This is a genomic window from Turicimonas muris, from assembly GCF_002221595.1.
In the GTDB taxonomy this organism is placed as follows: Bacteria; Pseudomonadota; Gammaproteobacteria; order Burkholderiales; family Burkholderiaceae_F; genus Turicimonas; species Turicimonas muris.
The window spans coordinates 1-57,671 of the sequence record NZ_NHMP01000012.1; the positions used below are offsets into that span (position 1 = coordinate 1).

48 protein-coding genes and 1 tRNA gene (1 of these 49 running past the window's edge) are annotated in these 57,671 nt (G+C 43.0%); 22 read left to right on the top strand and 27 right to left on the bottom strand.

What is annotated here, in order from left to right; genetic code table 11:
* Nucleotides 1–188, top strand: a 188-nt coding sequence (locus ADH67_RS13555; protein ID WP_217984021.1) for a hypothetical protein, incomplete at its 5' end; no start/stop codon positions are given.
* Nucleotides 189–422: 234 nt separating this feature from the next.
* The gene (locus ADH67_RS12185) at nucleotides 423–1,862 is read left to right on the top strand and encodes an FAD-dependent oxidoreductase (protein WP_066592589.1); all 1,440 of its coding nucleotides are present in this window, start codon (nucleotides 423–425) and stop codon (nucleotides 1,860–1,862) included.
* Between the two features lie 94 nt (nucleotides 1,863–1,956).
* Here the strand turns inward: ADH67_RS12185 and ADH67_RS12190 are convergent, their stop codons facing one another.
* From ADH67_RS12190 to leuS, 6 genes are read right to left on the bottom strand one after another with little or no spacing between them, the layout of a single operon-like run.
* Nucleotides 1,957–3,063 carry an amidohydrolase gene (locus ADH67_RS12190; protein ID WP_066592585.1) on the bottom strand — a complete coding sequence of 369 codons (1,107 nt, stop codon included), beginning with the start codon at nucleotides 3,061–3,063 and terminating at the stop codon, nucleotides 1,957–1,959.
* A gap of 4 nt (nucleotides 3,064–3,067) precedes the next feature.
* The gene (locus ADH67_RS12195) at nucleotides 3,068–4,276 is read right to left on the bottom strand and encodes a THUMP domain-containing class I SAM-dependent RNA methyltransferase (protein ID WP_066592582.1); all 1,209 of its coding nucleotides are present in this window, start codon (nucleotides 4,274–4,276) and stop codon (nucleotides 3,068–3,070) included.
* A complete protein-coding gene (locus ADH67_RS12200; protein WP_066592579.1) occupies nucleotides 4,273–5,562 on the bottom strand; it encodes a glutamate-5-semialdehyde dehydrogenase in 1,290 nt (429 codons plus the stop codon). Before ADH67_RS12200 ends, ADH67_RS12195 begins: the two co-directional genes overlap by 4 nt.
* Before the next feature lie 2 nt (nucleotides 5,563–5,564).
* Nucleotides 5,565–6,551, bottom strand: coding sequence for a DNA polymerase III subunit delta (gene holA / locus ADH67_RS12205; RefSeq protein ID WP_066592577.1), 987 nt, complete (start codon nucleotides 6,549–6,551; stop codon nucleotides 5,565–5,567).
* Nucleotides 6,544–7,083, bottom strand: a complete 540-nt coding sequence (locus ADH67_RS12210) for an LPS-assembly lipoprotein LptE (RefSeq protein WP_084081466.1) — start codon at nucleotides 7,081–7,083, stop codon at nucleotides 6,544–6,546. Before ADH67_RS12210 ends, holA begins: the two co-directional genes overlap by 8 nt.
* Nucleotides 7,084–7,139: 56 nt before the next feature.
* The gene (gene leuS, locus ADH67_RS12215; protein ID WP_066592575.1) at nucleotides 7,140–9,773 is read right to left on the bottom strand and encodes a leucine--tRNA ligase; all 2,634 of its coding nucleotides are present in this window, start codon (nucleotides 9,771–9,773) and stop codon (nucleotides 7,140–7,142) included.
* 282 nt (nucleotides 9,774–10,055) lie between these two features.
* Here leuS and ADH67_RS12220 point away from each other — a divergent pair, with 282 nt between their 5' ends.
* Complete coding sequence (locus ADH67_RS12220) at nucleotides 10,056–12,407, top strand: UvrD-helicase domain-containing protein (protein WP_066592572.1); 2,352 nt, start codon at nucleotides 10,056–10,058, stop codon at nucleotides 12,405–12,407.
* A gap of 859 nt (nucleotides 12,408–13,266) precedes the next feature.
* On the opposite strand, the gene ADH67_RS12225 is transcribed toward ADH67_RS12220, so the two are convergent.
* Both ADH67_RS12225 and ADH67_RS12230 read right to left on the bottom strand, forming a co-directional pair.
* The gene (locus ADH67_RS12225; RefSeq protein ID WP_066592570.1) at nucleotides 13,267–14,445 is read right to left on the bottom strand and encodes a Fic family protein; all 1,179 of its coding nucleotides are present in this window, start codon (nucleotides 14,443–14,445) and stop codon (nucleotides 13,267–13,269) included.
* A gap of 491 nt (nucleotides 14,446–14,936) precedes the next feature.
* Nucleotides 14,937–15,269, bottom strand: a complete 333-nt coding sequence (locus ADH67_RS12230) for an H-NS histone family protein (RefSeq protein ID WP_066592569.1) — start codon at nucleotides 15,267–15,269, stop codon at nucleotides 14,937–14,939.
* A gap of 467 nt (nucleotides 15,270–15,736) precedes the next feature.
* Between ADH67_RS12230 and polA the strand changes: the two genes are divergently transcribed.
* A complete protein-coding gene (gene polA, locus ADH67_RS12235; protein ID WP_066592568.1) occupies nucleotides 15,737–18,526 on the top strand; it encodes a DNA polymerase I in 2,790 nt (929 codons plus the stop codon).
* Between the two features lie 39 nt (nucleotides 18,527–18,565).
* On the opposite strand, the gene ADH67_RS12240 is transcribed toward polA, so the two are convergent.
* The 4 genes from ADH67_RS12240 to ADH67_RS12255 form a co-directional block, all read right to left on the bottom strand.
* Nucleotides 18,566–18,982 carry an META domain-containing protein gene (locus ADH67_RS12240; RefSeq protein WP_066592566.1) on the bottom strand — a complete coding sequence of 139 codons (417 nt, stop codon included), beginning with the start codon at nucleotides 18,980–18,982 and terminating at the stop codon, nucleotides 18,566–18,568.
* 76 nt (nucleotides 18,983–19,058) lie between these two features.
* The gene (locus tag ADH67_RS12245) at nucleotides 19,059–19,862 is read right to left on the bottom strand and encodes a BPSS1780 family membrane protein (protein WP_066592564.1); all 804 of its coding nucleotides are present in this window, start codon (nucleotides 19,860–19,862) and stop codon (nucleotides 19,059–19,061) included.
* 125 nt (nucleotides 19,863–19,987) lie between these two features.
* Complete coding sequence (locus tag ADH67_RS12250) at nucleotides 19,988–20,962, bottom strand: homoserine kinase (protein ID WP_066592561.1); 975 nt, start codon at nucleotides 20,960–20,962, stop codon at nucleotides 19,988–19,990.
* Nucleotides 20,963–20,964: 2 nt separating this feature from the next.
* Complete coding sequence (locus ADH67_RS12255) at nucleotides 20,965–21,390, bottom strand: hypothetical protein (protein WP_066592558.1); 426 nt, start codon at nucleotides 21,388–21,390, stop codon at nucleotides 20,965–20,967.
* A 270-nt stretch (nucleotides 21,391–21,660) separates the two neighbouring features.
* Here ADH67_RS12255 and ADH67_RS12260 point away from each other — a divergent pair, with 270 nt between their 5' ends.
* A complete protein-coding gene (locus ADH67_RS12260) occupies nucleotides 21,661–22,503 on the top strand; it encodes a formate/nitrite transporter family protein (protein ID WP_066592555.1) in 843 nt (280 codons plus the stop codon).
* Nucleotides 22,504–22,551: 48 nt separating this feature from the next.
* Here the strand turns inward: ADH67_RS12260 and ADH67_RS12265 are convergent, their stop codons facing one another.
* A complete protein-coding gene (locus ADH67_RS12265) occupies nucleotides 22,552–23,478 on the bottom strand; it encodes a patatin-like phospholipase family protein (protein ID WP_066592551.1) in 927 nt (308 codons plus the stop codon).
* 269 nt (nucleotides 23,479–23,747) lie between these two features.
* On the opposite strand from ADH67_RS12265, the gene ADH67_RS12270 reads away from it, so the two are divergent.
* Together ADH67_RS12270 and ADH67_RS12275 are read left to right on the top strand one after the other, a co-directional pair.
* On the top strand, nucleotides 23,748–25,733 hold the full coding sequence (locus ADH67_RS12270) for an FAD-dependent oxidoreductase (protein WP_066592548.1): 1,986 nt from the start codon (nucleotides 23,748–23,750) through the stop codon (nucleotides 25,731–25,733).
* 15 nt (nucleotides 25,734–25,748) lie between these two features.
* Entirely contained in the window at nucleotides 25,749–27,545 is a 1,797-nt protein-coding gene (locus ADH67_RS12275; protein WP_066592542.1) for a [FeFe] hydrogenase, group A, read from the top strand.
* A 73-nt stretch (nucleotides 27,546–27,618) separates the two neighbouring features.
* Here the strand turns inward: ADH67_RS12275 and ADH67_RS12280 are convergent, their stop codons facing one another.
* Nucleotides 27,619–28,746: a hypothetical protein gene (locus ADH67_RS12280; RefSeq protein WP_236578501.1), complete on the bottom strand. Its 1,128-nt coding sequence runs from the start codon at nucleotides 28,744–28,746 to the stop codon at nucleotides 27,619–27,621.
* A gap of 153 nt (nucleotides 28,747–28,899) precedes the next feature.
* Here ADH67_RS12280 and ADH67_RS12285 point away from each other — a divergent pair, with 153 nt between their 5' ends.
* The 4 genes from ADH67_RS12285 (at nucleotide 28,900) to ADH67_RS12300 (ending at nucleotide 32,470) form a co-directional block, all read left to right on the top strand.
* Nucleotides 28,900–29,160: a heavy-metal-associated domain-containing protein gene (locus ADH67_RS12285; RefSeq protein ID WP_066595744.1), complete on the top strand. Its 261-nt coding sequence runs from the start codon at nucleotides 28,900–28,902 to the stop codon at nucleotides 29,158–29,160.
* Between the two features lie 54 nt (nucleotides 29,161–29,214).
* Nucleotides 29,215–29,910, top strand: coding sequence for a 7-cyano-7-deazaguanine synthase QueC (gene queC, locus ADH67_RS12290; RefSeq protein WP_066592541.1), 696 nt, complete (start codon nucleotides 29,215–29,217; stop codon nucleotides 29,908–29,910).
* 98 nt (nucleotides 29,911–30,008) lie between these two features.
* Nucleotides 30,009–31,568, top strand: a complete 1,560-nt coding sequence (locus ADH67_RS12295; protein ID WP_066592539.1) for an FGGY-family carbohydrate kinase — start codon at nucleotides 30,009–30,011, stop codon at nucleotides 31,566–31,568.
* Between the two features lie 110 nt (nucleotides 31,569–31,678).
* On the top strand, nucleotides 31,679–32,470 hold the full coding sequence (locus ADH67_RS12300; RefSeq protein ID WP_066592531.1) for an enoyl-ACP reductase FabI: 792 nt from the start codon (nucleotides 31,679–31,681) through the stop codon (nucleotides 32,468–32,470).
* A 76-nt stretch (nucleotides 32,471–32,546) separates the two neighbouring features.
* Here ADH67_RS12300 and ADH67_RS12305 read toward each other — a convergent pair whose 3' ends face one another.
* The 4 genes from ADH67_RS12305 to putP all read right to left on the bottom strand — a co-directional run bounded on the left by ADH67_RS12305 (nucleotide 32,547) and on the right by putP (nucleotide 35,669).
* The gene (locus ADH67_RS12305) at nucleotides 32,547–33,131 is read right to left on the bottom strand and encodes a LysE family transporter (protein WP_066592529.1); all 585 of its coding nucleotides are present in this window, start codon (nucleotides 33,129–33,131) and stop codon (nucleotides 32,547–32,549) included.
* Nucleotides 33,132–33,597: 466 nt separating this feature from the next.
* A tRNA-Ser gene (locus tag ADH67_RS12310) sits at nucleotides 33,598–33,688 on the bottom strand.
* Nucleotides 33,689–33,773: 85 nt separating this feature from the next.
* A complete protein-coding gene (locus tag ADH67_RS12315) occupies nucleotides 33,774–34,010 on the bottom strand; it encodes a hypothetical protein (protein WP_089275764.1) in 237 nt (78 codons plus the stop codon).
* Nucleotides 34,011–34,175: 165 nt separating this feature from the next.
* Nucleotides 34,176–35,669, bottom strand: coding sequence for a sodium/proline symporter PutP (putP, locus tag ADH67_RS12320; protein ID WP_066592527.1), 1,494 nt, complete (start codon nucleotides 35,667–35,669; stop codon nucleotides 34,176–34,178).
* Between the two features lie 116 nt (nucleotides 35,670–35,785).
* On the opposite strand from putP, the gene ADH67_RS12325 reads away from it, so the two are divergent.
* On the top strand, nucleotides 35,786–37,297 hold the full coding sequence (locus tag ADH67_RS12325) for an aldehyde dehydrogenase family protein (protein WP_084081465.1): 1,512 nt from the start codon (nucleotides 35,786–35,788) through the stop codon (nucleotides 37,295–37,297).
* Nucleotides 37,298–37,365: 68 nt separating this feature from the next.
* Here the strand turns inward: ADH67_RS12325 and moaA are convergent, their stop codons facing one another.
* Entirely contained in the window at nucleotides 37,366–38,472 is a 1,107-nt protein-coding gene (gene moaA / locus ADH67_RS12330) for a GTP 3',8-cyclase MoaA (RefSeq protein ID WP_066592526.1), read from the bottom strand.
* 225 nt (nucleotides 38,473–38,697) lie between these two features.
* On the opposite strand from moaA, the gene ADH67_RS12335 reads away from it, so the two are divergent.
* The 4 genes from ADH67_RS12335 to ADH67_RS12350 all read left to right on the top strand — a co-directional run bounded on the left by ADH67_RS12335 (nucleotide 38,698) and on the right by ADH67_RS12350 (nucleotide 41,649).
* Entirely contained in the window at nucleotides 38,698–39,903 is a 1,206-nt protein-coding gene (locus tag ADH67_RS12335; protein WP_066592518.1) for a M20 metallopeptidase family protein, read from the top strand.
* A 45-nt stretch (nucleotides 39,904–39,948) separates the two neighbouring features.
* Nucleotides 39,949–40,749 carry a thymidylate synthase gene (gene thyA, locus ADH67_RS12340; RefSeq protein WP_066592515.1) on the top strand — a complete coding sequence of 267 codons (801 nt, stop codon included), beginning with the start codon at nucleotides 39,949–39,951 and terminating at the stop codon, nucleotides 40,747–40,749.
* Between the two features lie 27 nt (nucleotides 40,750–40,776).
* A complete protein-coding gene (locus ADH67_RS12345) occupies nucleotides 40,777–41,265 on the top strand; it encodes a dihydrofolate reductase (protein ID WP_066592513.1) in 489 nt (162 codons plus the stop codon).
* 102 nt (nucleotides 41,266–41,367) lie between these two features.
* Entirely contained in the window at nucleotides 41,368–41,649 is a 282-nt protein-coding gene (locus tag ADH67_RS12350; protein ID WP_066592511.1) for a 4Fe-4S ferredoxin, read from the top strand.
* On the opposite strand, the gene ADH67_RS12355 is transcribed toward ADH67_RS12350, so the two are convergent.
* The 3 genes from ADH67_RS12355 to tnpA all read right to left on the bottom strand — a co-directional run bounded on the left by ADH67_RS12355 (nucleotide 41,646) and on the right by tnpA (nucleotide 43,629).
* The gene (locus tag ADH67_RS12355) at nucleotides 41,646–42,479 is read right to left on the bottom strand and encodes a hypothetical protein (RefSeq protein ID WP_066592508.1); all 834 of its coding nucleotides are present in this window, start codon (nucleotides 42,477–42,479) and stop codon (nucleotides 41,646–41,648) included. The two genes, ADH67_RS12350 and ADH67_RS12355, sit on opposite strands and share 4 nt — an antisense overlap.
* Before the next feature lie 21 nt (nucleotides 42,480–42,500).
* Nucleotides 42,501–43,079, bottom strand: coding sequence for a hypothetical protein (locus tag ADH67_RS12360; protein WP_066592506.1), 579 nt, complete (start codon nucleotides 43,077–43,079; stop codon nucleotides 42,501–42,503).
* 175 nt (nucleotides 43,080–43,254) lie between these two features.
* Nucleotides 43,255–43,629, bottom strand: coding sequence for an IS200/IS605 family transposase (tnpA, locus tag ADH67_RS12365; protein WP_236578499.1), 375 nt, complete (start codon nucleotides 43,627–43,629; stop codon nucleotides 43,255–43,257).
* A gap of 81 nt (nucleotides 43,630–43,710) precedes the next feature.
* On the opposite strand from tnpA, the gene ADH67_RS12370 reads away from it, so the two are divergent.
* The 3 genes from ADH67_RS12370 (at nucleotide 43,711) to ADH67_RS12375 (ending at nucleotide 45,493) form a co-directional block, all read left to right on the top strand.
* A complete protein-coding gene (locus ADH67_RS12370) occupies nucleotides 43,711–44,589 on the top strand; it encodes an RNA-guided endonuclease InsQ/TnpB family protein (protein WP_236578497.1) in 879 nt (292 codons plus the stop codon).
* 41 nt (nucleotides 44,590–44,630) lie between these two features.
* Nucleotides 44,631–44,906: a transposase gene (locus ADH67_RS13560; protein WP_236578495.1), complete on the top strand. Its 276-nt coding sequence runs from the start codon at nucleotides 44,631–44,633 to the stop codon at nucleotides 44,904–44,906.
* Between the two features lie 131 nt (nucleotides 44,907–45,037).
* Nucleotides 45,038–45,493, top strand: a complete 456-nt coding sequence (locus ADH67_RS12375) for a hypothetical protein (RefSeq protein WP_066592499.1) — start codon at nucleotides 45,038–45,040, stop codon at nucleotides 45,491–45,493.
* A 137-nt stretch (nucleotides 45,494–45,630) separates the two neighbouring features.
* Here the strand turns inward: ADH67_RS12375 and ADH67_RS12380 are convergent, their stop codons facing one another.
* Complete coding sequence (locus ADH67_RS12380) at nucleotides 45,631–45,969, bottom strand: cytochrome c3 family protein (protein ID WP_084081463.1); 339 nt, start codon at nucleotides 45,967–45,969, stop codon at nucleotides 45,631–45,633.
* A 15-nt stretch (nucleotides 45,970–45,984) separates the two neighbouring features.
* Entirely contained in the window at nucleotides 45,985–47,475 is a 1,491-nt protein-coding gene (locus tag ADH67_RS12385) for an FAD-dependent oxidoreductase (RefSeq protein WP_066592495.1), read from the bottom strand.
* 288 nt (nucleotides 47,476–47,763) lie between these two features.
* On the opposite strand from ADH67_RS12385, the gene ADH67_RS12390 reads away from it, so the two are divergent.
* Together ADH67_RS12390 and ADH67_RS12395 are read left to right on the top strand one after the other, a co-directional pair.
* The gene (locus ADH67_RS12390; protein WP_066592493.1) at nucleotides 47,764–49,503 is read left to right on the top strand and encodes a sensor histidine kinase; all 1,740 of its coding nucleotides are present in this window, start codon (nucleotides 47,764–47,766) and stop codon (nucleotides 49,501–49,503) included.
* Nucleotides 49,500–50,111 (top strand): response regulator transcription factor, encoded by a 612-nt coding sequence (locus ADH67_RS12395; protein WP_236578493.1) that lies wholly within the window; start codon nucleotides 49,500–49,502, stop codon nucleotides 50,109–50,111. Before ADH67_RS12390 ends, ADH67_RS12395 begins: the two co-directional genes overlap by 4 nt.
* A 351-nt stretch (nucleotides 50,112–50,462) precedes the next feature.
* Here the strand turns inward: ADH67_RS12395 and ADH67_RS12400 are convergent, their stop codons facing one another.
* Nucleotides 50,463–53,309 carry a valine--tRNA ligase gene (locus tag ADH67_RS12400; RefSeq protein WP_066592491.1) on the bottom strand — a complete coding sequence of 949 codons (2,847 nt, stop codon included), beginning with the start codon at nucleotides 53,307–53,309 and terminating at the stop codon, nucleotides 50,463–50,465.
* A 93-nt stretch (nucleotides 53,310–53,402) separates the two neighbouring features.
* Nucleotides 53,403–53,831 carry a DNA polymerase III subunit chi gene (locus tag ADH67_RS12405; protein ID WP_066592488.1) on the bottom strand — a complete coding sequence of 143 codons (429 nt, stop codon included), beginning with the start codon at nucleotides 53,829–53,831 and terminating at the stop codon, nucleotides 53,403–53,405.
* Between the two features lie 245 nt (nucleotides 53,832–54,076).
* Between ADH67_RS12405 and argG the strand changes: the two genes are divergently transcribed.
* On the top strand, nucleotides 54,077–55,420 hold the full coding sequence (argG, locus tag ADH67_RS12410; protein WP_066592485.1) for an argininosuccinate synthase: 1,344 nt from the start codon (nucleotides 54,077–54,079) through the stop codon (nucleotides 55,418–55,420).
* A gap of 223 nt (nucleotides 55,421–55,643) precedes the next feature.
* Here the strand turns inward: argG and ADH67_RS12415 are convergent, their stop codons facing one another.
* On the bottom strand, nucleotides 55,644–57,671 hold the 3' portion of the coding sequence (locus tag ADH67_RS12415; protein WP_236578492.1) for a flavocytochrome c. It continues 93 nt past the right edge of the window; only the last 2,028 of its 2,121 coding nucleotides appear in the window; its start codon lies beyond the right edge, outside the window — the gene reads right to left on this strand; it ends in the stop codon at nucleotides 55,644–55,646.

Here is a 57,671-nt window from a genome sequence, read left to right on the forward strand (position 1 = left end):
TACAGTTTAGAAAAGGCCCTGCGAACCGCATCTGGAACGTAGGGATGTTTACTGGAACCGCCTTGGTGCCGAACGGCATGCCAGGTGGTGTGAGAGGGACGGGTAATAACCGGCCCTACTCGATTTCTGAGTTGTACTTTCTCAGCCTGTATGGGTACCTAAAAAGTGTGGTAAAAAACATACTCTAAAAATGGATTTTTTCTGAGAAATGATGCGATTAGAGAAACGTAAAGAAAAAATAAAACATATTGATTTTTAAGGATAAAAATTCATTAAATTGTTATCCCTCCGTATTTCTACCAAAGATTTAACCCTATAAGAAAATTGCAAAAATAATATAATTTTCAGCAGTCAGTGCTCAGCTGACAAAGCTAGTGATTAGTAACTAATTGCTAAATAGTACAAATTTAAGGAGAACTCCAATGAAAAAAATTCTCGTAGCATCACTTGTTTCTGCTGTTTTTGCTGTTCCTGCATTGGCAGCAGATAAAGCCGATGTCATCGTAGTCGGCGCTGGTGGTGCTGGTCTCTCCGCAGCTGTTACTGCTCATGATTTAGGCAAGAAAGTCATCGTTTTGGAAAAGATGGCTTACTTGGGAGGTAACACTAATCGTGCAGCAGGCGGATTGAACGCCGCAGAATCTCAGCCTCAAGCCAAGGCAGGTATCAAGGACAGTAAAGAATCCCACTACAACGACACAATGAAGGGCGGCAAGTACTTGAACAACCCTGATTTGGTCCACACTCTTACCGATCACGCTGCCGAGTCTGTTGACTTCATCAACAGCTTGGGTGGTGACTTGACAGACGTCGGTATGATGGCGGGTGCTTCCCAGAAGCGTTCTCACCGTCCGACAGGCGGTGGTTTCGTTGGTGCTAACGTTGTTAAGACTTTAGCTCAGGCTTCTAAGGACCGCGGTATCGATGTACGCACAATGGCTAAGGCTGATGAACTCATCGTTAAAGACGGTAAGGTTGTCGGTGTTAAGTACACAAAGGGCAAAAAACAGTATGAAGTCATGGCTCCTGCAGTTGTTTTGGCTGCCGGTGGCTTCTCTGCCAACCAGGATATGGTTGTTAAGTTGAATCCGAAGCTTAAAGGCTTTGCTACAACCAACCACACTGGCGCAACTGGCGACGGTATCACCTTAGGTGAAAAGGCTGGTGCTGCTACTGTTGACATGAAGCAGATTCAAACTCACCCGACAGTTGTTCCGGGCAAAGGCGAAATGATCACTGAAGCTGTTCGCGGCAACGGTGCTATCCTCGTTAACAAAGACGGTAAGCGCTTCATCAACGAACTTCAGACTCGCGACGTAGTTTCCGCTGCTGAACTCGCTCAAAAAGATAAAGTTGGCTTCCTCTTATTCGATAACGATGTTAGAAAGAGCCTTAAGGCTATCGAAACTTACATCAAGGGCGGTATGGTTACTGAAGGAAAAGATCTTCACGAACTCGCTCAGAAGATTGGTGTCGATGGAAAACAGCTCCAGGCAACTGTAGATAAATACACTAAGGATCAGAAGGCTGGCAAAGATTCAGAATTCGGCCGTGCTGATATGCCAAGACCTCTTACTCAAGCCCCGTACTATGCAGTAATGGTTACACCTGCTGTTCACCATACAATGGGCGGTTTGAGAATTAACTCTCAGGCTCAGGTTCTTGACACTAAAGGTCACGTTATTCCTGGTCTCTTTGCTGCCGGTGAAGTTACAGGCGGTGTCCACGGTGCAAACCGTTTAGGCGGCAACGCTATGGCTGATATCGTTACATTCGGTAGAATCGCCGGACGTAATGCTTCCCAACAGCCGACAGGGGTTATCATTCCTCGCGGTGAAGCTCCAAAAGCAGCTGCTAAGTAATAAGATCGTTAGGTAAAAACAGAGGTCGAGTGTTCGGCCTCTGTTTTTTCGAGAAATTCAAAAGCGCCTCAAGGGCGCTTTTTCAACGGTGGAATTAACCTACTTGGTTAAGAACCATCTTTTCTAATACTGCAACACCGTTGCGTAATGATTCAGGGTTCATAGTCATCTTCGGATCGTGAAGGCCCGGAGTGACGCCTGCACCTACGCCGATGTAAGCGGTACGAATAGAAGGTTTCTTCTGAACGAAATAGTGGAAATCTTCTCCGCCGCCTCCGCAGTCTTTGGCTAACTTGTCATCGCCCAAGACTTCTTTAATAATACCTGCGGTTTCAGCAACCAATCCTTCATCGTATTCAGCTGCAGGAATGATTCCGCCGGGGAAATTAACGGTAGCTTCAACGCCGACTGCCTCAGCGGCATTAAGGATGGCTCTCTTAATTTTGTCCAACATTTCTTTCATTGTCGGATTATCTTGAGCACGGCAGTCTAAGATCATCTTGCCATGGTCCGGAATGATGTTGGAGGCAGAACCGCAGCAGTTGATTGCTGTTACCTTGGCAGACCAGACTTTGCCCGGGTTCATCCAAATAGCATTGACTGCGTTAGTTGCTAAAACAGCTGCTTCAACAACGCTGCATCCCAAATGGGGACGAGCAGCATGACAAGTTTTGCCCTTTAATTCAACTTCAAGGAAAGTACTGGAAGTGTGGCGAACAGCAGCGCAAACTGTTCCGTCAGGAATATCTTGAATCGGGCGAACGTGAGCGCCGAAAGCAACGTCAACATCGTCGAGTACGCCATCTTCGATAGATCTTACTGCACCAAGCAATGTCTCTTCAGCCGGCTGGAAGAAGAGTTTTACGCGTCCTTTCTTGACATTACCGACTAACTTAGCAGCTAAAGCAAGAAGCATAGCGGTATGAGAATCGTGACCGCATGCATGAATGGAGCATGGTTTGTTGTCGATTACGAATGGAAGGGCATCCATGTCGGCTCTTACCATGACTGTAGGACCAGGTTCAGTTCCGTCAATATAGGCGACGACACCGGTTCCGCCAATTCCTGTCTGCGGGTTAAGACCAAGCTCTTTGAGCTTATTAACAACATATTTTGAAGTTTTTTCTTCATGGAATCCCAATTCCGGCATTTCATGAAGCTCAGTTCTCATTTGTACTACATCAAAGTCTTTTTCAGACATATTCTTATTCCTTTGGTGATGAGGTTTTCACTGCCTTCGACTCTCTGCGGTTGGAACCGGGAATCATCAAAAAGCGGAAGAATCTGCATTCTAGCGGACCGTTAAAGATCACTATCTTTCTAGATTCCTGCAATCTTATTTGACGAGGTAAGTTCAGATCGCTGGTAAGCATCCAAACAACCCAGTTCTCAAAATTATGCTTGAGGTTGTCGGCAACGTTTTTCATCATGGAAGCAACGGAAGCAGACTTCGGATTTGATTGTTCACCGTAAGGAGGGTTCGCAATAATGACTCCGGAAGTCTCCGACGTTGGTCTTGCCTCTCTTGCATCGCATGGGAAAAACTTAATTTTACGCTCAATCAATAGCTTTGTTAATCCGGCTAACTGGGCATTCTTACTAGCTTTCTCTATGATCTGAGTAGAAATATCGCTGCCTGCAAGATTAATATCGACGTCCCAATTGATGGCGGCTCTTGCTTCAGTTTTAAGGGCTTGCCAGACTTCAGAATTAAAGAATTTAAATTTTTCAAATCCGAATCTTCTTGTGATGCCCGGAGCCATATTGATTGCGATTGTGGCCGCTTCAATAATAATCGTTCCTGATCCGCAGAAGGGATCATATAAGGGCTGAGAAGGCTCCCAACCGGAAAGTCCGATCAATCCTGCGGCCAGGTTTTCTTTCAGCGGTGCTTCTCCTTTATCCCGTCTCCAACCTCTCTTGAACAAGGATTCACCGGAGGTGTCAAGATAGAGAGTGACTTTTTGGTTGTCTACAAAAACGAAAATCTGGATATCCGGGTTGTGTTTTTCAACGTCCGGGCGAGCTCCCGATCTTTCGCGGAAACGGTCGCAAACGGCATCCTTAACTCTTAAAGTTAGGAACTTTATGCTCTTGAGAGGGCAATTCTTGGCTGACAGAGAAATCTTGATGGACTGTTTTTCCGTAAAGTAATTTTCCCAAGGAATGGAGAAGGTGAACTTGTAGATGTCGTCTTCCGTTCTGTAGTTTCTCTCGCCTACCTGCAGGAGAATACGTGAAGCATATCTCGTCCAAAGATTTGCCTTCATCATTCCCAGCGTTGTTGTTGTGAAGAAACAGCCGGCCTTTTTTGACTTGAATTCAGTAATGCCCAACTGTTTAAGCTCTTCTTCGAAGAGACTTTCTAAAGAAAGAGGTACTACGGCGTAGTATTTGTTTAGCTTTTCGCTCATTTTCTTAATTCCCCGTGTCCAATTACGATGTACTTAAGGCTGGTCAGTCCCTCCAGACCAACAGGTCCTCTAGCATGTAACTTATCGTTGGAAATGCCGATTTCTGCTCCTAGGCCATATTCAAAGCCGTCTGCAAATCTGGTGGAGGTGTTGAGCATGATGGAAGAGGAATCGACTTCTCTAAGAAATTTTTGACTGGATACCAAATTGTTAGTGATGATGGAATCCGTGTGTTTAGATCCGTATTGATTAATGTGTTCTATCGCTTTATCCACACTGGAGACTATTTTTATAGAAAGAATAGGTGCGTTATATTCTGTTGACCAATCTTCTTCGGATGCAGTTTTGATGTCATCGAAGCCTGCGTCCGTCAGAATTTCCCTTGATTCTGGATCGCAGCGGAGCTCCACCCCTTTCTCTAAATAAATAGAGGCCATTTTTGGAAGAAAGATGGCTGCGATATTTTTATTCACAAGAAGAGTTTCCATAGCGTTGCATGGAGAAAATCTCTGTGTCTTTGCATTGTCACACACTTTCCAAGCGAGTTCCAAATCCGCACTCATATCAACATAAGTATGGCAGATGCCGTCCAAGTGTTTGATCATCGGAACGGTGGCTTCTTCCATAAGCCTTGAAATTAAGCTCTTTCCGCCTCTGGGCACAATTACATCTACGTATTTTCTGGCCGTGATAAGAGCACCGACCAATTCTCTATCCGGGTTGGTGATAACTTGAACTGATTCTTCGGGAAGATAGTTAAGTCTCAAAGCTTCTTGGATGCATTCGCCAAGGACTTGGTTAGAGCATCTGGCATCGGAGCCTCCACGCAAGATGACGGCATTTCCGCTTTTTAAACATAAAGCCGCTGCATCAATCGTTACATTCGGACGAGATTCGTAGATGATTCCGATTACTCCGAGGGGAACTCTCATCCTTCCGACTTGGATGCCGGAGGGCTGAGGCTTCATCTCTAAGATTTCACCAATCGGGTCGTTGAGTCCTGCGATTTGTTTTAGGCCAATGCACATTTGGTTTAAAACTTTCTCTGAAATCGTTAATCTGTCAAGAAAGGCTTCGGACAATCCTTTCTCTTTACCCGCTATCAAATCTTTTTCATTTGCGAGATAGATTTTCTCAGCATTTTTTAAAAGCAAATCAGCAAGAGTATTTAGAGTGTTGTTTTTTACTTGGGCAGGAGTTTTAGCCAGAATAGTGGCTGCTTTTCGTGCTTTTTCCCCAAGGTGTTTCATGTATTCAGCATTTTGTGCGCTAATGGTAGAGGACATAATTATCTCCTGCTAATACAAAGTAAAAGAGCTGCGGCTTTTAATTCTTGCCATGGATCTCCTTGCGATTGGGAAACCTTAAAGCCTTTGGACATTTTTTCTACATTGTTGTAGCGATGTACCACTTTTTCCAAAAGAGCCAAAGGCACACGGCGAGCAAGGTTTGCAAGCATCGTTTTGCGAGAAGGCAAGCCTCTTATAGAAGAAGGAGAGCCTCCTTGATTTAATAAAATCAGATTTCTAATATCATCATTCAAAAGCCAAAGGAAGGAGGGGATGCTGACGTTTTCTCCTTTAAGACCATCAATGATTTTTGAAATTCGTTGAACGTTACCTTCAAGAATTGAATCAGCTAAATCTTGAGGATTGAATCGAGAAACATCTGAAACCGCTTCCAAAAGGTCTTTCAGCTCGATATTTCCCCGAGGACAAAGAAGGGCAAGTTTGTTGATTTCCTGAGCACAAGCCAGTAAATTGCCTTCGGTGGAGGCGGCTAAGAATTGCGCTGCTTCTTCAGAAAGATTTTGCCCGTTTATCGAAGCTCTTTTTCTAATCCACCCTGGTAGTTGCTGTCTGGAAACTAGTCCGGCGTTAATAATGGCCGCAGAAGAAGAGATTTTTTTAAACCAGGCTTTTTTTTGATATTCATATAAGGCACCGGGCAAAGAAATCACCGCAATTAGACCGTCACCGACTGCTTCGGCTAAAGCGGCCAGAGCTTCGGGGCCTTTTTTTAAACCCGGATTTCCCGTGGTCAGCCTGATTTCAATGAGCTTTTTCTCTCCGAAAAGGGACATATCGCCCATCGATTGAAGAAGAGGAGAATAATCCGACGTTCCGTCAAAATTAAAGCTGACTCTTTCGGTAAAACCTTGTTTTCTAGCTTCAGCTCTTATTTGGTCCAAGGACTCAATAGCAATGAGATCCTCTTCTCCAACGATGATAGTTAGAGGATTGAGTCTAACGGAGGTTCCTGCAAAATTAGCCATCAACTTTCTTAGCTTGTTGCACCTGTTCCGGCGTGAGATGAGAGAGTCGGTTAACAATTAAATGGATGATGTTCGTTTCCATTTCTTGATATAGAAGCTGTTCTTCCTGGGCACGGCCGTTGTAATCGCGTTCGTCCCATGTCATTTCTCTGGAAGTAGAGACTGTAGTTGGAGGAATAACTTCGGCTCCGTTTTGCAAAGTAACGGTAAAACGGGCTGATAAGATTAAGCTGTATATTCTGGCCTGACCTTCGGAGTTATAAGCCAAAATAGAAGATCCACGGTTCAAAGAGATGAGTTTAAAGATGGCTTCGGCTTTTTCTTTATCTTCGACAATTTCTATGTCCGTACGGGCGCGGAGATTTCGCTTGATCATGGCTCCGATTGCAGAGTTCGGCCCTAAATCAATGCACATGCTCTCGAGAGGTACTTCTTGAATTCCTCTTAGATGCCATCCGCATCCGCTTAGCAGTAGGGCAGAGAATGCGACAAAGGAACGTCTGTTCAATCCGCCGGTATTTTTAAAACTCATGGGTTTTTCACTTTGGAAAAGAGGCAGGAAGAAGCTTCCTGCCTCCGGTTTATCAACTAAACAACAATGTTAACAAGTTTCTTCGGAACCACGATAATCTTTCTCGGTTCCTTGCCGTCGATGAAGCGGACAGCATCCGGATTTGCCAGCGCTGCTTTCTTAATGTCCTCAGTGCCGGCGTCAACAGGAACAGTGAATTGACCTCTTAACTTGCCGTTGATCTGGATCATGTACTTGATTTCGTCAGAAACCAAAGCGGAATTGTCCACTTCAGGCCATGCGGCATCCAAAATGGATGTGCCGGTTCTTTCTTCGTAACTCAAATCTTCAAATAATTGAGCACAAATATGAGGCGCAATCGGATAAAGGGTACGAAGCAGAATGGAGAAGCCTTCATTGATAACGGCTTTTGTTCCTTGTTGATCTTTGTTTTTTAAGGTATCCAAAGAGTTCAGCATCTTCATTGCGGCAGAAACAACGGTGTTGTACTGCATGCGGTCCAAGTCATAAGTGGCTTGTTTGAGAGCTGTGTAGATTTCTTTTCTCACTTCTTTATCTTCATGAGACAAAGGAGCGTCAACAACCTGAACATTTTCGCGGATAATGTCCTGGTTCTTGAAGCCAAAAGCCCATAAGCGCTTCAGGAAACGGAAGGTACCTTCAGCTCCGGAATCGCTCCAGGCAGCGCTCTGATCGGGTGGTCCGGCGAACATAACGAAAGCACGGGCGGTATCGGCACCGAATTTGCCGATAATCGCAGACGGCTCAACAACGTTATTCTTGGATTTAGACATCTTTTCAATGCCGCCGCTCTTGACCGGAAGTCCGTCTTCCTTGCAGGTAATGCTAACCGGTTTGCCCTTAGCATCGTATTCAATATTCAATTCGCTCGGATAGAACCAGCGTTTTCCGCCGTCAGGCAGTTCTCGGTAATAGCATTCTGCGGTAAGCATGCCTTGAGTAAAGAGGCGTTTGAACGGTTCGTCAAAGTTAACCAAGCCCAGGTCACGCATTACTTTGGTCCAGAAACGTGCATAGAGCAAATGGAGTACCGCATGCTCAATACCGCCGATATACTGATCCATCGGCATCCAGTAATCATTGCGCTTGTCAACCATGGCTGTATCACAATCAGGAGAGCAATAGCGCATGTAGTACCAGCTGGAGTCTACGAAGGTATCCATCGTATCGGTTTCTCTCTTAGCAGGTGCACCGCATTTCGGACACTTGCAATTCAAGAAGGCTTCGTCTTTATTGAGAGGATTGCCGGAGCCGTCCGGAATCAAGTTTTCGGGAAGTATTACCGGAAGGTCTTCTTCAGGGACCGGAACAGGGCCGCAGTGAGGACAGTGAACGATAGGAATCGGTGTGCCCCAATATCTCTGACGGGAGATGCCCCAGTCACGCAAACGGTATTGAACTTGGAGGTAGCCGAGATCAAGTGCTTTTAGGTCAGCTGCTACGGCTTCACGGGCTTCTTCGAAATTCAGGCCGTTATATTTGCCGGAATTCACGCAGAAAATATTTTCTTTATCTGCATACCAATCATGCCATTGGGTTTTGTCAAATTCATGACCTTCTTTACCGATTACTTGTTCGATAGGCAGACCGTACTTGAGGGCAAATGCGAAATCTCTTTCATCGTGAGCCGGTACGCCCATGACAGCGCCTTCACCGTAAGACATAAGCACATAGTTGCCCACCCACACTTCAACATCTTTACCGGTAAGAGGATGTTTAACATAGAAGCCGGTCGGAATGCCTTTCTTTTCCATTGTGGCGATATCGGCTTCTGAAACAGAACCTTTTTGGCATTCTTTGACAAAGGCATCGACAGTCGGATTGTCTTTAGCAAGACGCAGTGCAAGGGGATGCTCTGCCGCAACTGCTACAAAGGTTACACCCATAATTGTGTCGGGTCTGGTTGTATAGACTTTGAGAACTTTTTTCTCGCCGTCCAACTCATATGGGAAGCTGCAATTTACGCCGTAAGATTTGCCGATCCAGTGTTCCTGCATGCGGCGCACCTGTTCTGGCCAGCCGTCAAGAAGCTTCAAATCTTCCAAGAGTTCTTCAGCGTACTGTGTGATACCTAAGTAATATCCCGGAATTTCTCGTTTTTCTACGGGAGCTCCGCTGCGCCAACCCTTACCGTCAATGACTTGTTCATTTGCAAGAACGGTGTGGTCGACCGGGTCCCAGTTGACGATCTGAGTCTTGCGGTAAGCAATGCCTTTTTCAAGCATTTTTAAGAACATCCACTGATTCCAGCGGTAGTAATCCGGTTTGCAAGTTGTGACTTCGCGAGACCAGTCAAAAGCTAAGCCTAATGGTTCCATTTGGCTTTTCATATCGGCGATGTTTTGATAGGTCCACTCAGCCGGAGCAACGTTCTTATTGATAGCAGCATTTTCTGCAGGCAAACCGAAGGAATCCCATCCCATCGGAGTCATGACATTCATACCTTTCATGCGAAGGTATCTGTACATAACGTCATTGAGAGTGTAATTTCTGACATGCCCCATATGAAGTTTTCCGCTCGGGTATGGAAGCATTGAACAGACATAGAACTTGGGTTTTTCTTTCCCGTTGGCATCTAAAGCGTGTTCTACCGCGCGGTAGACATCTTTGGCGCGCCAGTGGGCTTGTTGAGTGGTCTCAACTTCTGACGGTTCGTAAGTTTCGCGCATTTCTTCTTCGATTGAATGATCTATTAGAAAATCCTTTAATTATAAGGTTGGTTGTCCTTCTATTTTTTTACTCTTTGTGGTCAATTAATGTATTTCTATGCGTTAATTAGTAGGATTTTGAGATTTTTTAAGAAAAAACTTTTATTATCAATTGGTTGAAAATGAAAATACAAAAAGTTCTTTTCTGCAGTGAATCACAAACTCCAAATCTTTTAACCAAATAGGTGCTACGAACTAGGAATTCTCATTAGACTTCACTTCCTCAAAAAAAAGGAAGAAATGATGTCTAGTGATTTAATAGCAAATTTAAATGAGCAGCAAAAGGCCGCTGTTACTTTGCCGGAGGTGTCCTCTCTTATTCTTGCCGGGGCAGGTTCCGGTAAGACTAGCGTTTTGATTTCAAGAATTGCTTTCCTCTTGGAACACAGGCTTTGTACTCCTGCTGAGTTATTTGCTGTTACCTTCACAAATAAAGCGGCACGTGAAATGATGACCCGCCTCCAAGCAAAGATGCCTCTAAACACTCGGGCATTGTGGGTAGGAACCTTCCACGGTCTATGCAACCGAATGCTGAGACTTCATCATGAGGCCGCCGGCTTACCGGCCGCATTTGCCATCTTGGACATGAGCGATCAGCTTGGGGCTATCAAGAGGATTATGAAGGCCAACAACATTAATGAAGAAGTTCTTCCTGCCCGAAAGATTCAAAACTATATCAATAAGCAAAAAGAAGAAGGAATTCGAGCCAAGGATATTAAACCTTACGGCTTCGGCGAAAGAGACTTGCTTAGAGTCTATGAAATTTACGAAAAAGTCATTAATAGAGAAGGAGCCGTCGATTTCGGAGAGCTTATTCTCCGCACTTACGAAATGCTGCTGAACAACGAACCGATTCGTCAGCATTATCAAGACAGATTTAAATTTATTTTGGTTGACGAGTTTCAAGATACCAATAAGCTTCAGTACAAATTTCTCAAACTGTTGGCTGGTCACGGAGAAGAAGGCAGAAAACCTAACGCCGTGTTCGCTGTGGGTGACGATGACCAGTCTATTTATGCTTTCCGCGGCGCTAACGTTGGCAATATGAAGGACTTCATTAGAGATTTTGCCATTGGGGAGCCAATCCGTTTGGAACAAAACTACCGCTCTCAAGGCAATATTTTGGATGCAGCTAACTATTTGATTTCGAATAATAGTGATCGTCTTGGTAAGAATCTCTGGACACAATCCGGGAAGGGAGATCTTATTCGTGTTTTCAAGGCCGGGGATGAGGCAGAAGAAGCAGCTTTTGTGGTTGACAACATCAAAGACTTTGTTAGAAACGGCGAGGATCTTCGTGAGATTGCCATTCTTTACCGCTCTAATGCTCAGTCTCGTGCCCTCGAAACAGAGTTGACCAGACGCGGGGTGAAATACACCGTTTACGGTGGCTTACGGTTCTTTGATCGCGCTGAAATTAAGAACGCACTTGCGTATTTAAGGCTGGCCGAAAACACCGCCGACGATTCTGCCTTTATGAGAGTGGTGAATTTACCGGCAAGAGGCATCGGCGCAAAGACAGTCGAAAATCTCATTGATTTGGCTCGAGACAACCAGATTTCATTATTTGAAGCAACTCAGTTGCTTTCCGGTGCAGCGGCTAATAAGGTAAGAGTCTTCACAGACATTATCAATGACATCCGTTCAAAGAGATTCTCTCTTCCTTTGACGGCACTTATTAATTACACCGTACAAAGAAGCGGTCTCAAAGCACTTTATGAAGCGGATGAAAACGGAGCAGAACGCTTAGAAAACTTGGAGGAATTAACTTCATCTGCCGCTGCTTTTCTGAGCCAAGAAGGATTTGAAGAGGACTCCAAGGAAAACGTGGATAACTTAAGTCCGCTGACTTTGTTCCTTTCTCAAGCCACGCTGGAAGCCGGTGACAACCAAGCAAAAGCAGGTGAGGAAGCTGTGCAGTTGATGACCATCCATGCTTCCAAAGGTCTGGAGTTTAACAATGTGTTTATTACCGGATTGGAGAACGGACTTTTCCCGCATGATAAGTGTCTAGCAGAACCAAAAGAGCTTCAAGAAGAAAGAAGATTGATGTATGTAGCCATCACCCGCGCACGCAAAAAGCTGTATTTGACTTATGCAGCCCAGAGACTTCTTCACGGTATGCCCCGCTACAACGTTAAGAGTTCTTTTTTAGACGAGCTGCCTGGAGATGCTCTGAAGTGGCTCACTCCGAAAGAAGATTCTGACTCTTATTCCTCTTTCGGCAGCGGCAGAAGCGGCGGGGGATACTATGGCTCTTATAACAGTAAAAATTCTTGGTCAGAAGATAAAAGAAATAGCTATTCAGGTTATAAGAAAACATATAGAAATAATGAAAATGTACCTGAATGGGCCAAGAATATAGGCATTACTAAAGAAGATAAAAACAAGATTAATAGTATTCGCCAAAGTTCTAAAAACTCAGATGGATATAACATTGGAACCATTGTTTTTCATGAGAAATTTGGTGAAGGAAAGATCAAAAATATAGAAGGGCAGGGAGAGAATAAGAAGATCGAGGTCGCTTTCAAAACAAGTGGAGTTAAAAATCTACTTTTAGCAATTGCTCAGAAAAAAATGAGAATAGTTAGATAAGAAATATACTATTTAGTTAACAAGAAATTCTCTTAATAAAAGTTAACTTTCTATATTAACTTTACATTAAACAGTAACCCTTCTTCTTTATTTCGCTTAACGCTTGAAATTAGGAAGAAGTGTTTTCATTTATTTAAGTGTTTATCTATCAGAAAATAAATATAAGTAGTGGCTGTTTTACTAGGAACTGATAATCAAATAGAGACCAATAGAATAATATTAGCTAACAGGATTAGATTTTAAATTAATTTTATTAACTAACTAATTGAATAAACATGAAATAATTAGCAAATTTTTTAAGAATTTGAATTAATTTTTGTTTTTAGTTAACTTAGATATACAAATTACCTAAATGTTTTCAGATAGCTCTATCTGTAAAAATTTTATAAAAAGTAAATTTATCTTATAACTTGTTTTAATACATAGATAAACGGTTTATTTAACATTGAATATCTGTATATTGAATAAATTGTTTTTTGTTGTATAGGAGGGTTTTAAATTGATTTACAAATCAAAATTAAAGTGATAATTTTGAGATATTCTTAGCAAGGAAAGCAGATAGCTTTAAGTGCTATAAAAATGATTTTATCGTTATCTCTCAAATAATTTTATGGATTGGTAAATAAGAAAAATTATTGACTTTTATTACAAAGAAAAAATTTAAAAATATCTCTATTAAATATCCGCTAACGCTAATATTTTAATTTCTATCAGTCTTTTAAGAAGTTATTTATTGTCTCTATCTATATTTAATTGTGAATACAATATTGAGATAGCAATAATAAATCAGATAGGTTTCATTTATTTATTTTTCTAAATGTAGTTTCTATTTCAGAATTATTAGAAATACAAAAATAGATTAAGCAGGTTCTTTTTTAGTACGACCTGGAGTGCCTTTTTGGTACAAAGGAATAAATGGGTCTATTTCCCGGCGGAAAGTTTGGAAGGAATATTCTCTGTTTTCTAGAGCTTCAATAAGCCGCTTATGGAAGAAAATCTTGTCTCTCCCATCTTCGACTCTTTCTAAAATGTCGGCTCTCGTCAAATCATTCAATATGTGACTTGCCACTTGGCGACGTGTGCCGGTTTTGCTGGAAAATTCTCCGGTTCTGCAAGCTGGACATTCAAATATGGCCGGTAGGAAAGCCACATGAGTGCCTAATCCGATTTCTTGAAGATATATCTTACTTTGTTCGTAGAGACGTTCAATTGCCTTTAGTAACTCTAGGCTGTAGTTAAAAGCGCGAGAAAGATTGTTCAAGGAATATTTAAGATATGGAGTCCACTGACGTGTCCTTAGGCCATATAGTCTTTCTTCAATTCCGAAGTGCGCTGTGGTATTTTTTGCCTTTCCTAATTGAATACAAGGGAAGGGAGAGTCGATTCCTTTTCTAAGCAAGCCAATTTGATAGAGGATTTGACTTGTTCTTTCGTTGTGTTTGTTCAAAGGAGAAAGGGCAACGAAATATAAAATGATAAGAATCAAATGTACATACGGGTCCATGTCACGGATTTCCCTTGCATAGACCTCCCAATTGTTCATTTGTTTCTTTAGCTTTGAGCCGAACATAATCTCTTCTTCTGGGAAAAACGGCTTTTCATGAAGAGGATCATCCGACGATCTCCAAGAAATTTTGTCCTGAATGAAGAAGTTAGCAATTTCTACTATAGTTTTGGTAGAAATATATGAAAGATTAGAATTCGGATAAAGTTCAAGACAAGCATTGACATAACTCTCCATTCTTACCATGGAAAGCTCAGAGGGATTTGGCACGATTGTGGAATAAAAATATTCCTTAAGGGTGAAGGGCTCTTCTTTTGAATAAAGCTGCTCTTTCGCCTCTACGATTGTCATCAGTTTTCCGATAGTGGCAGGAAAAACACTGGTAGCAAAAGCTTCTCTAAAGTCGCTGATGCCTCTGGCCAGAGCCAAACAGGACCGAAGAACAGGAATATCTTCCAGCTTTTCCGAATCTCTCGGAGGCGGAAGGCTAATTGTTCCCTGGGAGGCGGCTTGTCTTAAACCTTGTAGTTCCATTTTTCTTGCTTTTCGAAAGAGCTGATATGTTACATGAACAAAACTTTGTGCGGATTAACACTAACGTTGAACTGTAATAGGGTACCTGAACCTTCGATTTTTTGCTTAACGATCAAGAGAAACGAAAAGTAATAAAAACATAAAGTTGTAATAGATGTTTCTTAATATTAACAAATACGACTTTCGGATAATAGTGTTTCTACTAACAAGAAAAAACCCTAATTAGAATGTTGTTAGAATGAGTTCGTTAGTATTTTTAGCACCCCGAGAAAGAAAATGGTTTCATCCTCGTTAAGATGCCATAAGAGTCCAAAAATGTTGGCAAAGAGCCATTCCTCTGCTTTAAGCTGCAACCGCAGAAGATGTCTTTATCAGCTTGGGATTCTCAAGCATAAAACCATTAGCGATGTAAGATTGGTTGACGAGCCTAAGACTCGCCACTGAGATCTAATCAAGAAAATAGAAAGGAGCCGTGCGGCTCCTTTCTATTCCTAAGAGCCTCTAGGTTCAAATGAATGCGGAAGAATCCGGAAGTCTTCTGCGGTCTTTCCTTCCTCTTCGGCTTGCTGCAGCCACAATGGCTTTCTGCCTCTGCCGGCCCAAGTTTCACCATTGGGTCCAATAAATTTCGGTGCAATAGAGTTGGCTCTTTTCATGGCTTTCTTAAGGCCAAGTTCCTGAGGTGCAAAATCGTATTCTTTAATCAGCTCCCGACAGATATTTAAAGCGTCCTCACGAGCTTTTTTGGAAGCTTCTTCAATTTGTTTATCTAATGCGTCTCGTTGAGCTTTTAGATTTCTAAGTTCTAAGATTTGAGGTTCCATGGCTCTACATCGTTACTAATCAATTCCCCTTCATATTACTACAAAAAAATTATTTTTTTAAACTAACTATCTCTTTTTTATTTTGTTGAATCGAAAAAATATTCATTAAAAAACATAGTGTTGTATCTTAGGTAAAGAAAATGAGATTATTTTCTCGTCAAAATGGGACAAAAATTAAATTAAACAGGTTTTCTTTGTTTAAATAATTTATGAGTTTTAATTATTATTTTTTCTATAAAGATAAAGCGTAAAAAAACAGTAAATAATTTGTTTTTTAAAAATAGTATTTAGATTTATTTTAAGAAAACCTTTTTATTTATGGCGTCTGTCAGCGACCAAATCTTTTTCTCGCCGCTCATCTTGGCCTGTCTCTAAATGAATCTTTGAAGATTGTGAATAGGATTTGAACTATTAATATATGCAGATCGAGTTTGAACTATCTCTTAAATAGTCCGCAAGGAAAACATATGAGCAAAACAATACTATTAATCGATGCATCGCACTTTCTTTTCCGGGCTTTCTTTGCCCTGCCTCCTCTTAATACTAAGTCAGGGCATCCAACCGGAGCCACGAGAGGCTTTCTTTCGATGCTTAGGGCATTAAGACGAGATGTCCCTACGGACTATGTGGCTTGCGTTTTTGACCCGAAAGGAAAAACCTTTCGCTCCGATATTTATCCGGACTATAAAGCCAATAGAGAAGAAACCCCGGAAGATCTTAAGCTGCAAATTCCCGATGTTTTTGATGCAGTTAGAAAACAAGGCATTCCTCTGATTCAAGTTGACGGTATCGAAGCCGATGACACTATCGGAACAATTGCGAAGTCTGCCGGAGAAGCGGGATGTAAAGTAGTCATAGCGACCGGAGATAAAGACTATGCTCAACTTGTCACGCAAGACGTTGTTTTGATTAATACGATGGGTGCCGAAAATACCTGGCTCGATATTGAAGGGGTTAAGGAAAAATTCGGGGTACCACCAAAACAAATTATTGACTACCTCGCATTGATGGGGGACAAGATCGATAATGTACCCGGCGTTCCGAAATGCGGTAAGAAAACAGCTTCCAAGTGGCTTGAAGAATATGGATCTTTGGAAAATATTATTGAGAACGCTGCTGCGGTAAAAGGTAAGATCGGTGACAATCTTCGAGACTCTTTGGCCTTTTTGCCTGTTGCTAAAGCTTTGGTGACAATCAAACAGGATGCCGATATTTCTTCTCAAGTCAACTCATTGGAAGATCTAAAAATTAAAGACCCTGATGTTGCGGCTCTGAAAGAACTTTATGAACGGTTGGAATTTCGCGCTTTTCTCAAAGATCTGAAGGATGAGTCCAAGAGCGGTCCAATTAAAACAGATTCCAAGAAATCTGAAGAAGACGCATCAGATGGGCTGGATCTTTTTTCCAATTCCGAAGAGAAAGAGGTTCAATTGGCAGAGTTCTCCCAGCAAACAATTGAATCTCCGGATGAAGCAAAGCATCTTGTTGAAGAGATTTGTTCTCAGAGCAAAGAGGGCAAGCTTCCTTTCTTGTTTGTGCTAGCCGATTTCAAAGATTTTACATACACTTTGCGTGGGATCGCAGTCGGCTGGAATACAGGTAAAAATTGGTTTGTCCCGGTTAGTACGAATTGGGTTGATCCTCAAGGTATTACTCCTGAAGAGTTTACGCAGATATTCGGTTCGTGGCTTTCTGATCCAGCTTTTGAAAAGAGTTGCTATGACGCTAAATACATAGCACACGTTTTGGCCGACATAGGCATCGAGTTCAACGGTATAAAAGAAGACGTCTTACTTCAGAATTATGTTCTGGAAGCTCATCGAACCCATTACATTGAAAAGCTTTCGTACAACTGGCTTAAGTTTGAGCTGCAGGCCGAAGAAGTCCTATTGGGCAAAGGAGTTAAAAAGAAAACTTTTAGCGAAGTAGATATTCTGTCTTGTGCAAAATTTGCGATGGAGCGTTCATACGTCGGTGCACATTTATCTGATTTATTCTGTGGGCTGATAGAAAAGGATCCGAATCTTCAAAAGATATACCGTGAAATCGAAATGCCGACGAGCCGTGTTTTGTTCCGAATGGAACAAAACGGTGTGTTGATCGATAAACAGTTATTGGCTAAGCAGACAGCGGAACTTCAAGCAAAAGCATCCGAACTTTCAAAGAAAGCAGAGACTATTGCCGGAGAGAAATTTAATTTGGCTAGTCCGAAACAACTCGGAGAGATTCTTTTTGAGAAATTAGGAGTTCTCATCAATGGCAAACCCTCGAAAAAGACGGCTTCAGGAAATTATTCTACAAGCGAAGAAGTTCTTTCAGAACTTGCGCTGGATTATCCTTTGGCCAAAATTGCGCTGGAATACCGTGCTCTGACCAAACTTATTTCTACCTATACTGAAAAGTTGCCTACTCAAATTTCTCCTCGAGATGGAAGGGTTCATACGACCTTTGAACAGGCGGTGGCCGTCACCGGAAGATTGTCTTCGACTAATCCGAACTTGCAGAATATTCCTGTAAGGACCCCGGAGGGAAGAAGAGTGAGGGAAGCCTTTATCGCAGGCCCCGGGAAGAAAATTATCAGTGCCGATTACTCTCAGATCGAATTGAGAATCATGGCTCATTTATCAGGAGATAAAGGTTTTACCGAAGCATTTAAGAAAAACCAAGACATTCATAGGGCAACAGCTGCGGAAGTATTCTCTGAACCTTTGGAAGCTGTCACCCCGGATCAAAGAAGAATAGCTAAGGTGATTAATTTCGGCCTGATCTACAGCATGAGCGCATTCGGATTGGCAAAGAATTTAAATATTGACCGCCATGATGCTAAGAACTATATTGCCCGTTATTTCCAAAGATATCCGGGAGTATCCAAGTACATGGAGGATACCAGACAGCATGCCCTGGAAAAAGGATATATTCAGACAGTGTTCGGAAGAAGACTGGAAATTCCGGAACTGCAGGCTTCCGGTGCAAGAAAAGCAGCTGCTGAACGCGCAGCTATTAATGCTCCGATGCAGGGAACAGCCGCTGATCTCATCAAAATGGCAATGATTGCCGTTCAAGACTGGCTGCAAGAAGAAAACTTAGAAAGTAAGCTGATTCTCCAAGTTCATGACGAATTGATTCTGGAAGTGCCGGATAAAGAAGTGGAGGTTGTGAAGAAGAGACTTCCGGAAATTATGTCCTCAGTTGCTGAATTGCACGTACCATTAATTGCTGAGGTTGGTGTGGGAGAGAATTGGGAAGCCGCCCACTAAAGAAAAGCGAAGCCGCCGGCTTCGCTCTTCAAGAAAAATTTAGCTGCAGGAGCCGGAACGCTCAGGCTCCAGACGTCCGATTTCTTTTTTATCCGCATCAAACAAGATGAGATATTTACCGTCCTTCTTAGCGAACTTGGTTTTGTTCAGAAGGTCGGTGAAGCTTGCTTCTAAGTCCATATACTGTTTAGCGCAAAGCTTTCTCGTCATTCCCATGTTGACGAATTCGAGTTTGTCATTATCGCCGATAACATAATCGCCGAAAAGGCTGTTGCAGCCAGGTTCGGAATTGAGCTTACCGTTCTTTTTGAAAGTGATAGTCGCAGGAATGTCGCAGGACGGAACTGAGTCAGTAGCAGGCATCCAAGAAGAAGTGGAAGTCAGATCTTCAACAGTCACAGCAGAAGCCAGACCTGTCATTGATAAAAGGATGGCTCCTAGTAAGAATTTACGCATTAATTTCTCCAATAAATCTATGTAAAGCTTACTGATTTCTTCAAATAACGAATACCGTAAATTAGTGAAAATGGTTTCATTTTGTGTAAGAAACGATTTGGCTGTCTTGGTCTCCGAAAATACTGGACCAAATAGGCCAAAGGGTGCAATAGGACCAACAGGTGATGAAAAGGCCCCAAAGTACGACCAGGACGGAATTAATGCCGAGGATTGCACCCAAAGCACTTAAGGACGTGGTGCCGAAAGTTGCGATTAAGGCCAGCAGAAGTCCGAGAACGATAAAAGCACCGGCGTTCTTCAAACAGACAAAGAGGCTGAAGAAGAAAGCTTTTCCAAGAGGCATTCCTTTCCAAGCAATGAGCATTGGAGAAAAACAGGTTACGCAAAGAAGGGCTGTATAGAAAACGAATCCGAAGAGGACGGCAGCCCAAGGAAAGTTGGACACTATCTCATTAGGAAGAAGCTTTCCGTCTTTACTGAACCACTTATCGACGTCATCTGCGGAGAGCCAAGAAAAAACAAGACTGATCAAAATAACGCAAACTCCATAGATTAGCCCCAAGAGCAGGAGTTTGTTACGGACGGAGGTGTTTTTGAAACATTCCCCGTAGCATTGAAATATTGTCGGGATTATTCCTTTGGATACATCTCTGCCGCAACTAGCAATTGCAACGGCTCCGAAAGGTGTCACCAGGCCGCTTAATAAAATATCAATGAAAGGTACGTTTAGCAGAGCGCCCGGCATTCCTGCTACAAGCATCAACAATAAGTAAAAGGCGACGATGCCACTTGTGGCTACAGGAGCTGTTTTCATGATTTTGAATCCCGCCTTAAGCCAAACAAGTCCCGTAGAAGCGGGGAGATTATAGTTTTTGTTCATAAAAAATCCAAAATAAACCTTTCGTTATCATACTGTTTTTACAAAGGTCTGAAATTTCAGAACGGAAAAATCAGTAACAAAAAAGGCAGAGGTTAATCTGCCTACTTGAAAAATTGAACCTCGGATTAGATCCAAGGAAGATCTTTCGGATCCGCTTCTCTTCTCAATTTCAATATTCTTTCGAAATGTCTCGGGTCGTGAGGCTTCAACATACTAGCTTCACGCGGAAGGTAAAAGTCATAAAGACGAGAGACCCAGAAGCGAAGAGCCCCGGCCGAAAGCATGTCTTGCCAGAGAGAGTGTTCTTTTTCCGTTAGTTTTCTCACTGAGTTATATCCTTCCAAAAAGGCTTGGGTTTCCTCTGGAAGGAATTTACCTGTTTCTTGATTTATCGTCCAGTCATTAAGGGTAACGGCGAGGTCGTATAGAAACGGAGCATTGCAGGCGAAGTAAAAATCAATGACTCCTCCGAGGTTTTGCTCGTCTCCATTGATTTCAATAAGCGAATTATTTCTGAAAAGGTCTGCGTGAACCGCACCTGCTTCAAGTTCTTTATAAACCTGCGAATTCATTAATTCTTTTTGCCGATTAATTTCTTTTTTCAGATATTCAAAAAGCTCTTCGGGCATGTATGGCTTCAGAGAGGGAAGGGAAGATTCCCAGAAGGCCAAACCTTTTGTATTTTCTTGACTTAAAGGAAAATCTTTTACGGCAAGGTGCATTTCTGCAAGCATTTTGCCCATCTGATTACAGGCCTGAGCATTTGGCTGAGCAACGTATTCTCCTTTAATGCAGGGCGCAATGCTTGCCGGTTTATTTTTCAACGAAGAAAACAGGTGCCCGTTTTTATCCGTGATGGGACCGCTTACTGAAAGTCCTTTATCTAAAAGATGTTTTTGAAGTTTCAGATAATAAGGGATCTGAGTCTCGTTAAGTCTTTCAAAGACAGTTAGGACATAGCGGCCTTTTGTGGTCGTCACATAAAAGTTGGAATTCTCAATACCTGAGAGGATTCCGCTGTACTCAACTAAATCACCGATGTTGTAATTCTTTAGAAAATTATTTATGTCTTCTTCTGAGAGAGGAGTAAATACAGCCATTCTTAAAAACCGAAATTAATGAATTTTGGAACGCTCATGGTATTGTCGCCGCTGGTTCCGTTCTTAGATTGATTGGAAGGTTGCTCACGAGTCATGGTGTAAGGGATTTGAGTACTCATTGGAGTGACCTTGACTTCAGTAACAACGTTGTTATTGTTGACGGTCTCTTCAATTTTGGTCTTTGGCCAGAATCTCGGATCTTTCTGACGAACCTTTGCGGCTTCAATATCTTTCTTAGCTTGTTCAAGTTCTTCTTTAGTGACTGCGTCAGTTTTTTTAGCTGTTATGCGGGTTACTTTTTTCTCAGACGTGCCACCGGAAATATTGTCCTTAGAATCAATGGAGGGTGGAGTTTCCACTCTCGGAGCAGCCGCAACAACTGAAGCAAAACCAAGAGCCAGGATTATAGAAAGCATTGTTTTAGTCATTTTTGAGCTCTTCAAGAAGTCATTAGAGTGGTTACAGTGTAACTAATATTTTCTATATTTTGTCAAAGATTGGTCCTATTATGCGGTGCCTCCAGCCTAGAGGATCTGGAAAAGAATTAAATCTCCGTTTCGTGCATAAAGATTCAAAGTTCGATTTTTTGTTTTAATGCTTTGAATTCTCTCTGGGAATTCCTTATTTCCGGAGAGGTAAACCGTATAATGCGCTCGATAAATTCAATTGATTCAATTCCTTATTCTTCGGAGAACCAGATGGCGACTTTGTCATCCGCTCAAATTTTAGAAGCAACTGTCAACATGGGGGTTTCTAAAGCCTCTCAAAATTTAATTTCCCGTATTGCAAATACCGTCTTAGCAGGTATGTACATTGCTATCGGCGGATTTTTAGCGATAAGGGTCGGTCTAGTACTCCCTTGGGAGTCGTGGGGAGCAGTGGGAAAGCTTATTTTCGGTGCAGTTTTCCCGCTCGGTTTGATGCTTGTCGTTTTATGCGGTGCAGACCTTTTTACCGGCAGCTGCATGACCTTAACAACGGCAAAACTTAGAGGTCAAATTTCTGTCGGACAGTCCTTTCTTGCAGGAAGTGCTGCTTGGGTTGGTAATTTTGTGGGGGCACTGTTCGTTGCTTATGTCATTGCTTTTTCTTCCGGGCTCATTTTTGAAAGTGCCGGCGGAACACTTCCCTGGGCAAAAAGCATCGTGAACCTAACTAACGCCAAATGTTCTTTAGATTGGATGTCTGCTTTTATCCGAGGAGTCGGCTGCAACTGGTTGGTTTGCTTAGCGGTTTTCGCAGCCGCTGCAAGCACTGAGGTTATCGGAAAAGTGGTTGCTCTCTGGTTCCCGACAATGGCATTCGTGGCTTTGGGTATGGAACACTGTATAGCTAATATGTTCTTCATTCCTCTTGGCATTTTTACCGGAACCGATGCTCGTTACCTTGCTTTGGTTAATGCAGGAGAAGCTAAAGCACTGGCTGTAGGTTGGAGTGATTTCTTTATTAATAACTTAGTGCCTGTGACATTGGGAAATATTGTTGGGGGTGCTGTCCTAGTGGGTATTTTGTATCTGCTAGCCAATCACAAAGATAAGTAAAAATTAGGCCTGTCCGAACCACCGACAGGCTTAATCTTTCGTCAAATATTACTTTTCTCCTTCTTCGACTTGCACCAGATCTAAGGCATCTCTAATTTGCGGAAAGGCTAGTTCGCAGCATCGTCTTCCCTCGGCGATGGCTTCTTCCGCTCTGTAAGTCTCCAACAAACCGATTCTGGAAAGTTTTGGCTGCAGCGTTACCTCCGGGGGATCTCCGGCTAAACGTGTTTTAGTTATTCTGTCCTGAGCAATATTGATGGAGGAAGCTATCGTTTCGAAGAAATCCGGCGGCTCAGGCATATCGTTTTGGAGGGTTTCTTTTTGATATTTGGCGGGGATTAGCTTCTTGGCCTTTTGCACTAATTTGTAAATCTCACTTGGTTTTTTCTTTTGCTCAGCTCGAGGATTTCTATTTTTTGTAAGTAAGTCGCTGTTTAGGTTAACGGCGATGACCACATCCGCACCCAAAGCACGGCACAAAGAAACGGGGACCGGATTGACAATTCCTCCGTCGATACACCAACGGTTTTCTTTATTTAATACCGGTTGAAAAACACCGGGCATTGCCATGGACGGCCAAACCGCATCAAAAACCGGACCTTCCGTCACCCACAGCTCCTTACCGGTATTCAAATCACAAGTAACGGTTCCAAAAGGCATTTTTAAATCTTCGATATTCATTTTTCTGGGAATGCCGGATTTGACCAAAAACATTTGCATATGTTTTAAGTTAATCCAGCCGTCGAAAGAAAAACTTGGATTGAAGAATGCCGTCCAGTTCAAACGGTTAATGTTTAAGGCTTGTGCCTTGAGTCTGTCTAGGTTGCCGCACGCATAAGAAGCCCCGACAATAGCTCCGATTGATGTCCCTGCAACAACATCGACGTGTACTCCTCTTTCCTGCAAATATTCCAATATACCGATATGTGCAAAACCTCTGGCAGATCCGCTCCCTAATGCAACGCCGACTTTCATAGAATTCTCCTTTTCTAATAATTTTATTGTTCTAAACAGCATTTGAATCCGATTATGAGCATATTGGGCTCAGAGATTTTTTTGAGGACGGAATATGTCGTTTGCGACCGAATGCTTTCAAAATAAGTAGAAATATTGGTCAGAAAAATCCCTAACTTTTTTCACATAGTAAAATTCACTTTCAACTTATAAGAAAGAGTCAGTAGAAAGATAGTAAAGGATAGTAATATTTAGAAATAATTTGAAAACACATCCTCATCGGCTAAGTTATGAAGACATGTTACGGTTTTTGGGACGGCGAGCCATTTGATTTACGCAATGCGAGTTTAGAAGAGCTGCCGGCGACCCTTAATATTGAGGAGCTCGAATTTTTTGACGGCTCTAATCCTGTAGATGCGTTTGTTTCCCATAGAGGCTTCATTATTTTCAACCCCGAAGTCTCCTTGATTAAGGTTCTGAGAGATTACTGGGAAAAGGCCTCCGAGAATTCTTGCGGCAAGTGTACTCCTTGCAGAAACGGAACCGCACTCGTTTATGACTTATTAAAGAAGGCCTCTGGAGATAAACATAGTCTTTCAGAGAAAGACTGGAAGCTCATCGAAGAGGTTTGCACACTGATGGTTGAAAGCAGCTTCTGCGGAGTAGGTCAGACCGTTCCGGTTTCTCTCATCGGAGCTCTAAAATTTTTCCCTGAAGATCTAAAAAAGAACGTAGCCTACACATCAGCTGATCAATATTCCGTTGTTACGGCGCCTTGTATCGAAGCATGCCCTGCGAAGGTTAATATTCCCAGATATATTGACTACATTAAGGAGTCCAGGTCGGATTTAGCCACCGGAGTTCTTTTAAGAAACTATCCGCTAGTCGGATCGTGCGGACGCGTATGTGTTCATTTCTGTGAGTCTGCATGCAGAAGAAGGAAGCTTGAGGGCCCCGTCGATATTAAAAATCTGAAGCGCTACGCAGCTGATTCTCTTGGTGAGTCCGTAGATCATCTCTTCAAACCAAGGCGCTCCCCGCAAAATAAACCTAAAGTAGCGGTTATTGGTGCGGGTGGGGCAGGAATTACCTGTGCTTACCACTTGCTTCTTGCCGGTTATCCGGTTGATATTATCGAAAGCAAAGATAGGGCAGGCGGAATGGCCTTAACAGGTATTCCGCAGTATCGCCTTCCTAAGGATTTGCTCTCCAGCGAAACAAGTAAAGTTATCGAAAATCTCGGAGGACGTGTTCTTTTCGAAAGAGAGTTTGGAAAGGATTTTTCGATAGATGATTTATTCAGCGACGGATATAAAGCAATATTTCTCGGTGTTGGATGTGCTAAGGGTACGAAACTCGGTTTTCCAGAAGACGAAGGGAAAATTGTCGGCTATACCGACGGAATTGATTTTCTGCGTCAAGTCGAAAAATCAGTCTCTAAAGAAAGACCTCTTCATTATGAGGGAGACACTGTAATTGTCGGTTGCGGAAACGTAGCTATGGACTGTTGCAGAACGGCAGTCAGAATCAGCTCGGGCAAAGTCTCTGTCGTATACAGAAGAACGGAACAACTATCTCCGGCCGATCCTGTCGAACTTCATGAAGCTCATCAAGAAGGCGTTTCTTTTCATTGGCTGACAGCGCAAAAACAGTTGGTTATAGAAAACGGCAAGGTAACAGGTTTACTTTGCTGCAAACTAAAGGTAGAGGGAGATCCGAATTCCAGAAAATCAAAACTGACTGAAATTGAAGGGTCTGAGTTTGTTATTCCTTGTTCAAGGGTTATTGCCGCTATCGGGCAAAAACTCGAAAAAGAATTATTTGTCGGCGCAGATAAGCTTGAATTAGGTAAACGAGATTCTATTATTGCTGTCAATGAGAATTTAGAAACTTCAAGGAAGGGAGTATTTGCAGGCGGCGACTGTGCAGTTGGCCCGCGCTCTCTTATTGAAGCTATGGCCCAGGGAGAAAAAGCAGCTCAGCGAATTCAAGAGTATCTGGAAGGCGAAAAATTCTCCTTTGATAAGAGACAAAGGGTGAGCGACATGATTAAGTCAGCGGGTCTATTTGATGATGCTGCTGAATGCAAGCCAGTAATTTCCACTTCCCGCACAGTAATTCCGGAATTGGAACCTTTAAACAGAACGGATAATTTTGAAGAAGTTGAGTTGGGCCTTACCGACGATCAGGCAAAAGAAGAAGCCGAAAGATGCATGCGCTGCTACAGGGTACTTTTGGTTGAAACAGCCAATCCAATTGGAAAAACCGCTAAGTAAAAGAAAGGAAAGATAATGAAAGCATTGATTAATGGGGTTCCTTTTACCTTTACAGAAAAGCTCACAGTATTAGAAGCGGTAAGAAAACTTGGATTTTTTGTTCCGACTCTTTGTGCTTACCCGACACTGGAAAGTACTCCCGGTTCCTGCGGTTTATGCATCGTAAAAATTAAATATCCTGACGGAAGGGAAGTGTTGTCGACCAGCTGCAAGACCGGCTTAGAAGACGGAATGGAAATTCGCACCGATTCTCCTGAAGTACGTCAGGCGCAGAGAAAGCAGTTGGCCCTTTTATTTGCAGACCATGATATGAATTGCATGGGATGCGATAGACATGGGAAGTGTGAACTCTTGGATTTGGCCGAGAAATTGGACTTGAAGAAGGGCATTGCTCCCGGTTCCTATAAGGTAGCGAAGGAAGAAGATTATTCCGACCGGGCTATTTGGCTGGATCCAAACAAATGCATTCGCTGTGAAAGATGCGTTGAAGTTTGCGGCAAAGTTCAAGGTCTCTATGTTTTGACCATGAAAGGTTCCGGCAGGGAGCGAGCAGCCGCGTTAAGAGAAGGTAAACCTTGGGCGTTATCGGATAACTGTGTTCGATGCGGTCAATGCACGGTCGTATGTCCAACCGGAGCACTTCAGGCTCGTGATCAAGTGGATGTTGCCAATGATTATTTGACGGATCCGGGAATTTATACCGTATTTCAATTTGCTCCGGCCGTGAGAGCTACTTTGGGAGAAGAATTCGGATTTCCGGCCGGTGTGAACGTTGAGAGAAAAATCGTAGAAGCTTTGAAAAAAGCCGGAGCCGATTGCGTTCTGGATACTAATTTCTCCGCCGATGTGGTTATTATGGAAGAAGGGACGGAACTGCTGAATCGCCTTAATGATAAAAATGCGGTTCTTCCAATGTTTACCTCCTGCTGTCCTGCGTGGATTAACTTTGTTGAACTGCATAAGCCCGAGCTGATTCCTCATATTTCAACTACCCGTTCTCCGCAGGCGGTAATGGGTTCTTTAATCAAGAGTTGGCTTCCGGAAAAAAAAGGTATTCCAAAAGAGAAAATCCGTTCTATTTCCATTATGCCCTGTACGGCCAAGAAGGATGAAGCGGCAAGACAAGCACTAGCCAAAGACGCAGTTCCCGATGTGGATTTGGTTTTAACCGTAAGAGAATTTGCCAAACTTCTGAAAGGAAAAGGCATTGATCTTAGAAAACTGGAAGGCCAAGATTTTGATACTCCGTTTATGAGTAAAGGAAGCGGAGCGGCGGTAATTTTCGGCAAAACTGCGGGGGTGGCAGAAGCTGCGGCAAGAACCGTTTATTACGTATTGACCGGTAAAAATGTGAATTCTATTCAGTTCAAAACGAGCGAGCATCCTCACGTGGAACAGGAGCTGACCATTGACTTGGGTGAGGGAAAATCTCCGTTAAGAATCGGCGTGGTTCATGGCTTGGCTAACGCAGACTATATTGCGGATGAAGTTCTCAGCGGAAAAAGTCCCTTTGATTTTATAGAAGTAATGTCTTGTCCCGGCGGCTGCATCAATGGCGGAGGAACGCCGAGAGAGGCCGGAGATTATCATCCGTTTAACTTGGAACGTACTAAAGTTCTGACTACCATCGATGAGGAACATTCTTTAAGACAGTCTCATAACAATCCGATGGTTAAAGAGCTGTACAAAGAGTATTTGGGAGAGCCGAATTCTCATTTGGCTCACGAACTTCTTCATACGGAATACCAAGATCGGAAAAGTGGTAAGAAGCTAAGAGCGGAAGATATTTGGAAAGAAATTACTCTCTGTTAGTCAAAACTAATCGGCCCGAGAAACGAAGCTCGGGCCAAATTCTCTGTGTGTCTCTTAATCCAGAGAAAGCAGACTAGTCTTGTTGAAGCTGCCTGGTAACTGCGGTGAATTGTTCACCGAAACCTACATCGTAAAGCGCGGCCGGACTTGGCATCTCAAATTCAAAGATTCTCGTTAAATCTTGTTCCGAGTTTTTCATCAGCAGAGAAAGGTCGGCTCCTGCCTTCATGGTGAAGAACGTGTTCAAGGAAATATCGTAATTTAATTCGGCTTTTTCTTTGAGTTCGAGCAAATCTTTAGCCCTTGTATTCAAGTGCTTTGTATAGAACTTTGCAACCTCAATAATTTGTTCATTGATGAGGCAATTCTTATTCAAAATATCTTTTTGCTCTTGAGTAATTCTGGAGTGGCCCAGTTTAGATTCTGCTGAGCGAATCTGTTTAGCTGCATTTTTCTCTATGCCGCTGACACGGGGCAAGTAAAACTTTTCAATTTTAAGTAATGCCCGGTCGATGGCTTCAATATAAAGACGGCAACACATCATATAAAAGCCAGCATAGCTCTTTGAAAGCTCGGGAGTCGCACCCTCGGACTTTAATTGAGAATCCATTTTTTGGAAAATTAAGCGAATGGAGTCAGCCGTGGCCATAATCGCAGCCACATCTTCACCGTCAGCCGTATTTATCAAACCCTCAAGCTGGGCTTTATTAAGTTTTACGCCTCTTGCTTTTAATTTTTCCAGGGAAGAATCAATTAAAGCCTGATTTTGTTTCTCATCGGCAGCATTCTTAACTTTATTTCGTTCGATCTTTTCTTTGAGCTGAGGAACGGAAGCGTTCAAAGGATTCCAAGACCTTTTAGGACTGCCGATAAGATCTTTTTCCCATTCGATAATTTCTTTTTTACGAGCGGCTATTTTTCGATGATTGTTCTGGATCTGAGCGACCATGCACATGATATCGGTCGAAAAGATTTCCCGCAGGCAGTCATTAACGACCCTGCGGACAGCCGGTTCTTGGTAAACGTATTTACGAACGAGAGAACGTCCTTCAGGGTGAGCTTCCTGAGCAATAAGCTCAATGCCTCTTTCCAAGTGAGGACGCATATTTGACCAGGTTTTCTCAAAAGTTTGAGATCGTATTACCGTCCTCTCAAAAGCGTAGCAGAGGGGATAAGAGATAAACATACGAAACGAAATCATTTGCTATTCATTCAAACTAATAGAAAACTAAAGGTCTTCACACCAATGCTTATGCGGTGTGATTATGCAAATGATAACTTAATAGTTACTGAATTGTTGAAAAACGAAAGGCAAATTTTTATAATTGAGCATGATAATTATTCTCAATTAATCATGATAGAAACGACACTTAAAGTTGAAGGCATGGCCTGTCTTATGTGCGAATCGCATTTGAAAGATGTGATTAGAAATATTTGTCCGGATGCCAAGATCAATGCGTCTTATAAGAAAGCCGAGATCAAGATCATCAGCAAGAGCGAGCCCGATATGAGACGAATAAAGGCTGAAATAGAGAAGACCGGCTATAGCTTCCTAGGCGGTCATTCTGAACCGTATTCGAAGAAAGGATTTTTTGCTTCCTTGTTTGGAAAGTAAGCCGCAGGCGGAAGAAGGACTAAAATCAGCCCAATTACGGTTTGAGGAGTAAAGATGAAAGCGCTAGTCCTTTCCAGCGGAGGAGCAGATAGTACAGTTTGTGTCGCACTTGCCGTTGAAAAACTTGGCAGAGAAAATGTAGCGACGGTTTCTTTTGAATACGGACAAAAGCACGATAGAGAACTTATCTGTGCACAGAAGATTGCAGATTTTTATTCGTTAAAGCATTTTGTTCTCAGCCTTGAAAACATTCTCAAATTCAGTGACTGCTCTCTTTTGAAAAACAGCACTCAAGCAATCGAACATAAAAGCTATGCCGATCAAATTGCTGAAAAAGGGGAAGGTAAGGTTTCGACTTACGTTCCTTTTAGGAACGGTTTAATGCTTTCTTCGGCTGCTGCTTTAGCGCAGTCAATTTACCCGGAAGAAGATTGTGAGATTTGGATTGGAGCTCATGCAGATGATGCGGCCGGACAAGCCTATGCCGATTGTTCTTCCGAATTTACCCAAGCGATGAACCAAGCAATTTCCATTGGAACCTATGGATTAGTCAAGCTTGCTGCTCCTTTAGTGAAGTTCAACAAAGCGCGTGTTATCAAAGAAGGATTAAGGCTGAAGGTTCCTTTCGAACTTACTTGGTCCTGTTACGAAGGACATGAAAAGGCCTGCGGAAAATGCGGAACTTGTATTGATCGTTTGAATGCGTTTGAAGAAAACGGGGTAAAAGATCCGATTCCATATGAAGAATAACAGCACAATGAGTGATTGTCCTTAGCCGTTGCCTTGTATGTCCTGAGGCCGTAGAAAAAAGGCTCGGCTATATAATAGAAAGAAAACGGAGCAATCTTATGGGAAATCTATATCTCGGTTTTGACGCCGGTACACAGAGCGTCAAAGTTTCTGTCTATGACGAAAAATTAGAGTGTCTTACCTCACAAAGTCTTCCGACCAGTTTCCGATATCCTAACCCCGGTTGGGTAGAGATGGATTTGGATGATTTCTTGGGAGTCACTCTTAAATGCATTAAACGCTGCGCAGAAGATTTAAAAGAGATCGGCCGAGATCCCAAAGATATTGTTTCGATTATGGGCGACGGCGTTATCTGCGGTATCGCCGGTGTAAATGCCGAAGGGAAGGCTATCACACCTTATATTAACTATCTCGATAGCCGTACTCAAGACGACGTGGAGTACATTAATAAAAAGGATCTTTCCATTTGGGGCAAAGAGACGGGCAACCCTGTTGCTTCCTGTATGTTCCCGGCTATGTTTGCACGTTGGCTTCTTAAACACAATACCAAGTTCCAAGAACAAGGTGTTAAGTTTGTCCATAACTGCCCGTATATTCTGATGAACCTTGCCGGATTAAAAGGAAAAGACGCCTTTATCGATTGGGGAGCAATGTCTGGCTGGGGCCTTGGCTACAAGGTCATGGAAAAAGAATGGTCTGATGAACAGCTGGCTATCTTGGGTATTGATAAGCGTTATATGCCCAGAATTCTTAAGCCGTGGGATATTGTCGGAGGCTTAACAAAAGAGATTGCCGAATACACAGGTCTTCGTGAAGGAACAAAGATTTGTGCGGGAGCCGGCGATACCATGCAGTCCATGATTGGATGCGGTAATTTCGAGCCAGGAAAAGGCGTAGACGTTGCGGGTACCTGCGCTATGTTTTGTGTTTCGACTACCGGCATCGTGCCTGAGCTAAGCAAAAAAGGGAACAATCTTATCTTTAACAGCGGTTCTCTTCCTAACACTTATTTTTACTGGGGATTCATCAGAACCGGCGGCTTGGCCTTGAGATGGTTCAAAGATTCTGTATGCCATAAAGCCGACGATGCTCTTTATTACACAGATCTTAGTGCCAGAGCTGAAAAAGTTCCGGCAGGCAGCAACGGTGTTCTTTTCCTCCCCTATCTGACAGGCGGCCAGGACGAGACGCAAAAGAAGAGCAGCTGCTTCTTGGGCTTGACCCTTGATGATGATCAGGCTATTATGTGGCGCTCCGTCCTTGAATCCATTGGCTATGATTACATGGAAATCACAGATATCTATAGAAAGGCCGGCGTGGATTTGAACCGAATCACGGTAACTGAGGGCGGCAGCCGAGACTCTCTATGGAATCAGATCAAATCAGACATGTTGGACAGCGAAGTCGTCCGTTATAAAAATAAGGGCGGCGCCGTTGTGACAAACTGTCTCTTTGCTGCTTATGCTGTAGGTGATTTCAAAGACATTATTCCTAATTTACGGAAGGTTTTAGTCGTTGATAAAGAATATGCACCGAGGAAGGAAATGACTTCCCTGTACCGCAGACTTCATTCTTTCCAAAAAGATTTGATTAAGAACGATATGCCGGAAGCCTTTAAACGGTTGTGGGAAATTAAGAAGATAGTCAAAGAAGGCTAATTCGAAAGTTATTGTATTTGGGCCGAGCTATTTCGATACCTCGGTCTTTTCTATTGGTAGAATTCCGCCTAGGCAACGTTCAGCCTAAGCTAAATTATTTGAATTGCATTATGAAATTACTTGAAGGCAAAAGAATACTTATTACAGGCATCTCTTCTCAACGTTCTATTTCCTATGGGATAGCCAAGGTTTGTTTTGAAGAGGGTGCACAACTGACGCTTACTTACAACAATGAGAGATTTAAGGACAGAGTTCAAGGTTTTGCCAATGATTTCAATGCAGGTGAAGTTATCAAGATGGATGTGACTTCCGATGATTCCATTGACGCAGCTGCTTCTGTTCTTAAAGAAAAATGGTCTGAAGGTTTTGACGGATTTGTTCATTCTATTGCTTGGGCGCCTCGGGAATGCATTGAAGGCAGTTTTTTGGAAGGCATTTCCAGAGAAGGTTTCCTTCAGGCTATGAATGTTTCAGTTTATTCCTATGCGGCTTTAGCAAAAGCATTTAGTCCGCTTCTTAGAGAGAGAGCCTCCATTATCACAATGAGCTATCTCGGTGCCGAGAAGATTGTGCCGAACTACAACACAATGGCCATCTGCAAGTCTGCGTTGGAATCCGTTACCCGCTACATTGCTGCCGATCTTGGAGAAAGAGGTATCCGGGCCAACAGCATTTCATGCGGACCAATTAAAACTCTGGCAGCCAGCGGTATTAAAGATTTCGGACTTTTGATGAAACTGGCCAAGGATTTGAGCCTGTTAAGAAGCTTAGTTAGCACGGAAGAAGTTGGTAATTTAGCCGCATTCCTTCTGTCGGAAAAATCTTTTGGCATAACGGCTGAGACCGTTTACATTGACGGCGGCTTTAATAAGGTTGCCGGACGTCTTCTGAAGGACGAATGACCCTACAGTTAGCTCTCTCACAGGAAAACCTCCGTCCGAAAGGACGGAGAGGTTTTACAAGATCTTGGCTTTTCCCTTAAATCCAAAGCGAGCCTGCACAAAAAAGCAAAGAAAGAGCCAGGACCGCATTCACCGGGCGTGTGTATTTAGAGAAGAGGTGAGCAAAGGCGGATCCAAAAGCTGACCAGATTAAATTGCAGCCTGAACCCATTGCGGCTAAGAAGAAAGAAAATCCAACCAATATCCACGGATCCGTAAAATGCGGAAGAATAAAGGTCTGCATTGAAACGATGCCGTAGACCATAATCTTGAAGTTGACAAACTGAAGGCAGAATCCGGAGATAAAGGCTTTTTTCTTATCTATTTCAAATGGCTTCAGACTATAAACGGCTTTCAAGATCTTCCACGCCAGCCAAACCAGATAAAGAGTTCCCAAAATTTTCATGAGGCCCATAATTTCCGGGATTAGGCTGTTTAAAGCAGCACATCCAATACAGCAAAGAAGCATTACTGCAAAAAATCCGGTAATAACTCCTAAATTGAACGGCAGCGCTTTAAAGAATCCAACTCTCATTCCCCATGACATTGACATTAAATTGTTTGGTCCAGGCGTGATAGTCGAAGTAAAGCAATAAAAGATAAAAGTCGGAAGAGAAAACATGGGGTCGAGATTTGATTTTAGAAGTTATATGTTGGATTATATGATGAAATAACTTTTTGAATTTGTGAAAATTTCCTAATTATTCTTTTCCGATATTAGTTCCGTAGGTTAGAAATGAGGCAGACTAGATTTTTTGATTTGTCATTCTCCTCAAGTGACGAGGAGATTCCTACAAAATTTTGTATGGACAAACGGGAATTGGCTTTTAAAAAACAAGTAATCTACTTTTCTCTGGGTGATAATTATCTTGTCTGCAATGTGTCTTAGACTGAAATAAGTTGACTCTTTAAGGAGTCAATATGAACAAAGGCAAGGTAGTCAACAAAAAAGTTTTTAAACTAAAGAAATGTCAACCAATTTCAGGAAGGGACACTTTTAATTTTTGGAGAAATGAAACTTTCCTTGATGGGAAAAATGGTGTAAAAATTTTATTTTTCTTTTATTTTTCTTGATTTTATTAGATAGTTGGCGGAAAGAGTGGGATTCGAACCCACGGATGGGGGTTACCCATCGCTGGTTTTCAAGACCAGTGCATTCAACCGCTCTGCCATCTTTCCGCGAGGAGACAGAATTATACCTAATATTCTGCTTCCTGCAAGTCTTAAGTTTCTTTGAGTGTTAAAGTTGCTAAAAATTTCTCGATTATTCTTCAGCGTAGGAGAGTACGGTTGGACTTTCAACATCGACACCATATTCTTTAGCACGAGCAAGGATCGCACGGGCAAGCTTTGGCTTTAAATCGTCCGGACAATATCTGAAATACGCCTCGGCAGCTCTAACATGGGCGGCATCCGGCATTGGATATTCTCTTCTTTCAGGTAAGCCAAAAACAGAATCCGGTAATTCTTTTCTCTCGATAGTATTTAATTTGTCGTCCATAACAATCTCCAATAATAGGTGCATTCAATATAGCCATTTTGTCCGGAAGCAAAAGGTATAGAGACGCAAAGTGAGGAAATAACTTTGAATTAATTAAAAAATGGCAGAAAAAAACTGCCCCTGAAGTTCTTCCAAGAGGCAGTTGAAAGGCGTACGGAAACTTGATTAATTCAGCTTTTTAGCTTCTTCAAGTTTCTCATGTACATAATCAAAAGTATCACTAACAGATTTTGAAGGTTTGTTTGGATCCAAAAGGCTCACAACGATAATGGTAAGGGCGGAGAAAACGAATCCCGGAACGATTTCGTAAAGATCCCACCAACCACCTTGGTGCCAAACCAAGACTGTAAGAGCACCAACAATGATTCCGCACAGAACTCCGTTTTTAGTGCATTTCTTCCACAAGAGAGAAAGAATAATTGCGGGACCAAAAGCAGCTCCAAATCCGCCCCATGCATAGCTAACTAATGAAAGTACGAGATTGTTCGGATCCAATGCAATCAAAATGGCTACAAGGCTGACGCCGATAACGGTAGCTCTGCCGACCCAAACCAATTCTTTCTGAGAAGCATTATTCCGTATGAAAGCCCTATAGAAGTCTTCGGTTAAAACAGAGGAGCAAACTAAAAGTTGGCAGGAGAGGGTGCTCATCACAGCCGCCAGAATAGCAGAGAGAAGAATGCCTCCAATCCATGGGCTGAATAAAGTAGTGGAGAGAACCATGAAAACTCTTTCATGATTGGCTACAACAGGGGCAGCTACATCGGTATGAGCAGCAAAATAAGCAGCTCCGAAGAATCCGGCTGCAACTGCACCGCCTAGGCAGAAGATAAGCCAAATCATGCTGATGCGGCATGCTTGAGGCATAACTTTGGCATCCTTTGCTGCCATAAAGCGAACCAAAATATGGGGCTGCCCGAAATATCCTAAACCCCAAGCCAGCAGAGAGATTACACCAATGAATGTTTGGCCTTGAAGCATATTCAAATGATTGGCGCTTACCTGAGAAACTTGATTAATGGTGGCTGTCCAACCTCCAAGATCCCACATCACTGCCAACGGTGTAATGATTAGAGCTAAACACATCATCGAAGCTTGAATAGTGTCTGTCCAGCTCACAGCAAGGAAACCGCCTAAGAAGACATAGGCCAAAGTTGCGATCGTACCGAGAATAAGGGCGGTTGAGTACGGCAGATCAAACACCATTTCAAAGAGTCTGGCACTCGCTACCATACCGGATGCAGAGTAGATGGCAAAGAAGAGCAGAATAACAAAAGCCGAGATAATTCGGAGCAATTTGCTCTTGTCTTCAAAGCGATGAGTGAAATAGTCCGGAAGAGTCAGAGCATTGTGGGCAACTTCGGTATAAACGCGAAGCGGTGATGCGACAATTTTCCAGTTAAGATATGTTCCGATGGCCAAACCGATGGCAATCCAAGATTCACAGATACCGGAAAGAAATACCGCACCCGGTAAGCCCATCAAAAGCCATCCGCTCATATCTGAGGCGCCGACCGAGAGGCCCGTGACAATGCTTCCCAATCTTCTCCCGCCTAAGATGTAGTCGTTGAAATTTTTTGTGTAGCGCCACGCAAAAAGGCCTACTGCTACCATGACAATAAGGTAGCCAATAAAAGTTATTGAGGTTGGATTAAACATTTTATTTACGTTTTCAAAATTATCGAAGAAATATTAACAATCGAAAGAGCCTCAAATCGAAAAGCGGACAATAAGTTTAGAATTTAGTCAAGAAAGAAATAGAGTTTTCCCGAAAAATGCAGCCTCAAACAGACACATCAGTCCAAATTCCTCTCATTATTGACCTTGAGGAAGCCGCAGCTACCATGAATGAAGTTTTCATGTCGATGAAGCATTCTGTCTTATTAAAGCCAAATCCGGCTTGGAAAGACAGATTTGTCCGATTAGACAGATTGGAAAATATGATTCTGGAAAACAAGGAAAGGATTGAGACTGCGATTTATACGGATTTTGGATGCAGGGATGCCTTCGTCACGGATATGTTGGATATTTTCCCGACCCTCTCTCAGATCCGATATTTGAAGAAGAATGCCGAAAAATGGATGAAGCCTCGCTCCTTTGTCCCGGATCCGTATTTGCTTCCGGGAAGTGAGGAAGTAATCTTCCACCCTAAGGGGGTCGTTGGAATCATTGCACCTTGGAACTATCCTCTCTTTCTCTCTATTGGTTCAGTTGCGCAGGCATTTGCGGCCGGTAATTTGTGCATGTTGAAGTTGTCTGAGACGACTCCGGTGTTTTCTTCCTTAATAGAAGAACTTGTACAAAAATACTTCATGCCCAACGAACTATATGTAGTCTTGGGCGAAAGCGATATTTCCTCCCGTTTTGCAGAACTTCCTTTTGATCATTTGCTGTTCATCGGCTCAACTCAAGTTGGCAGAAAGGTTGCACAAGCAGCTGCAAAAAATTTGACTCCGGTAACTTTGGAGTTAGGAGGAAAGTCTCCGGCGGTAATCGCTCCCAATTACCCTTTAGATGCGGCTGTAGAGAGGATTATGGTCGGTAAGCTCTTAAATTCCGGCCAGACTTGCATAGCTCCCGATTATGTTCTGATAGAGCGCAGACGCGTTAGAAATTTTGTGGATATTTGCAGAAAAGAAGCAAGAAAACTCTATCCGGCAGGCTTAGCAGATCCTTCCTACACTTCGATCGTCTCTCAAAGCCGATTTGAATCTTTACTCAATCAGCTGCAGGAAGCGTCTCAGACTTCTAAAGTGGAGTCTCTATTTTTGGGAGATCAGTTCGATTTGAAGACGAGAAAGCTTGGACCACAGATAGTTCTCAATCCGCCGCCTGATATCGAAGTAATGAGCGAAGAGATTTTCGGGCCTATTTTGCCGGTCATTGCCTATCCTGATGATGACATAGGGGAGGCGGTTGACTTTATCAATTCCAGACCTCATCCTCTAGCGATGTATTGGTTTGATAACAATAAGAAGAGAGTCAAAAACATCGTCTCCACGGTGCCATGCGGGGGCATAACGGTAAACGATACGATTTTGCATGCGGTCAGTCATAATCTGCCGTTCGGCGGAGTGGGACAGTCCGGAATGGGCCGCTACATGGGAAAAGCAGGCTTCGAAAGCTTTTCCAATCTTAAGTCTGTGTTCTATCAGAGCAAACTGAATTTTGTGGACACATTTAATCCGCCTTATTCTGAAAAAGCCCACACTATTGTGAAATCAATGATCCAAGGGAAGTCCATGCTGTCTATCTTGTTGAAGAAAGATAAGGAACAAGATGAGTAAATGGTAAGTCCGACGCCAAGCCGGACTTGATGAAAAGCTTTTTAATTCAAAGGAGTTAGGCTTTTGAATTAACCACCGATATAAGACATTTCAATCTTATTCTTCTGACGTTCTTTGACGGTTTCAGAAGTTCGAATTTCCGAGTAGTGGTCTTCTCTTGCCGACCAAATACGCCCGATAGCTTCCTCAATCTCTTCATCGGTTGCGCCTCCACGAAGCATCTGGCGAATATCGAACCCTGTAGTAGCAAAAAGACAGTTATAGATTTTCCCGTCAACTGAAAGTCTCATTCGGGAACACTCTTTGCAGAAAGGCTCACTGACGGATGAGATGAAGCCTATTTCTCTGCCGTCATCTTTGAATCTCCAGCGGGTAGCGACTTCTCCTGTGTAGTTCGGATCTAAAGGTTCAACAGGGTAGACTTTGTTGATTTGTTCAACAATAGCTTTGGAAGGAATAACATCATCCATTCTCCAGCCGTTAGTTGCGCCAACGTCCATAAATTCAATGAAACGGACAATGACTTTAGTTCCTTTGAAATACTTAACGATATCTAAAAGCTTGTCGTCATTGACGCTTTTTTTAACGACAACATTTATCTTGATACTCGGGATTCCGGCTTCTTCGGCGGCCTTAATTCCCTCGAGAACTTTTTCGAGAGGAAATCCTACGTCGTTCAGTTTCATGAAGACGTCAGGGTCCATGCTGTCGAGAGAAACGGTAATCCTTTTTAAACCGGCGTCCGCCAATGCCTTTGCTTTTTTTGCTAAGGCCGAGCCGTTGGTTGTAATGGCAACATCTAAATTTTTCCCGTTCCAAGTCTTCAGAGAAGAAAGCTTAGCGACTAAGTTCTCTATGCCTTTTCTTAGCAAAGGCTCTCCGCCTGTCAGACGAATTTTCTCAACGCCGTTTTTAATAAAAATTTTGGCAACTCTCTCTAGCTCTTCAAAAGTCAGAAGTTCGGTGTGAGCCAGAAAGGAATGATCTTTTTCGAATTTCTCTTTAGGCATGCAATATCGACAACGAAAGTTGCATCTGTCCGTGACCGAGATTCGTAAATCGCGTAACGGTCTGCCTCGTCTGTCAACCCAGTGAGAGTCTTTTCTGCTGATAGTTCCGCTTAACGGAATGGTTTTAGACTCAGGCTTAATCGGTATGATTTTGCTTTTTTTCATTAAAAATGATCGCCTAATTGAAGAGACAATTATATTTAGAGCGAGGACTTTTGAAAATACTCCGGTTGGTTGAGAGAAAAGTGAAAAACCTTTTCAGTTTGAGTACGTTTTTATCTTCTTACGCAGGCCTAGCTTTCGTTCCTGTTAGTTATATTCCTCATTTGTACCTTCTCAACTATACTTGCAAAACTTGTATTAAAAAAGAATTCTGAAGGGAGAAAGATAATGAGTGAACCAGTAATGAAAGTTAGTTGTTATCCGGAGATTGTGTCTCTGTACGAAGAATTAAAAGAGCACAGGAGAGATATCCATGCTCATCCGGAATTGGGTTTTGATACGGATCGAACAGCAGAAAAAATTGTAGCTTTCCTAAAAAGGCATGAATTTACTGAAATTGACACTACTACGGTCAAGGGCTCCGTTATAGCTGTCCTAAACGGTACTCAGCCAGGTGTTACCGTGGCTTTGCGTGCAGATATTGATGCTCTTCCAATGCCGGATTCCTCCTCCAATCCATGGAAGAGTACAGTGGAGGGACGGGCTCACACTTGTGGTCACGATGGTCACCAAACGTGGATGCTGGGTACAGCCGCATATCTTTCTGCTCATCGTGATTTTCCTGGACGTGTCGTATTTATTTTCCAACCTGCTGAAGAAATTGGCTTAGGCGCTGCTGCGATTGTTAAGGCGGGTATCTTGGAAAAGTACGATGTCAAAGAAATCTACGGAGGTCACGATGAACCCTTCCTTGATAAAGGAAGCTTCGGTTTTAAAGTAGGACATCTTCAAGCCTCCGCAGATATTTTCTTGGTTGAATATACTGGATTGGGAACTCACGGCGGCAGACCTCACAAGGGGCTCGATCCTCTTCCCGCTATTACTGAGCTTTACAGCGCTTATCAAACGATCGTTTCCAGAAAAGTTGATCCGTTGGAGCCTGCCGTTTTATCCATCTGTTCCATTAATGCAGGCAGAAAAGACAACTTCAACGTTGTCCCGGCAGAAGCAAGCCTGGGAGGAACGGTGAGAACTTTTTCTCCGGCAGTAAGAGACCTCTTGGAAGAAAATATGAAGAGGATGGCCGAAGGGATTGCTCAGGCTCATGGGGTGAAAGTTAATTTCAAATACACCCGACTGATTTCTTCTTTAAATAACGCAGAAGTTTGCACAAAAGCCGGTATTGAAGAAGCACTTAAGCTTGTCGGAGAAGAAAATGTGGTCAAGGACATGACTCCTTTTATGAGCAGTGAAGACTTCAGCTTCTATCAGGAAAAAATCCCGGGCAGTGTTGTCAGAGTAGGCGTCCGAGATGAAAACCACCAGGTTTCCATCCATAATCCGTTATTTGACTTTAATGATGAAGTTTTACCGCTGGCTTCCACTTTGTTTGTAAATATTGTGAAGTCCAGACTCGCAGCTTTATCTAAATAAATTTAAATAGGGGAGCCTTTAGCGGGCTCTCCGGGAGAGCCGAAAATGATCTTTAATCAGTATGAGCAGCTAGAAGATTTTGTTTTTAAGAACGGAGTTCCTAAATCCGATCGCACGGGAACCGGAACAAGATCAGTTTTCGGCTATCAAATGAGGTTTAATCTCGCAGAAGGTTTTCCTCTGGTTACGACCAAGAAGCTTCATCTGCGCTCCATCATTCATGAATTGTTATGGTTCTTGAAAGGAGAGTCCAACATAGCCTATCTGCGTGAGAACAAAGTTACTATTTGGGACGAGTGGGCAGATGAAAACGGTGAGTTAGGTCCGGTCTACGGAGTCCAATGGAGATCTTGGCCGACTGCCGACGGTAAAACAGTGGACCAAATTGCAAATGTCATCCAGCAAATCAAGACGAATCCCGACTCCCGAAGACTAGTCGTTAGTGCTTGGAACGTGGGAGAAGTGCCTAAAATGCATTTGCCTCCGTGTCATATGTTTTTCCAGTTTTACGTTGCTCAAGGGCGCCTGTCCTGTCAGCTTTACCAAAGAAGCTGCGACATTTTCTTGGGTGTTCCTTTTAATATCGCAAGCTATTCCTTATTAACTCATATGGTTGCGCAACAATGTGATTTGAAAGTCGGCGATTTTGTTTGGACCGGAGGAGATTGCCATATTTACGACAATCACATTGAGCAAGTGAAGGAGCAGCTTTCTCGCTCGCCTCGAGAAGCGCCTCAGCTAGTTATCAAGAGAAAGCCGGATTCCATCTTTGACTACAAGTTCGAAGATTTCGAAATCGTCGGCTATGATCCTTATCCCGCTATCAAAGCACCGGTGGCTGTTTAGGAGGAAAACGTGAAGCCCCATATTAGTATGATTGTCGCCAGAAGCCGAAACGGCGTAATAGGTAACCGCGGAATGCTTCCATGGCGTCTTCCTGAAGACCTTAAGTTTTTTAAGCAGACAACCATGGGACTTCCTATCATCATGGGAAGGAAAACTTGGGAATCTATCGGCAGACCTTTGCCGGGAAGAAGAAACGTGGTTATTACGAGCAATCCTTCTTATTCCGCTGAAGGGGTTGAGGTTGTCGGAAGTATCGAGGAAGCTATTAAGCTCTTTTCTTCTAACGACACCGTGATGATTATCGGAGGGGCAAGTATTTATAGGCAAGCGCTTCCATTAGCTGACACTGTCTGGCTTACACAAATTGACCAAGACTTTGACGGCGATGCGTACTTTGATCCTTTGTCTGAGGAAGATTGGAAAATTGTGTGGGAAGAAGAGCATGCCGCTACGGAAAAGCAAACTCTTCCTTATAAATTCATGAGATTAGAGAGAATTAGAAACACCTCGTATTGATTTCAGGTTTCCTTAGTGGTTATTTCTAAAAGAAGAATCTTTTCAAAAGAATAAAATATCCTGTAATCCGTAGATCGGACTGGATTATTTTGAAGGAAGAAAATGGCACTTGAAAAAATGTCGATATTAATCGACAGTGATTTGAAAAAAGACTTCATTAACTGTGTTCTTCGCCATTATGACAATGCCGAAGAAGGTATTTTGGATTTGATCAAGATTTACATCGAAAAAGCAAATTCATCTCCTGCTCAAGCAGAGATCAAGGCAAAAGTACGTGAGACAGTTTTTGAAGGCGACAAAGGCAGCGGTCTTAACAGCAGAGAAATTGAGAAAATCATGCTCAATAAGACTGATGAAGAGATTGAAGCCAATCGTTTAGCCTAATCCATCAAAGAGGCGGCTTTTCTTACCATATTTAAATCGGCTCCGTGGCGCATCAGATCTCGCTCTACGGAGTCCATTGCTTCGTTGAAATTCTCAAATTGTGAGTTGTTCTGCCAGAGAGTAGTGACTTCCTGATTACAAGCTCTAATATCGGCTGTCGTTTGAGGCCCTTCCTCAATTGCAGCTGCCTGACAGCAAGAGTGCGTAGGAAGAAGCTTGGCTGAGACCAGAGCCATATAGGCGAGCATCGCATAAGTCGGCATATTCGGATTTGTTTTATCTTTACCCGAAAGAAAATCCTTGATTCCTTGTTCTATTTCACCAATCTTCACTTTCTGGTAATCCAATCCCGTAATGCAATTATCAAGAATTATTTCGTTTTTCTTTGCGTTGGCTACCTGACAGTAAAAATTTTTCCGTAAAGAGGGATGGGTTTCAGTGTTGTGATCCTCTCCCATTCTGATATTGATAACGAACTTATTATCAGAAGCATCAAAGACAAAAGTGGATTTAGAAGGTGAGTAACGGGACAGGACACCTTCAACAAAGACTTTCTGTCCTTTGTATTTTTGAATAAATTCGGTTGGATTTTTTAAAACGTTTTTAGCCAATGAGCCCGCACTGAAGTAATAGACCTTCGGATTTTCAAAAAGAGTAGACGCACCGGTATTAACAAAGCTCTCGTATTGTTCCCAAGCAAAGGACTTAATGAGGTAGTTTTCTAGGGGAGAAAGCTGGTAGGGAGCAGGGGACGAATAAGAAAAGGAAGACACTGCCAGCAGGGAGGCTGCACAAACCTTCAATATCTTTTTCGTCAGAGACTGCTCCATTTCTCTAGTTCCAATTAAAAATTACCACTTTCTATCGGCAATCTTCATTTGCTGTTCATCAACAAAGTACCAGAAATCTTTTTCATTTAAGGTAACTCTGTGAACCACAAGTCCGGTATCAGCGTCTTTGTATTCAAAGACAACGTTAATCGGCTGATTGCTTAAGAATTGGTTTTCTGCGGTTGCACAAATATTTTCAAAGTTAATGCTCGGCATATCCCACGGATCTTCATCATCCATGTCTAAGAGATTGCCTCTAAAGCGAGGATGGCTCATGAGATATTTCAAAACATCGGCCAAAGCTTCAGTCGGTATGACCCAGAAATGTTCTCCGCCGGTAGATACGAGGTTGTCGAATACATCTTTAACAAAGACCTTTAGATCTGCGTCATCAGGCACAGCGAGCGGATCGTTCATTCCCATCGGATCATTCTGATGGGTGGCATACCATTGTTGTCCTGAGACTTTGAGCGGGCCTTGCATTTTGGCACGCAAATCATCATAAGCCACAAATCCAAGTGCCCAAGGATTAGCATTTCCAACTTCTTTAGCAGCTGCAATTAATTTAGTTAACCATTCTTTTTTTGATAATTGAGCCATATATGTTCCTTCTTTAAATCTACAAATTGGTAAGAGGTTTACCCTCCTACGATATCAGTTTTTACATAAGGTTACTAGGGTGTAAGTTCAGTTTGAGCGATCTTGCTTTATCAGACCGACCCGTAAAACACCGTCCTTTAGGACGGTGATATAAGGGTCGAATATAATAATTTTTTCAGTCAGGCGTATTCTGTTGTTCAATGTACTGTTTGATAATAGAAATAGGTGCACCCCCACAACTTGTAGCAAAATAAGAAGGAGCCCAGAGAGCAGCTGCCCATAATTGACTACGAATGGAGCGATATTTCTTTTTTCTAATAAGACGGCTCAATACTCCTTTCAGAGAATTGACTAAACGAGATATAGAGACTTTAGGTGGGTAAGTAATTAACAAATGAACGTGATATTTTTCGCCATCAAACTCTACTAAGTCAGCTTCAAAATCATTACAAACTGAGGAAAAAATTATTTTCAGTGCGTCCAATATCTGTTTGGTAAATACGTATCGTGGGTACTTAGTGGCAAAGACTAAATGAATATGCAAATTCAAAAGACATTATCTGTCGTATCTGATATTAGTATCTAAGTCCATGAGCAAATTTTAATTTTCCAAGGAAGTCAGGAAACAAAGATGCAGATAAGACGAGCTTTTAGATTTGAATTGTGCCCTAGTGGTGCCCAAGCTCGTTTGATGAGCCAATTTGCGGGTTCCTGTCGCTATGTCTATAACAGAACTTTAGCCACAGAAAAGTCACTTTACGGCACAGATAAAGCACATCGGTTCAACTATGTAGAGTGTGCCAACCGTCTTGTTCTGTGGAAGAAAAAGCACTCTTTTCTGAAAGAGTGTCATTCTCAAGTCCTCCAACAAGCATTGAAAGATTTGGAGAAAGGATACAAGAATTTTTTTGCCAAGAGAGCGAAATTTCCAAGGTTCAAAAAGAAATTTCAGCGCGATTCATTCCGATTCCCGCAGGGATTCATAATAGATGAGGATAAACAAAGGATCTATTTGCCGAAAATAGGGACAGTCGGCTACAGAAAGAGCAGAAGCATCATTGGCAAACCAAAGAACATTACGGTATCTCGAGAAGGTCTAAAGTGGTTTGTTTCCATTCAGACTGAATTTGAAATAGGGCCTAAGCGGATGATTAATTCCGAAATCGGAATTGACATGGGCGTTAAGAAGTTTGTTACTTTTTCGAACGGGACTTTCGTAGAGCCGGTCAATAGCTTGAAAAATAATCTAAAGCAGTTAGCTAAACTGCAAAAGAAATTATCTCGACAACAAAAAGGAAGCAGCAATTCTAAGAAAACCAAAGCCAAAATCACAAAACTGCACAGACGCATAGCAAATATAAGAAGAGACTTTCTGCATAAGATCACGACGACAATAGCCAAAAACCACGGTATTGTGTTCATGGAAGATCTAAAAGTATCGAATATGTCTGCATCGGCGTCAGGAACAGTTGAGCAGCCCGGAAAAAAGTCAGACAGAAAAGCGGTTTAAATCGTTCAATTCTTGACCAAGGATGGTATTCTTTCAAGACAATGTTGGCTTACAAGTTGGAAGAAAGAGGAGGGTTGCTGGGATTGGTTCCTCCGAAAAATACGAGCAGAACTTGTCCGAATTGCGGATATATTTCGACAAAAAACAGACAAACGCAAGCACATTTCGAATGTACCAAATGCGGATACAAAGAAAATGCCGATGTCGTGGGAGCGATAAATGTATTAAGGGCTGGACACGCCCCGTTAGCCTGTGAAATGAACGGTGCAGTAAGGCCGTTGTCAGCAGGAACCCAACGAGACCTTCTACAACAATAGGCTACGGCTGTTGTAGTGGTGGTAGGGAATCCTCTTCGTTCACGAAGAGGAGGATGTCAAGGGTGAAGAAATTCTGAGTTTAGCCCTCTCAAGAAATATAAAATCAAAAAACTTTTAATGGAAAATTATCTATGGTGAAGAAGCTATTTTTAATTGCTGCCTTATTTTCTCAAGCAGCTTTTGCAGGTCAGTACGCTCAGCAGTTAAGTGACTGTGCTTATAACAATCTAAATTCTCAAGATAAAAAGATATTGACTCAGTGGGCATTTGTTTCGTTAGGAAAAACAAAAGCAGCTAAAGAAGTGACTGTGATTCCGGCTCAAAAAATCAAAGACATTGAAGCAAAGGGAAAAGCTGTCATGACAAGCATCGTAACGGAGAGATGCGGGAAAGAAATGGCGAAAGTTGCTCTTTATGAAACAAAAGACGGTTTTAAAGAGGCCGGGTCTGATTTGGCTTTGAGGCTAGCCAAAGACGAGATGGGAAGTAAACTCGATTCTATTTTCCCGAAAATCACAGATCAAGGCAGTTTGAATGTGATGAAGGCCGGGGAAGTGTTGGACGGCTTCTTTAAAAAGATTAGATAAGTCAGAATTGAGAGCTGTTCTTAAGAGTCAAGCCTCCTTGAGACGGCACGGTTAAATTTGAAGGAAATAGAACTCAGATTTAGCGTCCAAAAGAAAAGCCCGGACAAAATATTCCGGGCTTCATGCATCAGAGGCTATTATTTTTTAGCTTCCGGTGCGGCTTTCTTAATTGTGAAATTGTGGCATTCATTGCACATGAGGACTGGCTTAGATTGATTGGCTTTATGACAGTCTTCACAATTTACTTGACCTAAATGGCTCTTATGAGGATTTGGGACAAGGTTTGCAGTTTGCTGACCTAATTTGTCATAGTCACCGTGGCATTGCATGCACTGGTATTTAGTGACATAGCCGTTTTGGCTCTTTGGCCACATGGCTCCGTGGGCTTGCTCTAATGTTTTTGCTTCAGCAGCAAAAGTAACAGACATGCAAGAACCGATTGTTAATGCAAGAGCGGCAATAAGAAGTTTTTTCATGTTATTCCTCACGTATTATTTTGCTTGACTTGCTCTCTGAGCCATTTCTTTACCTGCAATTCTTCCGAAAACGGTAGCAGCGCCTAACTGAGCACCGCCAGCGTAGTTATGGAAGAAGATACCGCCTGCAGAGTTGCCAACTGCATAGAGACCAGGGATAGATTTTCCGTCTAAGTTCTGGATTTCAGCCTTGGCATTGATTAACGGACCACCGAAAGTTGCAGTCATACCGCCGTTCAACGGAATAGCGTAGAAAGGTCCTTTTTCGATGAGGTGCGGTTTCTTGTAGGTGTTGGGAGGTGTAAGTTTGTCAAGGGTGCTGTTCTTGACTGCGTTGTTATAGTCTTCGACGGCTTTTACGATCTTCTTTTCCGGAAGTCCGACTTGCTTAGCAAGAGCTTCAATGGTGTCTGCTTTTCCATACGGGCTGTTTAAGCGATCGAATTTTGCAACCACGCCTTCAAGGACGGGGCAAGTTGAGTCAACGATAACCCATGCCTTATTGTCAAGAGTCTTTTGAGCGGTTGTTCTGGCCTTAATAACATAGGTGTTGTTTTCGTCCATGTAACGGTCACCGCTTGTTGTGACTTGAATGCCATATCCGCTGTTGAGAACGTCGGCCGGGTTAACGTGAGTTTCTTTAACGATAGGACCGGAGTGGAATTGGTCCATGTTAACGAACTTGGTGTACAAAGGCATTGTCAGGGAAATGTTTTCACCAGTGGTAGATTTCGAACCTCTCAAAACCATGCGGGTTGCCCATCCGCCGATATATTTGTCAACCATTTCGGGGTTAGCGGAGAATCCGCCTGTCGCAATGGCTACACCGCCTTTGGACAAGAATTCTTTTTGATCTTCGGGGGTTTGAATCTTGACGCCGGTGACATTCATCTTGTCATCGTGAAGAAGTTCAATACCTTTGTGCTCGAACTTAACTTCAACGCCATTCTTTTGAGCGGCCGCCAACAGTTTCTTAACCAATTGTGCACCGCCTGTGAGGCCTTCACCGTCTACACGGCAAGTACGGCCGAGACGCGGATAAGGCATGGGACGAATTTTTTTGAATTTAACGCCGATATCCTGTTCCAACCAATCGATATCAGCAGGAATGTGGTCGGTATAGACTTTGTTCAAAGCCGGATCGCCCATTTGTTTGGAAACATCCATCATCATGGCGTAGAAGGCTTCAGCGGTATCTTGGATACCTTGTTCTTTCTGATGGCGGGCGCCCCAACCGCAAACGGAGCCCAAAGCAAAGATAGCGTTGCCGTCAGGACGATCTTTCTTTTCGAATACGACGACTTTTTTGGCTCCGGCTTGTTTTGCAGCAATAGCAGTTACGAGACCGGCAGGACCGGCGCCTAAAATGATGGCGTCATAGACTTCTTTTTCATCTTTCTTTGGTTCAGCTGCTTGGCTTGTGCCGGCAAATGTTGCAAGACCGGCGGCTAAGCTTCCCAAGAAAGAAGTTTTGAGCATACCGCGACGCGAAAATTGCTTGGACATTGAATTCTCCTATTTCCGAAAGAATGTTTTGTTTCTCACACCAGTAAGCATTTGCTTAAGGATTGTTAAGAATTCTATCCTCGACCCTATAGGATAAATATCCTAGATCATGTTGAGCTTTCTCTATTAACTTGGAAATTCAGAGTTTTGAAACGTAGAAATCAGAACAATAATGAGATTTGGAAGAGTTAAGCTTTTCAAGCAATCAATCAGTAGTATTGGCAATATCCAAAAGGAAGGCCTTGGTTACAATCAGAAAAAGAGGATAATTTTCTGAGTAATTGTTTGATGAAATTCTTAAAGCCTTGTATTGCACTTACGGTCTTAGTCCTAAGCAGTGCGGTTTATGCGCTTCCGGAAATAACGGTGGCTTCTTTGCCATGGAGCGAAGACACTTTAGGAGTTAAGGCATTAGACAGTACTCTAAGCTATCTTTCTTCCGAGCTTAAAGGGAAGTATGAAATCAAGCATGTTTCTTTACCGGCTGAAGAACTAAAGAAAGCCGTTACCGAAAACAAAGTTGATTATTTTATTTCCAACTCTCTGTTTTACACTTCAGTTTCGGCCTCTTCCGGAGGTCAAACGGCAGCGAGAATTGCAGTTCTATGGAATCCTCGTACCTCTTCTCCAACTTATGGCGAAGGGGCAACTATTGTTGTCAGAAAAGACTCCAATATCCACGCGCTTTCTGATCTGCAAGAAAAATCTCTTTTCGTTCCAAGTCAAAATGACACTTTTACGTATTTAAGTCTTTTAGGAGAGATTGCCAAAAGTGGCCATCAGCCTCGGGAATTCTTCAAATCTGTTGAGTATGGTGACGGTAAGCATAAAACAGTGATTGAGAAAGTCCTCTCAAAAGAGGCTGATATCGGGGTAGTGAGGACGTGTTATTTAGAAGAGCATCCAAATTACGAAGTGGAGAGCCAACTAAGGGTTGTTAACTTAAAAGATTTTCCTGTCATAAACTGCAAGACCAGTACGGATTTGTATTTGGGAACTATTTTTGCAGCAACGGCAGAGGCGGATCCCTATCTTAACCGTTTAATTTTAAAGACTCTCTTGGAAATGCCCGCGGAGAATGGATATATCTGGACGGCAGGGGGAAACCTGTCTGCTTCCCATGCTCTTCTACAAACTTTAAATGCAGAGCAGTACGGCAGTTTGTCTCAAAAGTTCTTTTTTCGGAAACTTCAAGAGCATGCAGATGTTTTAATCCTCTTAGCGTTAATTGTTGCCGGGCTGATTAGTCACTCGATCCGATCTAACTACTTGATCGAAAAACGAACAAAAGAATTAAAAGAGATCCAAAAGACTTTCAACGAAACAACCCAGAAATTGAACAATATGCAGAAGGTTGGTTTGATTGGTTTAATGTCCAGCATGATTGGCCATGAACTCAAACAGCCTCTGACCATCATTATGAATTACCTTCAGGGTCTGAAAGTACAGTCAAAGACAGGAAAGCTTGATGCAAAAAATATTCTGACAGCACTTACACAGATTGAGACGCAGACTGTAAGAGCCAACGCAATTATTCAGCGGGTCAGAAGTTATGCTAAGCAGGAAAAACCTCAGGTTCAGTCGGTCAATTTCAACCAGTTAATTCATAAGGCCGTGACATATTTGAACCAGACGGCCCAACGGCATGTAAAAGTTTCATTAAAACTGCCTAAAAAAGAAGTTGTTGTTCAGGCAGAGCCGACGGATTTAGAACTTTCCGTTTATAACTTGTTGAAAAATGCGGCGGATGCTTGTACCGAAGTTAAAAAGCCGGAAATCACTGTAGAACTAACGGAGGATTCTCGGGTTGAATTAAAGATTTTCGACAATGCTCCGGAGATCGACGAAGAAACTTTCAAAAATTTAGGTACTCTTTTTAAAAGCAGTAAACAGAACGGTCTTGGCCTTGGTCTTGCCATTGTAAAACGGGTGGCGGAGGCAAACGGAGGCCGTTTAGAGTTTCAAAAAGATGAAGCCGGAAGGTTATTCGTCATATTAAGTCTTCCAAAATTTGAGGAACGAAATTGATAAGTCCTTTAGCAAAAATAAGAATCATTGACGATGATCCGGCGATGTTGGAATCCTGGAAATTCCTGTTGAATAGTTTGGGGTGCGATGTCGTTACCTATAACAGTGCCAAAGAGTTTCTGGAAAAAGACGACCCGCATCCGATGGGCTGCATTTTGCTGGATGTAAGAATGCCGGAGATGAGCGGGCTCGAACTTCAGGAACTGTTGAAAGAAACGAAGAATGAACTCCCCATTGTGTTTTGTTCCGGCCACGGCACTATCGATATGGCAGTTTTGGCAGTGAGAAAAGGAGCTGTAGATTTTCTTGAAAAGCCGGTAGAAGTTGAGCGGCTGGTAGAGAGCTTGGAAAGGGCTTGTGAAAAAGATGCCCAAAGAGTAGAGGCTCAAACACTCAGTCTTCGTGAAAAAGAAAAGGTAGACTCTTTAACTCACCGGGAAAAAGAAGTGGCGAAGGCTTTGGCTGACGGCTCTTCTAACCGAGCAGCCGGGCTTAAGCTGGGTATTTCGGAAAAAACCGTTCAAATCCACCGAGGTTCATTATGTAAAAAACTTGGAATTCGATCTCAGGTTGAAATTTCCAAAGTCGTTGAAAAATATCATTTTTAAAAGAATTTGCTGTGCCGAACATCCGGTTTCTTGTAGGCAAATGGTAAGTCCCAGCTTATTGAAGTTTTGCAAGTTTTAATAAAGAAGATAACCACGGACAGGCCACAAAATTAAGATCACTGATATGTCTTAGGTTTGAACTATGCAATTGGGGGAGGGTAAGGACCTGATAGACCAAACTCTTCAGGTTAAGTATCGATATCAGTTCTAGCTAGCTTGGAAGAAATACGCAAAACTAACGTCATACTAGCGGACATGCTAATTGCATTTTATGGAGTTGTTTCTGTAGTGTAGAAACAAGATGAGGGGCTGAAAATATTCAGCCCCTCGCGTCAATTAATTGAATCTAGGTTAGGGCAGTTTTGCTAATTGTTCTTTGACAGAGACCAGAGAAGCTTCAAAACCGGCTAATCGGGTTCTTTCTTGTTCAATTACCTGAGCAGGTGCTTTGGTTACGAATCTTTCGTTGGAAAGTTTGCCTTTGGCTTTAGCAATTTCACCTTCAAGACGAGCAATTTCCTTATTCAGGCGAGCTTTTTCAGCTTCAATATCTACTTTAACAATCAGCATGAGGCTGAAGTCATTAACAACAGCAACGGGAGCAGCTGAGCCGACAGGGCGAGCCTTATCTAAATCGTCCGTGTAGATAACTTCGCTGAGCTTGCCTAAGACTTTCAGATAGTTATCTAAGGATTCTGCTCTTGCTCTGGAAGTGCCGTCCTTGCAGCTGATAGCCAGAGGAACCTTAGTAGACGGAGAAATCTTCATTTCACCGCGTAAGTTTCTGATGGCATCGATCATTGCTTTGACTTCATTCATGGCGAAGTCGGCTTCGGCATTAACCTGAGAAGCATCGTACTTCGGATATTCCTGAATCATGATGGATGTTTCTTCGTCAGCCTTACGGGCGTTGGCAATAACGGAAACTGTCTGCCAAAGTTCTTCAGTGATGAACGGAATAATCGGATGAGCAAGGCGCAAAACAGTTTCAAGTACGGTAACAAGAGTATTTCTTGTTGCTCTTTCAATCGCCGGGTTCTCGCTGTTTAATTGAACCTTGGCAAGTTCCAAGTACCAGTCGCAGTACTCATTCCAGACGAAGCTGTAGATAGCGTTGGCGGCATTGTCCAAACGATAATCTTTGTAAGCTTGGCGAACTTCTTTGATGCAGTTCTGAAGCTGTCCTTTGATCCAAAGATCAGGGATAGAGTAGATCTTTTCGGCATCTGTAAAACCGCAATCTTTATCCTGAACGTTCATCAGAACAAAGCGGGTAGCGTTCCAAAGTTTGTTGCAGAAGTTGCGGTAGCCGGAAGCTCTCTTAATATCAAAGTTAACGTTTCTTCCTAAGGTTGCATAAGCAGCCATAGTGAATCTGAGTGCATCTGTGCCATGAGCTTCAATTCCTGACGGATAGTTTCTGCGAAGTTTCTTCTCAATTTCAGGAGCTTTTTCCGGTCTTCTTAAACCGCGGGTGTTCTTAACGATTAAGTCTTCCAAGCCGATGGACTGGATAATATCGAGCGGATCCAAAGTGTTGCCTTCAGACTTGCTCATTTTCTTGCCTTCGGCATCTCTGACTAAGCCGTGGATGTAAACATCTTTGAACGGAACTTTGCCTGTAAAGAAGCGGGTCAGCATGATCATTCTGGCAACCCAGAAGAAGAGAATGTCATAGCCAGTGACCAAGACGGAGGAGGGCAGATAAAGCTGGAAGTCAATTTCAGCGTCTGCGTCCGAAGGAGTAATGCCGCCCAAGGAAGAGAAGGGAACCAGACCGGATGAGAACCAGGTATCGAGTACGTCCGGATCACGTGTCAATTTCACGCCTTCGCCGGCTTGTGCCTGAGCCTCTGCTTCGGTGGTTGCAACATAGACATTTCCTTTGTCGTCATACCACGCCGGAATTTGGTGACCCCACCACAACTGACGAGAAAGGCACCAGTCCTGAATGTTATTAAGCCATTCTTTGTAGACTTTTTGCCACTGTTCCGGGAAAATGTTAACGAGGTTGTTTTCAACGGCTTCCAAACCTAATTCAGCAAGAGATTTTCCCGGGAACTTGCAGCCTTCGGGAGCCGGTTTAGACATAGCCATGTACCATTGTTCGGAGAGCATCGGTTCGACGATTTCACCTGTTCTGGCAACTTTCGGTACCAAGTGAACATGGTCTTTAATGCCGACCAATAAACCTTGTTCTTCAAGGTCCTTCACTGCAGCTTTTCTGGCTTCATAACGATCCATACCGCGATATTTTTCGGGAACGTTATTGTTCATATGAGCTGTCTTGTCGAGAACGACTAATTCCGGAAGATTGTGACGTTTACCGACTTCAAAGTCATTGAAGTCATGAGCCGGAGTAATTTTGACTGCGCCGGAACCGAATTCTTTATCAACGTACGGATCAGCAATAACAGGAATTTCACGATCAGTAAGAGGCAGCTTCAGCATCTTGCCGACAAGATGCTTGTAGCGGTCATCATCGGGATTGACGGCAACGGCCTGGTCGCCAAAAAGAGTTTCCGGACGGGTAGTGGCAACAACAATGCCTTCAGAACCATCGGCTGCAGGATAACGAATTTCCCAAAGTTTACCTTTCTCTTCTTCGGATTCAACTTCCAAATCGGAAACGGAACTCTGAAGCTTCGGATCCCAATTAACCAAACGGGTTCCTTTATAAATAAGGCCTTTTCTGTAAAGCTCAACGAAGCAGTTAGTCACTGTCTTGGAGAGCTTTTCATTCATTGTGAAATAAAGCTTGTTCCAATCTAAGGAGGCCCCCATACGGCGCATCTGATTCAAGATAGTGCCGCCGGAGAACTTCTGCCACTCCCAGACTCTTTCCAAGAATTGCTCGCGGGTAAGGTCTTTAATGGATTTGCCTTCTTTTTCTAATTGTCTTTCAACGATAATCTGCGTAGCGATACCGGCGTGGTCAGTACCCGGAAGCCAAAGCGTATTAAATCCATCCATTCTATGGAAACGGGTCAATGTATCCATCACCGTCTGGTTGAAGGCATGGCCCATATGAAGAATACCGGTAATGTTCGGCGGAGGAAGCTGGATGGAGAAAGAAGGCTTGCCGATATCTTTGCCGGCAGCAAAATAGCCGTGTTCTTCCCAATACGGATACCACTTCGCTTCAATGGAAGCGGGCTCATAACTCTTTGCTAGTTCTTTGGTTTGTGTGTCGCTCATGGCAGATTTACTTCAATAAAATTCTTTAAATCAAGGGATGTGATATTCTCTCACGTTCACTATATGAAAGAGAGAAAGTCCGTTGAGAAATTCCTACTGTCTGTTATGAACTACCGGCGTAATGCCGTTTCTCTTATATGCGACGAAACGTCTTCTTCCCTCAGTCAGCCCCGGATCTTCTTTCGGAACGATATCTATCACCTTAGGAAATCTCTGCATTAAGTCATGAATAGCAGGAGGTACATTGTGGGTAAGAAGTACTAAAAGATCGCCGCTGCCGATATGTTCAGGATTATCGGAGAGAAGATATGCATTCCCGGTTGCACCGGCTGTACGGGCTATCGCATGAGGAATAAAACTCGACGGTTCAAATGTCCAGAGGAGGTTATCCAATTGATCCATATCGTTTTCATTGTCAAAAAACACAGCGGCTTTCATGCCGAGTCTCTGCGCTTTTTTAAGCACAAGACAGGCATATCTTTCGCGGTTGACAACGTTTGTATGGATAGCTAATTCAGACATAGGTTAGATAATAACAAAGTCAGAGAAGAATGCTTTCTTTCTAAAAAATGTTCCTGCACTTATGCCGGGAGCGGTTTGGTGTTTCTACTTAGTTAATCTCTTACAAATCTTATCTGAATTTAGGCTACTCCTCTATATTTCGGTCATAATTTCTCGTTAGGTCTTTTTGCGCGAGTCATACTGATTTTCCCCATTGCAAAAAGAAATGAAGGATAGATTAACAACACTTTTTGAGTCTTAAAGAAATGGAAACCATTTTGAAATCCCTTCCCGTAGGAGAAAAGGTAGGTATTGCCTTCTCCGGCGGTTTAGATACTAGTTCTGCTTTGCTCTGGATGAAGAAGAAAGGAGCACTTCCTTGTGCTTACACAGCTAATCTGGGTCAGCCGGATGAAAAAGATTACGATGACATTCCAAAGAGAGCTATGGAATTCGGTGCATCAATCGCCCGTTTGATTGACTGCCGTGATCAGTTAGTTGCAGAAGGTATTGCTGCGATTCAATGTAATGCTTTCCATATTCATACCGCCGGCGTTACTTACTTCAATACAACACCGCTCGGCCGTGCTGTTACAGGCACAATGCTTGTAAACGCCATGAAGGAAGACGGCGTTAATATCTGGGGCGACGGCTCCACATACAAAGGAAACGATATTGAACGTTTCTACCGCTATGGCCTTTTAGCCAATCCTGAACTGAGAATTTACAAACCATGGCTCGACGTTAAATTTATTCAAGAATTGGGCGGCCGTGCTGAAATGAGCCAGTTCCTTATCGACAACGGCTTCGGCTACAAGATGAGCAAAGAAAAGGCATACTCCACTGACTCCAACATGCTTGGAGCCACACATGAAGCTAAGGATTTGGAACATTTGGACAGCTCCATCAAGATTGTTGAACCGATTATGGGCGTCGCTTTCTGGAAACCGGAAGTTGAAATTAAGCCCGAAGTCGTTACTTTGAGCTTCAAAGAAGGTATGCCTGTTGCCATTAACGGCAAAGAATACAAAGACAAAGTTGAGCTCATGATGGAACTCAACAAGATCGGCGGACGTCACGGTTTAGGTATGAGCGACCAGATCGAAAACCGTATTATCGAAGCTAAGAGCCGCGGTATTTACGAAGCTCCGGGAATGGCTCTTCTTCATATTGCTTATGAAAGATTAGTTACCGGTATTCATAACGAAGATACTATTGAACAGTACAGAATCAACGGTATGCGTTTAGGCCGTCTCCTTTACCAAGGAAGATGGTTTGATCCGCAGGCTATCATGCTCAGAGAATCCAGCATGAAGTGGGTTGCTAAGGCTATTACCGGTGAAGTTAAGATTGAGCTTCGCCGCGGTAATGATTACAGCATCCTTGATACACGTTCTCCGAACCTCACATACCAGCCTGAACGTCTGACAATGGAAAAGGGTGACTCCATGTTTACAGCTGAAGACCGTATCGGTCAGCTGACCATGAGAAACCTCGACATTGTTGATACACGTGACAAGCTTGGTATCTACAGCAAGGTCGGCCTTATCGGCGGATCTTCCTCCATGCCGATGCTCAAGGGTATTGAAAAAGAAGAAGAAGTTAAGTAAGAACTTAAATTCATAACGTCTCCTGTTTTTGCAGGAGACGTTCGATAAAACATTAAGGCTCAAGAAATCTTGGGCTTTTTTGTTGCAAATACTAAGCCTCCCAAATCGGAATAAAATGAGAGGTTTAGCTCTTTTGATTTTCTTTCTTAAGAAAATCAGATGTTACTGTAAAAAAACGATTAGTTCTTGCCTAAAGCGCTCTTAGCGGCAATACGTCCGAAGGTTAAACGTCAGCTGTAGCGTTTCCGCCGAGTCTGTTAGAACCATGGATACCGCCTGTAACTTCACCGGCTGCATAAAGACCCGGGATGATCTTGCCGTTTTTATCAACAACCTGTGCTTTCGGAGTAATTTCCAATCCGCCCATTGTGTGGTGGATTGACGGAGCACGCGGAGTTGCATAGAACGGAGCTTTGACAATCTGACGATCAAAGAGTTTCCTTCCGAATTTTAGATCATTCTTAGCTTCAACCATCTTATTGAATTCAGCAACGGTAGCTTCGAGCTTGTCAGCCGGCATACCAAGCTGTTTTGCTAAGTCGGCTAGTGTGTCTGCTTTATAGATTCTGCCGATCTGAACCAAGGTTTCAACATCTTCATTGAAGCTGTTTAACGGTTTTACGATGGAAGAGTCGTTGATGTCATAGCATACAGCACCTGGTTGTTTCTTGATGGCTGCAACGAATTCGTCACGGCGGGCATCTTCTTTAACGAATCTTTCGCCGTTCTTGTTGACATCAATAACGTCATCCAATCCGGACATCTTTCTAGCGCGGCCCTGAAGAGTGCCTGTGCCCGGTGTGGCTAACGGGTAGACCTGAACATAGTTCATGCCTGTGGTATCTGCTCCATGTCTTGTGGCGATGGTGATTCCGTCGCCGGTAGCGCCCGGTTGGTTAGTTGAAACCATATCGGGAGTAAGGTGAGGTGCAGATTTCTGACGCATTTCTTTGTTTTGGCTGTAACCGCCGGTTGCAAGAATGACGCCGTTCTTAGAAAGAATCTGGTATTTGTTGCCGACTTTATCTTCTGCTGTGATACCGATTACCTTGCCGCTCTTATCCAATACAAGGTCAGTGACGCGAGTGCCGAGTTTAAAGTTTACGCCTTGTTTAACAGCGTCTTGGTACAGTGGATCAACTAAGCCGAGACCGGCAGGGGCATCCAACTGATGGGTTCTTTGCCACAAGGCACCTGCGCCTTGGCTTACTCTATCCATTACCGGAGAGCCTTTGGACTGCATCCAGTGCAATGTGTCTAAGACATTGTTGGCATAAGTGCGGATCAGAGGAATGTGGCCGACTTTGTCGCCTCCGTTGTAGGTCTGTAAGGCATGCCATTCCGGACAGTCAAATAGAGTCTTGGAACCGCTCTTGAGATAAGCTTCATACTTGGCTTTAACATCAGCCATGAGCTTCTTGTGTTCTTCATTAGCCGGTTTTTCATTAATAGCTTTGACGACAGCATCCTTCAAGGTATCTGTCATCGGAAGGGCTTTTTGTCTTTCCGGATCAGCGGCATTGAAGGCGGATGCACATCTTAATGTATTGCCGCCGACGACAGGCATTTTTTCAACGATTAAAACGTTCTTTGCTCCGAGATCTTTAGCGGTTACGGCGGCAGATAAGCCTGCACCGCCTGCACCTACGACAACCAGGTCAACTTCTTGTTTTTGTACGCCGTCAATCTTCTTGATCTTTTGAGGTACTGGTTTTTGGAAGTTAGCAATGTTGCCGCCGGCTTTTTCGATGGCTTCTCCAACTGCTGTCTTCAATGCAGTTGAAGTAACGGTGGCTCCGGCGATGTTGTCAACGTTAAGTGTTTGATAGTCGATGATATCTTTACCGATTTCACGAATAGCGGTATCGCCTAAGAATTTTGTTTCTCTCTGGCCTGGTGTTTGGATTTCTGAAATCTTATGGTCTTTAATTACGACCTTGACATTCAGCCAACCGTTGTTGCCGTAAGCTTTGGCTTCATAGGTGCCGTCTTTAAGAGGAGAAGCTGCGGTCTTCTTTCCGGAGGCTTTATCTAAGCATTCCTGGACAGCTGTTTTAATTGCTTTTGATGTAACGGAAGCACCTGATACGGCGGGAACATCAGCAGATTGGGCTTCGACGATTTTCGCCGGAAGCTGTTCTACGGCATGAGTTCCGATATTTTGAGTTTCTTTTTGATCGGAGACTTTTACTGACAAAATCTTATCGGCCGAAGTCTGAACTTCAACTGCTACAGGTCCGTTCTGGCCGGC

Excerpts from the sequence above, each read along its gene's own strand:
- ADH67_RS12185 (WP_066592589.1), top strand. The coding sequence starts at position 423 with ATGAAAAAAATTCTCGTAGCATCACTTGTTTCTGCTGTTTTTGCTGTT.
- ADH67_RS12190 (WP_066592585.1), bottom strand. The coding sequence starts at position 3,063 with ATGTCTGAAAAAGACTTTGATGTAGTACAAATGAGAACTGAGCTTCAT.
- ADH67_RS12195 (WP_066592582.1), bottom strand. The coding sequence starts at position 4,276 with ATGAGCGAAAAGCTAAACAAATACTACGCCGTAGTACCTCTTTCTTTA.
- ADH67_RS12200 (WP_066592579.1), bottom strand. The coding sequence starts at position 5,562 with ATGTCCTCTACCATTAGCGCACAAAATGCTGAATACATGAAACACCTT.
- holA (WP_066592577.1), bottom strand. The coding sequence starts at position 6,551 with ATGGCTAATTTTGCAGGAACCTCCGTTAGACTCAATCCTCTAACTATC.
- ADH67_RS12210 (WP_084081466.1), bottom strand. The coding sequence starts at position 7,083 with ATGAGTTTTAAAAATACCGGCGGATTGAACAGACGTTCCTTTGTCGCA.
- leuS (WP_066592575.1), bottom strand. The coding sequence starts at position 9,773 with ATGCGCGAAACTTACGAACCGTCAGAAGTTGAGACCACTCAACAAGCC.
- ADH67_RS12220 (WP_066592572.1), top strand. The coding sequence starts at position 10,056 with ATGTCTAGTGATTTAATAGCAAATTTAAATGAGCAGCAAAAGGCCGCT.
- ADH67_RS12225 (WP_066592570.1), bottom strand. The coding sequence starts at position 14,445 with ATGGAACTACAAGGTTTAAGACAAGCCGCCTCCCAGGGAACAATTAGC.
- ADH67_RS12230 (WP_066592569.1), bottom strand. The coding sequence starts at position 15,269 with ATGGAACCTCAAATCTTAGAACTTAGAAATCTAAAAGCTCAACGAGAC.
- polA (WP_066592568.1), top strand. The coding sequence starts at position 15,737 with ATGAGCAAAACAATACTATTAATCGATGCATCGCACTTTCTTTTCCGG.
- ADH67_RS12240 (WP_066592566.1), bottom strand. The coding sequence starts at position 18,982 with ATGCGTAAATTCTTACTAGGAGCCATCCTTTTATCAATGACAGGTCTG.
- ADH67_RS12245 (WP_066592564.1), bottom strand. The coding sequence starts at position 19,862 with ATGAACAAAAACTATAATCTCCCCGCTTCTACGGGACTTGTTTGGCTT.
- ADH67_RS12250 (WP_066592561.1), bottom strand. The coding sequence starts at position 20,962 with ATGGCTGTATTTACTCCTCTCTCAGAAGAAGACATAAATAATTTTCTA.
- ADH67_RS12255 (WP_066592558.1), bottom strand. The coding sequence starts at position 21,390 with ATGACTAAAACAATGCTTTCTATAATCCTGGCTCTTGGTTTTGCTTCA.
- ADH67_RS12260 (WP_066592555.1), top strand. The coding sequence starts at position 21,661 with ATGGCGACTTTGTCATCCGCTCAAATTTTAGAAGCAACTGTCAACATG.
- ADH67_RS12265 (WP_066592551.1), bottom strand. The coding sequence starts at position 23,478 with ATGAAAGTCGGCGTTGCATTAGGGAGCGGATCTGCCAGAGGTTTTGCA.
- ADH67_RS12270 (WP_066592548.1), top strand. The coding sequence starts at position 23,748 with ATGAAGACATGTTACGGTTTTTGGGACGGCGAGCCATTTGATTTACGC.
- ADH67_RS12275 (WP_066592542.1), top strand. The coding sequence starts at position 25,749 with ATGAAAGCATTGATTAATGGGGTTCCTTTTACCTTTACAGAAAAGCTC.
- ADH67_RS12280 (WP_236578501.1), bottom strand. The coding sequence starts at position 28,746 with ATGATTTCGTTTCGTATGTTTATCTCTTATCCCCTCTGCTACGCTTTT.
- ADH67_RS12285 (WP_066595744.1), top strand. The coding sequence starts at position 28,900 with ATGATAGAAACGACACTTAAAGTTGAAGGCATGGCCTGTCTTATGTGC.
- queC (WP_066592541.1), top strand. The coding sequence starts at position 29,215 with ATGAAAGCGCTAGTCCTTTCCAGCGGAGGAGCAGATAGTACAGTTTGT.
- ADH67_RS12295 (WP_066592539.1), top strand. The coding sequence starts at position 30,009 with ATGGGAAATCTATATCTCGGTTTTGACGCCGGTACACAGAGCGTCAAA.
- ADH67_RS12300 (WP_066592531.1), top strand. The coding sequence starts at position 31,679 with ATGAAATTACTTGAAGGCAAAAGAATACTTATTACAGGCATCTCTTCT.
- ADH67_RS12305 (WP_066592529.1), bottom strand. The coding sequence starts at position 33,131 with ATGTTTTCTCTTCCGACTTTTATCTTTTATTGCTTTACTTCGACTATC.
- ADH67_RS12315 (WP_089275764.1), bottom strand. The coding sequence starts at position 34,010 with ATGGACGACAAATTAAATACTATCGAGAGAAAAGAATTACCGGATTCT.
- putP (WP_066592527.1), bottom strand. The coding sequence starts at position 35,669 with ATGTTTAATCCAACCTCAATAACTTTTATTGGCTACCTTATTGTCATG.
- ADH67_RS12325 (WP_084081465.1), top strand. The coding sequence starts at position 35,786 with ATGCAGCCTCAAACAGACACATCAGTCCAAATTCCTCTCATTATTGAC.
- moaA (WP_066592526.1), bottom strand. The coding sequence starts at position 38,472 with ATGAAAAAAAGCAAAATCATACCGATTAAGCCTGAGTCTAAAACCATT.
- ADH67_RS12335 (WP_066592518.1), top strand. The coding sequence starts at position 38,698 with ATGAGTGAACCAGTAATGAAAGTTAGTTGTTATCCGGAGATTGTGTCT.
- thyA (WP_066592515.1), top strand. The coding sequence starts at position 39,949 with ATGATCTTTAATCAGTATGAGCAGCTAGAAGATTTTGTTTTTAAGAAC.
- ADH67_RS12345 (WP_066592513.1), top strand. The coding sequence starts at position 40,777 with ATGATTGTCGCCAGAAGCCGAAACGGCGTAATAGGTAACCGCGGAATG.
- ADH67_RS12350 (WP_066592511.1), top strand. The coding sequence starts at position 41,368 with ATGGCACTTGAAAAAATGTCGATATTAATCGACAGTGATTTGAAAAAA.
- ADH67_RS12355 (WP_066592508.1), bottom strand. The coding sequence starts at position 42,479 with ATGGAGCAGTCTCTGACGAAAAAGATATTGAAGGTTTGTGCAGCCTCC.
- ADH67_RS12360 (WP_066592506.1), bottom strand. The coding sequence starts at position 43,079 with ATGGCTCAATTATCAAAAAAAGAATGGTTAACTAAATTAATTGCAGCT.
- ADH67_RS12370 (WP_236578497.1), top strand. The coding sequence starts at position 43,711 with ATGCAGATAAGACGAGCTTTTAGATTTGAATTGTGCCCTAGTGGTGCC.
- ADH67_RS13560 (WP_236578495.1), top strand. The coding sequence starts at position 44,631 with ATGTTGGCTTACAAGTTGGAAGAAAGAGGAGGGTTGCTGGGATTGGTT.
- ADH67_RS12375 (WP_066592499.1), top strand. The coding sequence starts at position 45,038 with ATGGTGAAGAAGCTATTTTTAATTGCTGCCTTATTTTCTCAAGCAGCT.
- ADH67_RS12380 (WP_084081463.1), bottom strand. The coding sequence starts at position 45,969 with ATGAAAAAACTTCTTATTGCCGCTCTTGCATTAACAATCGGTTCTTGC.
- ADH67_RS12385 (WP_066592495.1), bottom strand. The coding sequence starts at position 47,475 with ATGTCCAAGCAATTTTCGCGTCGCGGTATGCTCAAAACTTCTTTCTTG.
- ADH67_RS12390 (WP_066592493.1), top strand. The coding sequence starts at position 47,764 with ATGAAATTCTTAAAGCCTTGTATTGCACTTACGGTCTTAGTCCTAAGC.
- ADH67_RS12400 (WP_066592491.1), bottom strand. The coding sequence starts at position 53,309 with ATGAGCGACACACAAACCAAAGAACTAGCAAAGAGTTATGAGCCCGCT.
- ADH67_RS12405 (WP_066592488.1), bottom strand. The coding sequence starts at position 53,831 with ATGTCTGAATTAGCTATCCATACAAACGTTGTCAACCGCGAAAGATAT.
- argG (WP_066592485.1), top strand. The coding sequence starts at position 54,077 with ATGGAAACCATTTTGAAATCCCTTCCCGTAGGAGAAAAGGTAGGTATT.